Source organism: Saccharopolyspora sp. CA-218241 (assembly GCF_050954615.1).
In the GTDB taxonomy this organism is placed as follows: domain Bacteria; phylum Actinomycetota; class Actinomycetes; order Mycobacteriales; family Pseudonocardiaceae; genus Saccharopolyspora; species Saccharopolyspora cebuensis.
Genome location: NZ_CP191860.1, coordinates 2,884,286 through 2,941,956, shown reverse-complemented (window position 1 = coordinate 2,941,956; position 57,671 = coordinate 2,884,286). Strand labels below are relative to the sequence as shown.

Genomic DNA, 57,671 nt, shown 5'->3' with positions numbered 1-57,671 from the left:
GGACCCGGACGACCCGCGCGGGGCGTGGGCCGGGTACAGCGTCGAGGGCAGCGGCACCCCGGCGCCGCGGGCGCGGTCCGCGGGCGGAGTGGCCGGGATGGACGTCAGCGGCCACCAACCGCACGTGAACTGGCAGCGGGCGTGGGCCGACGGCGCCCGCTTCGCCTACGTCAAGGCCACCGAGGGCACCGGGTTCCGCAGCAGCACCTTCGACGCGCAGTACCGCGGCTCCTACGACGTGGGCATGGTGCGGGGCGCCTACCACTTCGCGCTGCCGGACCGCTCCAGCGGCGCCGCGCAGGCCCACTACTTCGTCGACAACGGCGGGGCCTGGACGCCGGACGGCCGCACCCTGCCCGGGGCGCTGGACATCGAGCACAACCCCTACGGGCAGATGTGCTACGGGCTGGATCCGGCGGCGATGTCGCGCTGGATCGCCGACTTCAGCAACACCTACCACTCGCGGACGGGCCGATTCCCCGTCATCTACACCACGGCGAGCTGGTGGAACCACTGCACCGGCGCCAACCCGGACTTCGGGGCGAACAACCCGCTGTGGATGGCCCGCTACGCGCCGCGACCGGGTGAGCTGCCCGCGGGGTGGACGCACCGCACGATCTGGCAGCACAGCGACCGCGGCGTGTTCCCGGGCTGCCAGGATGCCTTCAACGGCGACTACGCGGCACTGCGCGGGTTCGCCTCCTGATCCCAGCGCTCCTGATCCCTGCGCCCGGGGCCGGGGCGGGCCACCGCAGCGGTGGCCCGCCCCGCGCGCTACTGGCCGAGCAGGTCGGCGGGGATCGGTTCGCTGTTGGCCACGGCCTCGAACATCCGCAGCGCGTTCTCCCGGTCCCACACCACGACGGACTGGCCGTTGACGGTGTCGAACCCGCCGAACGGGACGCTGGTGGTGATGCCGCCGGGGCCGCTGATCTCGCCCATCGCCAGCGCCAGCGACGCCAGGTGCCACACGTGGTCGCCGTCGTCGACCAGGAAGGTCTTGCTCGCCCCGGAGACCAGCGGGAACATCCGGAACGGGTTGAGCAGGGTGGTCGGGCTGGTCGCCTTGTCGACCAGGGCGCCGAGCAGCTTGCGCTGGTTCTCGGCGCGTTCGAGGTCGCCGCCGTCCAGCGAGTATCGGGCCCGGACGAACCCGAGGGCGTTGGGCCCGTCGAGCTCCTGGCACCCGGCGGGCAGGTTGACGTTGGCGCGGTGGTCCTGCATCGGCTTCTCGAGGCAGATGTCGACACCGCCGACCGCGTCCACCAGGTCCGAGAACCCACCGAAGCCGATCTCGGCGTAGTGGTCGATGTGGACGCCGGTGGCCTGCTCCACGGTCTGCGACAGCAACTGCGGTCCGCCGTGGGCGAAGGCGGCGTTGAGCTTGCTCCGGCCATAGCCGGGAATCGGCACCGAGGAGTCGCGGGGCAAGCTGATCAGCGCGGGCTTGCCGCCGCCGTCGGGGATGTGCACCAGCATCATGCTGTCGGTGCGGCGCCCGCCGGCGTCACCGGCGGAGAGCTCCTCCCGCTGGGCCTCGTCGAGGCCCTCCCTGCTGTCGGAGCCGACGAGGAGCCAGTTGGTGCCCGGGGTGTCCTCGATGCGGCCCTCGTAGTCCAGCGCGGCGGTGCGCTGCAGCATGCTGTCGACGTAGAACACCAACGCGCCCAGCAGCACGGCCACCACGAGCAGGGTGACGCCGATGCGCCGCCCCCACCGCTTGGGCTTGCGGCGCCCCCCGCCCCGCCGCGCGGCGGCGGTCCCCCGCGCGGCGGGGGCGGGGGTCGCGGCGCGTCGGGGGCGGCGGCGGTCGGCGGTCCTGCGCCGGGCCGCCCCCGTAGTAGTCGTACTTGCCGCCGCCCTGCGGCCGCCCGGACCTCGGCGGCGGCTGCGCCGACCAATCGCTCATGACCTCTACACCTGCGCCAGTCGTGTTCCCCGGCGCACCACGACCGGTGCGCCGAACTCTGGCGTGCAGCATCCCAGAAGGCCCGGAGCGAAGCACGCACCGCTACCGAACGGTGATCAGCTCTCACCCGTCCAGGCTGGTCAGCGGCCGTGCGGGGCCACGCAGTGCGATCGCTCACCGCGGGTGCGGTGCTCAGCGCGGGGCGACCTCGGCGACCGCGTCGGCCCACAGGCCCACGGCCTCGTCGACCTGCTCGGCGGTGACGATCAGCGGCGGGATCATGCGCACCACGTTGCCGTGCGGACCGCAGGTCAGCAGCAGCAGGCCGCGCTCGGCGGCGGCCCGGTGCGCCCGCCCGGCGGTCTCGGTGTCCGGGGTGCCCTCGGGCGTGGTGAACTCGTTGCCCACCATCACGCCCAGCCCGCGCACGTCCCCGATCACCGGGTGCTCGGCGGCGACCTTGCGCAGCCCTTCGCGCAGCCGGGAGCCCTGCTCGGCGGCGTTGTCCACGAGCCCTTCGTCGCGCACCACGTCCAGGGTGGCCAGCGCCGCGGCGGCGGCCACCGCGTTGCCGCCGTAGGTGCCGCCCTGCGATCCGGGCCACGCCCGCCCCATCAGCTCCTCCGGCGCCGCGATCGCCGACAGCGGGAACCCGCTGGCCAGCCCCTTCGCCGTGATGAGGATGTCCGGGGTGATCCCGGCGCGCTCGTGACCCCAGAACGTCCCGGTGCGCCCGACCCCGGTCTGCACCTCGTCGGCGATCAGCAGGATGCCGTGGCGGTCGGCGCGCTCCCGCAGCCCGGTCAGGAACTCCGGCGGCGCCGGGATGTAGCCGCCCTCGCCGAGCACCGGTTCGACGATGACCGCCGCGGTGTCCACCGGCGCGCTCACGGTCACCAGCAGCCGGTCGAACTCGGCCAGGGCGAAGCGCACCGCATCCGCCTCGCTCCACCCGTGCCGGTAGGCCTCGGGGAACGGGGTGAACACCACGCCCGGCATCATCGGGCCGATGCCCGCGCGCACCTTCGTCCCGGAGCTGGTCAGCGCCCCCGCGCCCATGGTGCGGCCGTGGAAGCCGCCTTGGAAGGCGATCACGTTCTGCCTGCCGGTGGCCTGGCGGGCCAGCCGCACGGCGGCCTCGACGGCCTCGCTGCCGGAGTTGGAGTAGAAGACCCGGTCCAGCCCGCTCGGCAGCACCTCCCCCAACCTATCGGTGAGTTCGAGCAGCGGGCGGTGCATGACCGTCGTGTACTGGCCGTGGATCAGGGTACCCACCTGCCGCTGGGCGGCTTCCACCACGCGCGGGTGGCAGTGGCCGGTGCTGGTCACCCCGATCCCGGCGGTGAAGTCCAGGTAGCGGCGGTCCTGCTCGTCGAAGAGGTGCACGCCCTCTCCGCGGGCGGCCAGCACCGGCGTCGCCTGCTTCAGCACCGGCGAGAGCTCAGCCATGATCGACTCCAAGCTGTCGAAGACCGTAGGATTGTTGACAATCTTGCCTGACATGCAACCATCAGCCAGCGCTGGTGTCCACCGCCCACGAGCAGAAGGGTCCACCATGAGCACTCCCACGACCGAACAGCACCCGCGCGAAGCCGCGGTCGTCGACGACGCCCCGAAGCAGCTGCTCATCGGCGGCAAGTGGCGGGCCGCGAGCCAGGACGCCACCTACGAGGTCGAGGACCCCTCCACCGGCCGGGCGCTGTGCGAGGTCGCCGACGCCAGCCCCGACGACGGGCTGGCCGCGCTGGCCGCCGCCGCCGAGGCGCAGCACGACTGGGCCCAGCACCCGCCGCGCGAACGCGGCGAGATCCTGCGCCGCGCCTACGAGATCATCATGCGCCGCCACGAGGACCTGTCGCTGCTGATGACCCTGGAGATGGGCAAGCCGCTGACCGAGTCGCGCGCCGAGATCACCTACGCCGCGGAATTCTTCCGCTGGTTCTCCGAGGAAGCCGTGCGCATCGGCGGCGACTACGCCACCTCCCCCAACGGCACCGGCCGCTTCCTGGTGATGCGCCAGCCCGTCGGCCCCGCGCTGCTGATCACGCCGTGGAACTTCCCGATGGCGATGGGCACCCGCAAGATCGGTCCGGCCATCGCCGCGGGCTGCACCTCGGTGATCAAACCCGCCCACCAGACGCCGCTGTCGATGCTCGCGCTGGCCGAGATCCTGATGGAGGCCGGGCTGCCCGACGGCGTGCTCAACGTGGTGACCTCCCGCTCGGCGGGCAAGCTGATGGAGCCGATGATCCGCGACGGGCGGGCCCGCAAGCTGTCGTTCACCGGTTCCACCTCGGTCGGCCGCAAGCTCATCGAGCAGTCCGCCGAGCAGGTGCTCAAGGTGTCGATGGAGCTCGGCGGCAACGCGCCGTTCATCGTCTTCGACGACGCCGACCTCGACGCCGCGGTCGACGGCGCGATGCTGGCCAAGATGCGCAACATCGGGGAGGCCTGCACCGCCGCCAACCGGTTCTACGTGCACGCCGACGTCGTCGGCGCGTTCGCCGAACGCCTCGCCGAGCGGATGTCCGCGCTGCGCATCGGCCGCGGCGTCACCGACCGCATCGAGGTCGGCCCGCTGATCGACGCCGACCAGCTCGGCAAGGTCACCGAACTCGTGACCGACGCCGTCGACCGGGGCGCCGAGGTCGTCACCGGCGGCTCCCGCCCCGACGGCGACGGCTACTTCTACACCCCGACCGTGCTCACCGACGTGCCGGTGGACTCGCGGCTGACCACCGAGGAGATCTTCGGACCCGTCGCCCCGATCACCCCGTTCACCGACGAGGACTCGGTGGTCGACGTCGCCAACGCCACCGAGTACGGCCTGGTCAGCTACCTCTACACCCGCGACCTCCAGCGGGCCCTGCGGGTGTCGGAACGGCTCGACGCCGGCATGGTCGGGCTCAACCAGGGCGTGGTGTCCAACCCGGCGGCGCCGTTCGGCGGCACCAAGCACTCCGGGCTGGGTCGCGAAGGCGGCAAGGTGGGCATCGACGAGTTCCTGGAGACCAAGTACGTCGCCATCGGCGGCCTGTGACGCGCCACCGAGCACGCGGCGGGCGGCCCCTGAGATCCCGGGGCCGCCCGCCGCCGTCCGTCCCGGCTCAGCCGGTCATCGAACCGCCGAGCCGGTGCTGGGCGTCGGTCATGTGCCCCTCCAACCGCGCCAGCAGCAACTCCTCGTCGGCGGCCTCGATCGCATCGACCAGGCCCTTGTGCTCGTCGACCAGCGCCTGCACGTCGGCGTGGTACTTGTCCTGCAGCGCGGTCAGGCACATCCGCTTCTCCACCAGCAGCGTCTGGGCCATCCGCTGCAGCCGCGGGCTGCCCGAAACCCGCACCAGGGTCTCGTGGAACTCCTGATCGGCGTCGGCCAGCTCGATCGGATCGCCCTTGCCCGCCGCGGCCACCATCCGGCTCTGCGCCGCGGTCAGCTCCGCTACCGCCTCGACCCGGTGGTGGCGGACGATCTGCACGCACGCCGCCCGCTCCACCGCGAGGCGGGCCAGGTAGATGTCGTCGACGTCCTCGGTGTCCAAGGACATCACGAACAACCCGCGATGCGGCTCGCTGCGCAGCAGCCCTTCGGCCACCAGCCGCTGCATCGCCTCCCGCAGCGGACCCCGGCTCACCCCCAGCCGCGCCGCGAGCTCCGCCTCGCCGAGCTGGCTGCCGGGCGCCAGCGACCCGTACATGATCGCCGCCCGGAGCTGGTCGGCCACGATCGCCGCGGTCGACTTGCGCTGCACCGGTTCTAATTCGCCTGGCTGGTTATGCTCCTCGATCCCGAGCACCAGAACACCATCTCCTCAGTTCGGGGACCTCCGCGTCCCCGGCCGCCCGGGCCGCCCTCAGCCGGGCACCCGGAACAGCGTTCCCAATCCGTTGTGCGTACCGCGATCACCGGCCAGGCGCAGCGCTTCCCACGCGGTGACCTGGTTGGCGGTGAGCACGGTCTTGCCGACCCGCTCCTCGAGGTCGTCCAGCCACGCCGCGGTGTGCAGCGCGGTGTCCGGCAGCAGCAGGGCCTCGGCGCGGGCGTCGTCGTTGGCCGCCGCGAACTCCAGGACCTCCTCGCGTCCCAGGGTGCCGACCTCGGCGGCGGTGATGATGCCACGGCTGGACATCCGCACCACCTCCAGCTCGGCGGCCTCCAGGAAGTCCGCGAACCGCTCCGCCACGTCCGCCGGGTAGGTCGCGGCCACCGCGACCCGCCGCACGCCCAGCGCCTGCGCGGCGCGGACGAACGCGAACGAGGTGCTGGAGGTGGGCAGCCCGGTGACCGCCCGCAACTTCTCGACCTGCTCGCGGGCGCCCTCCGGGCCGAACACGAAGCTGCCGCTGGTGCAGCCCCACAGCACCGACGACACCCCGTGGTCGAGGAGCCGCCGGGCCCCGTCGGCGAGCACCTCCCGGGAGCCCACGTCCAGCAGGGCGTCCACGCGGTGCGCGTCCTCGCGCATCTCGGTGTGGACCAGGGGCAGCCGGCAGCCTTCGCCCAGCAACCCCGCCAAGGTCGGGTAGTCGTCTTCGGCGCTGTAGCCGGGGTAGAGAATTCCTGCGGTGAACGGCACCGGGAGCTCCCTCCTTCGTCGTCGGGTGCGTCAGGACCACCGGCGGGCAGCCGGCGGAACCGGCGGGACGGCGGACAACGGCGTCGACGACCACCGATCAACTCGGTCGATTGTCGACAATGTTACCGCACGTCCCGTCGGCGAAAGGGGGTTCGTGACCTGTTCGTCACGCGGCGGGCGCATCGACCACCTGCAGCAGCCGCTGCTCCGGCGCCACCGCGCGCAACCCCATCGCGCGCAGCGCCGCCCACACCGTGACCTGGTTCGCCGTGAGCACCGGTTTTCCCAGCTCCTGCTCCAGCGGGCCGATGATGTCGTAGGTCGGCAGGTTGGTGCAGCTGATGAACATCGCCTCCGATTCCGGGCGGTCCGCCGAGCGCACGATGTCCACCACGTCGCGGTAGGCGACCTTCCAGATCTGGCCCAGCAGACCCAGACCCACGTTGGCCACCACCTCGACGCCGTAGTCGGCCAGGAACCCGCCCAGCCGCTCCGACACCGCCTCGACGTACGGCGAGGCCACCGACACCCGGCCGACGCCCAACGACCGCAACGCCTCCACCAGCGCCCCCGAGGCCGTCACCGCCGCCGGGGCACCCGCGTCGCGCATCACCTCGACCAGCGCCCGCTCGCCCACCGCACCACCGACGAAGCTGCCCGAGGTGCAGGCGTAGGCGACCACCTCCGGCTCCGGCACCAGCAGATCCCGGGTGGCGCTGTGCACGGCGGCCTCGTCGCTGATCAACGACGCCATCTCCACCGTCACCGGCACCGGCACGAACGGGGTGCGGGTCAGGTACAACGACACCTCGGCGGGCGCCCACCGCCACAGCTCCCGGTCCAGCGCCAGGTCGAACGGGGCGATCACCCCGATCCCGCGCTGCGGCTGCGGACCCGCCACCGCACCCAGCGGTTCAGGCGGCATCGCGCGCCCCCGTCACCCGGTGTGGCGCGCGTAGCGGAGGGTTTCGCCGACGCTGCCGGACCGCCACACGTCGTGGCACGCCTCGGCCATCCGGTCCAGCCCCTCCACGATCGTCGCGAAGACGTTGCCCGGAACCCAGCCCACGTCACCGTTGAGCAGCAGGTTGTTCCGGCCGTAGAAGATCGCCAGATCGATCACGCCGGGCAGCTCGTGGATGTCCTTCTCCTCCTTGAACCCGCGGTCGAGCATCCCGCCGTCGAAGGAGAAGTAGACGACATCGCCCGGGATCGGGGTGACCGTCGGGTTCTCCCGCCCCGGCTCCTCCGCGGCGAACCGCGGCACCATCGTGTAGACCTCGTTGCGCGCGTACTTCGCGTGGTGCGCCGGCCCGACCTGGGGCAGCGCCTGCCACACGGCCTCGCAGGTGCGCGGCGCGTCCTTGTCCAGCAGCTCGGCCACGCAGGACACCCCGCGCTTTTCCAGGGTGATCGTCAGGTACCTGGGCATCGACATCGCTTCCGTTCACGGGGAGGGTGATGACTCCGGGTCCGTGCTCCTCGCCGCCGGACGAGCACCCACGCGGATTGTTGACAATCGTACGAAGCGTTCCTAGCGTGTCAATGCCCCGGCTCGGCCGCTCCTCCCGGCACGCTCGGCGGGGACCGCACACCTCCGTCCGCGAAGGCCGCCCCATGACCCACCCCGCGCCCACCGTCGCCGTCCTGCACGCAGGAACCCCGCCCCCGTCCCTGGACCGGATCGCGGCGGTCGCCGACGTCCGCGAGGTCACCGACGACCAGCTCCCCGACGCCCTGCCCGGCACCGACGTGCTGTTCGTGTGGGACTTCCGGTCCGACGCCGTCGCCCGCGCCTGGCCCGCCACCGGCGGCCCCCGATGGGTCCACGCCGCCAGCGCCGGGGTCAACCACCTGCTGTTCCCCGCCCTCGTGGACTCCGACACCGTGCTGACCAACTCCCGCGGCGTCTTCGACCAGCCGATGGCCGAATACGTCCTGGGCACCGTGCTGTCCTTCGCCAAGGACCTGCACACCAGCGTCCGCCTCCAGGACCGCAAGCAGTGGCGGCACCGCGAAACCGAACGCATCGCCGGGAAATCCGCGCTGGTCGTCGGCACCGGCCCCATCGGCCGCGCCATCGCCCGCCAGCTCACCGCCGCGGGCATGACCGTCGCCGGCGCGGGACGCCGCGCCCGCACCGGCGACCCCGACTTCGGCGACGTCCACCGCTCCGCGGACCTCGCCGACCACCTCGACCAGGTCGACTACCTGGTCCTGGCCGCGCCGCTGACCGAGCAGACCACCGGCCTCGTCGACAGCACCGTCCTCGCCCGGTGCCGGCCCACCGCCCGCCTGATCAACGTCGGCCGCGGCGAACTCGTCGTCACCGACGACCTGATCACCGCGCTGCGGGAACACCGCCTGGCCGGCGCCGCGCTCGACGTGTTCGACACCGAACCGCTGCCCCCGGACTCACCCCTGTGGGAGATGCCCGACGTGCTCCTCTCCCCCCACATGTCCGGCGACACCGTCGGCTGGACCGACGAACTCGTCGCGCTGTTCCTGTCCAACCTGCGCGACTACGCCGACGGGGCGAGGCTGCGCAACGTGGTCGACAAGCAACGGGGATACGTCAGCGGATCGGAGCACTGAATGACCCACACCCAGGACACCACCACCCGCACCGCGGCCGACCTCACCGCCACCGAACTGCTCGCCGCCTACCGCACCGGGGAGCTCTCCCCCGTCGAAGCCACCGACGCCGTGCTCGACCGCATCGCCGAAGCCGACGACGCCGTCAACGCCTACTGCCTCGTCGACCCCGACTACGCCCGCGAGCAGGCCCGCGCCTCCGAACAGCGCTGGCAGCGCGGCCAACCCCGGGGCAAGCTCGACGGCGTCCCCGCCTCCATCAAGGACATCTTCCTCACCGAGCACTGGCCGACCCTGCGCGGCTCCCGCACCACCACCCCCACCGCCACGCCCGACGCGCCCACCACCGCCCGGCTCCGCGAGCACGGCGCCGTCTTCGTCGGCAAGACCACCACTCCGGAACTCGCCTGGAAGGGCGTCACCGATTCCCCGCTGCACGGCACCACCCGCAACCCGTGGGACACCTCCCGCACCGCCGGGGATCCAGCGGCGGCGCCGCCGCGGCCGTCGCGCTCGGCATGGCGCCGCTGGCGATCGGCACCGACGGCGGCGGCTCGGTGCGCATCCCCGCGTCGTTCTGCGGGATCTGCACCCTCAAACCCACCTACGGCCGCATCCCGCACTACCCCGCCAGCCCGTTCGGCACCCTCGCCCACGCCGGGCCGATGACCACCACCGTCACCGAGACCGCGCTCATGCTCGACGTCCTCGCCGAACCCGACGCCCGCGACTGGTCCGCCCTCGAACCACCGCACGCCTCCTACCTCGACGGCCTCGACGACGGCGTGCGCGGCCTGCGCATCGCGCTGAGCCTCGACCTCGGCTTCGACGGGGTCGAAGTCGACCCCGAGATCACCCGCGCCGTCACCACCGCCGCCGAGCACTTCACCGCGCTCGGCGCCACCGTCGAACGCGCCGACCCCGGATTCGCCGACCCCGCCGAGGACTTCCACGTCCTGTGGTTCTCCGGCGCGGCCAAATCCGTCCAGCACCTCACCGCCGACCAGCGCACGCAGCTCGACCCCGGGCTCCGGGAGATCACCGAGCAGGGCCTCACCTACTCCGCCCAGGACTACCTCGAAGCCACCAACACCCGGATGCTGCTCGGACAGCGCATGGGCGCCTTCCACCAGAACTACGACCTGCTGCTGACCCCGACCGTGCCGATCCCGCCCTTCGAAGCCGGGCACGAAGTACCGCCCGGCTGGGACCGGCCGCGCTGGACGAGCTGGACCCCGTTCACCTACCCGTTCAACATGACCCAGCAGCCCGCCGCCAGCATCCCCTGCGGACGCACCGGCGGCGGACTCCCCATCGGACTGCAGATCGTCGGCCCCCGCCACGCCGACGCCCTCGTCCTGCGGGCCGCGCGCGCCTACGAGCAGGCCCACCCCTGGGGCCGCGCCCCCCGCTGACCACGATCTCCGGCCGTCCCCGCGGTGCCCTCGCGAGGACGGCCGCGAAGCCGTACCGGCATCAGGGGCGCCGCGGGTCGCTACCGGCGAGCCGCGGACTGCCGATCACTCCTGCCAGCAGGACATGACGTGCTTGACCCGGGTGTACTCCTCCAGGCCGGCACGCCCGAAATCCCGCGCCGAAGCCGAATGCTTGAAACCGCTGTGCGGCATCTCCGCCACCAGCCCGCGATGCGCGTTGATCCACACCGTGCCCGCCTGCAACGCCCGCGACATCCGCATCGCCCGGCCATGATCCCGCGTCCACGCGCTCGCGACCAACCCGTAGCGCACCTCGTTGGCCAGCGCCACCGCCTCCTGGTCGTCGGCGAACCGCTGCACCGTCAGCACCGGGCCCAGCACCTCGTTCTGCACCAGCTCGTCGTCCTGGTGCACCCCCGCGACCACCGTCGCCTCGTGGAAGAAGCCCCGCTCCCCCTTGCGCCGACCACCCGCCACGATCCGGGCGTGCCCGGGCAACCGTTCCAAGTGGGCCTGCACCACGTCGAGCTGCCCCGCGCTGTTGAGCGGGCCGAACGCCGCGTCCGGATCCTGCGGCGGCCCCGGCCGCATCGCCCCTGCCCGCTCCACCAGCGCCGCCAGCAGCTCGTCGTGCACCTCCTCGGCCACCAGCACCCGGCTGGCCGCCGTGCAGCTCTGCCCCGCGTCGCCGAACGCCGAGACCGCGATCCCCTCGGCCGCCCGCCCCAGGTCCGCGTCCGCGAAGACCACCGCCGGTGCCTTGCCGCCCAACTGCAGGTGCGCCCGCTTGAGGTCGGCCGCCACCGAACCGGCCACCTCCATCCCGGAACGCACCGAGCCGGTGATGGTGAACATCCCGGGCACCCCGTGCGCCACCATCGCCCGACCGCTGTCCCGGTCACCGCACACCACATTGACCACCCCGGCGGGCAGCACCGCGGCCGCGATCTCCCCCAGCAGCACCGCGGTCACCGGCGTCGTCTCGGCGGGCTTGAGCACCACCGAATTGCCCGCGGCCAGCGCGGGGGCGAGCTCGGCGACGGCCAGCAGCAGCGGATGCGTCCACGTCGCGGTCTGCGCGCACACCCCGATCGGCTCCCGCCGCGCGAACGAGGTGTGCCCCGGCAGGTACTCCCCCGCCGCACCGTCCTCCAGCACCCGCGCCGCGCCCGCGTAGAACCGCAGCAGGTCCACCGCCGCGGGCAACTCCGCGTCACGCACCACCGACCACGGCTTGCCCGTGTTGCGGCATTCCGCCAGCACCAGCTCGTCGGCGCGCTCCACCACCGCGTCGGCCAGCGCCAGCAGCGCCCGCTGCCGCTGCCCCGGCGTGCTCCGCGACCACCCCTCGAAGGCCCGCGCCGCCGCGTCCATCGCCGCGTCGACGTCCATCCACCGGGTCAGCGGGGAACTCCCGTACTCCTCACCGGTGCTCGGATCCACCAGCGGCAGGCGCTCCCCGGCCAGGGTGCCCACCCGCTCGCCGCCGACCACGTTGTCCAGTTCCAGCGCCGCGGACACGAAACCTCCATCACTGCCGCCGGCCTTCGTCGGCCGACCTGGCCACCACAGGAGGCCGACCCTATCCCCGATCCGGGGCGGCGCGGACCCGCGACAGGCCCTGCGCCACCGTTCCCAGCAGGAGCAGCAGCACCACCGGCAGGAACGCCCACCGGTAGGCGACCGGCCCCGGCAACGAGGACGTCGCCTGCAGGACACCGCCGACGAGGAGCTGGATCAGCACCGCGGCGGTGAACCCGCCCATGTTGACCACGCCGGACGCCGTGCCGGAGCGGTGCTCGGCATTGGCCAGCCGGGCCCCGTCGAAGGCGAGCATCGCCGCGCCCCCGGCGATCCCGATCACCGCCAGCGCGGCCACCAGCAGCGGGGTCGGCAGCGCCCCCGGCCACCCGGCCAGCACCGCCCACGCCACCACCACGGTGGCCGACATCGCCAGGGCGTAGCGGTCCCGCCGCAGCGGCCGGCCCGCCGCGAACTGACCGGCCACCAGGGAACCGACGATGAACGCGACCACCGCCAGCAGCAGCAGCGAACCCGCCTCCGTGCGGCTGCGGCCCTGCGCCTCGGTCAACCACGGCTGGCCCCACAGCGTCGTCAACGCCACGAACTGCGCCATCAGCACGAAGTGCACCCAGAACGCGTGCCGGGTGCCCCGCTGGGCGACCACCGCCCGCAGCGACGCCCCGATCCGCTCCCGGGGCGGCGCGGTGGCGGGCCGCTCGTCGGTCCGCTCGCGGATCACCCCGGCCGCCACCGCCGCCAGGGCCAGCGTCAACCCGGCCGCGCCGACGAAGGTCGGCACCCAGCCGAAGCCGTGCAGCGCCGCGGCCAGCGGCACCGTCGACAGCACCTGCCCGAGCCCGCCGATCAACCCGGTGATCGCGGCGACCTGGCCGTAGCGGGCGGGCGGGAACCAGTGCGCGGCCAGCCGCAGCACGTTGGTGAACATGAAGGCGTCGCCGAACCCGATGAGCATCCGGCCCGCGACCCCGCCGAGGACCGAGCCGCTGATCCCGAACACCGCCGAGCCGAGCGCCAGCGCCAGCATCCCGCCGCTGATCACCTTGCGCGGGCCGAGCCGGTCGGCCAGCACTCCGGCGGGCACCTGCAGCGCCAGGTAGACGCCCATCTGCAGCGCGGAGAACACGGCGAGCACCGCCGGACCCGCGGAGAAGCGCTCCAGCGCGGCGGGCGCGGCGACGCCCAGGCTGGCGCGGTGGAACATCGCCGCGAAGTAGCACGCGGCACCGACGCCCCACACCAGCCAGGCGGTGCGGCTTCCTCGGGTGCTGCGCGGTGGTGCGCTCGGAACCGTTCGGGTCACGGTGGCAGGACCTCCCCACGAGAACTCGCATACAGCTTAGATACAAGCGGCGTGCAAGTACGATGACCGCGTGTCGAGCGCAACACCGCACCACCCCGTGTCTCCCGCCACAGCCGCCGAGGCCGGACCACCGGCCGCCGACCGCGCCTACCGGCACGTCAAGGCAGGACTGCTGGACGGCGGCTTCCCCGACGGCCACCTGCTGTCCGAAGGCGAGATCGCCACGGCGCTGGAGATGTCGCGCACCCCGGTCCGCGAGGCGTTCCTCCGCCTGCAGGCCGAGGGCTTCCTGCGCCTCTACCCCAAACGCGGCGCCCTCGTCCTGCCGGTCACACCGCTGGAGGCCCGCGCGGTCCTGGAGGCCCGGCTGGCGATGGAGAGCTTCGCCATCGACAAGCTGGCCACCGAAGGCCCCGAGGCGATGCGCACCGTCGGGCGCGAACTGCTCGAGCACCCGGCCTGCGACGCGGGCGAGCTCACCGACGCCGCGCTGCACGAGGCCGACCGCGGTTTCCACGCCCACCTCGTCGCCGCCGCGGGCAACCCGGTGGTGACCGACCTCTACACCGCGCTGCGGGACAAGCAGATGCGGATCACCGCCACCGCGCGCACCCACACCGCGCGGCCGCGCATCACCCACCAGCACGGCGGTCTCGCCGAGGCCCTCCGCGACGCCGACCCCGAACTCGCCAAGCGGCGCCTGCGCGAACACCTGGTGGGAACCCTGCGCGGCCTGGGCATCTCCGGCGGCTCCTACCTCGATCCCGAAGACGAGGGCTGACCCCTTGTCCTTGAGCTTCGGGCTTGGTTCGTGATCGGGTTAGTTTTGGTCGACACTGAAGTCATCAACATTACAAACAAATCCGGTGCGCCGGAATCCGCAGCGATCCGGCGCCGACGAGGTCATGCTGGCGCCATGGAAAGCGAAGCGCGACGAGTACCCATCTGGCCGCTGATCCCCTACGACGACGAGCCCGGAGGCCTCCGGTTCCTCGTGGAAGCCTTCGGGTTCACCGAAGCGCTGGTCGTGCCCGATGACAACGGCGGCATCGTGCACGCCGAGCTGCGCTGGCCACTGGGCGGCGGCGTCATGCTGGGGACCACCGACCCGGCCAGCCCGTTCGGCAAGCCGCGCGGGTCGGCCGCGGTGTACCTGGTCACCGACTCCCCCGACGCGCTGTTCGAGCGGGCGGTGGTGGCCGGCGCCGAGGTCCTGATGCGCCCCTACGACCAGGACCACGGCTCGCGCGACTTCTCGGTGCGCGACCCCGAGGGCAACACCTTCAGCTTCGGCACCTACGCCGGGAGCTGACGCGACGCGGCGGTGGGCACCCTTCCGAGGCGCCCACCGCCGCGCGGGAGACCGGTGCTCAGGCCTGGTCCGGGCGGGCCGGCGGCGCGGAGGCCGGGGCCTGCCCGAGGGCTCCCGGCTCGCCGAGCATCCCCGGCGCCGGGACCTCCTTGCGGGCCACGGCTTCCGCCGCCCGCACCGCTTCGGCGACCTCCGGCGTGGACGAGGTGTCGAACCAGGCGCGGATCGACTCGTCCTCGTCCTCGGGCGCCTCCTGCGGCGCCTCCTCCTTCGGCGGCTCGTAGCGGAACACGCCGTCCTCACCGGGTGCACCGAGCATCCGGGCGAAGCCCTCCAGCGACTTGCCGAAGTCGCTGGGCACCATCCAGACCTTGTTCGCGTCGCCCTGCGCCATCTGCGGCAGCGTCTGCAAGTACTGGTAGGCAAGCAGCTCCGGCGTCGGCTTGCCGCGCTTGACCGCGGCGAAGACCTTCTCGATGGCCTTGGCCTGGCCTTGGGCCTGGAGGTAGCGGCTGGCCCGCTCGCCCTGCGCGCGCAGGATGCTGGACTGCCGCTCGGCCTCCGCCGAGAGGATCGCGGCCTGCTTCTCGCCCTCGGCCGCCAGGATCGCGGCCTGCTTCTCGCCCTCCGCGGTCTTGATCGCCGCTTCCCGCTGGCCCTCGGCGTTGAGGATCATCGCGCGCTTCTCGCGGTCGGCGCGCATCTGCTTCTCCATCGAGTCCTGGATGGACGGCGGCGGGTCGATCGCCTTGAGCTCCACCCGGGCCACCCGGATGCCCCAGCGCCCGGTCTCCTGGTCCAGCACGCCCCTGAGCTGGCTGTTGATCGCATCGCGGGAGGTCAGCGTCTCCTCCAGGCTCATCCCGCCGACCACGTTGCGCAGCGTCGTGGTGGTCAACTGCTCCACGCCGATGATGTAGTCGGAGATCTCGTAGACCGCCGAGCGCGAATCGGTCACCTGGAAGTAGACCACCGTGTCGATGGAGACGGTGAGGTTGTCCTGGGTGATCACCGGCTGCGGCGGGAACGAGACCACCTGCTCGCGCAGGTCGATGCGGGCCCGCACCCGGTCGAGGAAGGGAACCAGGAAGTTCAGCCCCGGGTCGGCCACCGCCCGGAACCGCCCGAGCCGCTCGACGACCGCGGACTGCGCCTGGGGCACCACCATGACGGCCTTGACCGCCACGATGATCACCAGCAGCACCACGACCGCCAGCACGATGATTTCGGTCAAAGTCTTCCTCCTCAGATCCCCGCGCCGACGACCGCGGTCGCGCCGGCGATCTCGATCACCGTCACCCGCTCGCCGACCTCGAACACGTCGTCGCCTTGCGCCCGCGCGGACCACACCTCGCCGTCGAGCCGGATCCGGCCGCCCCTGGCGTCCACTTCGGACTCCACGAAGGCCTCCTTGCCCACCAGCGCGCTGACGTTGGTGCGGAGCTCGCGCGGGTTGTTCATCCGGCGCTTGATGGCCGGCCGGACGACCGCGATCAGCCCCAGCGACACCACCGCGAAGACCACGGCGTCGAGCCACAGCGGGGCCCCCAGCACATCGACCCCCGCCGCCGCCAGCGCCGCGACGCCGAGCATCACCAGCACGAAGTCGCCGGAGAGCGCCTCGGCGGCCACCAGCACCACCCCGGCGATCAACCACAGCACAGCGGGAGTCATGCCTTCATCGTGGCAGAGGCCACCCCCGGACGAGGGCGGCTCCGCCCGGGTGTGATCAACGCGTGACGTCGACGGTGACGAAGTCGATCAGCTGCTCCACCGCGGTGAGCAGCGGGGTCCGCAACTCCCGGAAGCTCGACACCCCGGACAGCACGCGGCGCCAGCCGTCGGCCGGTTCGCCCCAGCCGAGCTCCGCGCAGACACCGCGCTTCCACTCCGTCCCGCGCGGCACCCGCGGCCACTCCCGGATGCCCACCACCTCCGGCCGGACCGCCTCCCAGATGTCCACGAACGGGTGACCGGTGACCAGCACGTGCTCGTCGTCCACCGCCTCCACCAGCCGGGCCTCCTTGCTGCCGGCGACCAGGTGGTCGACCAGCACCCCGACCCGCCTGCCGGGCTCCGGACCGAACTCCGCGAGCGCCCCCGCCAGGTCGTCGATGCCGTGCAGCGGTTCGACCACGACGCCCTCGACCCGCAGGTCGTGCCCCCAGACGCGCTCCACCAGCTCGGCGTCGTGCACGCCTTCCACCCAGATCCGGCTGCCCCGCGCGGTGCGCGCCCGCACGTCGGCCACCCGCACCGAACCGGAGGCCGACCGCCGGGTCCCCTCCGACGCCGCGGGAGCGGCCGGGCGCACCAGCGTCGCGGGCCGCCCCTCGAACAGGAACCCGGCCGGGCGCAGCGGGAACAGCCGCTGCGCGCCGTGGCGGTCCTCCAGCACGACGGCGTCCTTGTCGATCCGCACGACCGCCCCGCAGAAGCCGCTGGCCGGGTCCTCGACGACCAGCCCCTCCTCGGCGGTGATCTCGGGCACGCGTCGCCGCCGCGGCCCCGCCAGCACGTCTTCGCCGTAGTCCATCGAGCGCACGGGGCGCCACGGTAGTGCGCCCGCCCGACGGGCGCGGGCGCGACCCGCCGGTGGAGATCGCACCGCCCCTCCCCCCGGCGGCGCGGCCGGTGCCGCATCTCTACCCTTGGGCGACGTGCCCTGCGCAAGCGCAACGATGGTTGTCTGGACGTCCGCCTGGCTGCACGGCGCCGTCGCCGCCGACGACGTGCTCGATGCCCTCCAGCCGTGGGCCGAGTCGCACGAGGTGCGCGCCGCCGACGACGAGCTCGCCACCCGGCTGGACCTGCCCGGCCCCGAGGACGCCCCCGCCGGACCCGCGATGCTGCTGGCGGCGCTGCGCCGCGCCGGTGCGGCCAGCGGTGAACTGGCCCTCCCGGTCCCGGGCGATGCCCGCGGTCTCGGCGGCGGCGGGGAGTTCGGGAAGCAGGCGATGCGCGCGGGCGAAGCCGCGGTGCTACCGGAGCCGCGAATCGGTCTGGTCCCGCGGACCGCGGCCGAGGGGATCATCCGCTGGACCGCGTTCGACACCGGCGAGTTGCCCCCGGCCGAGCACGTGCCGATCGGCGAGGCCGAGCACGGCATGTCCTCGGCGATGCGCGAAGCGGCGACCGCGCTGATCGAGCTCGGCGTGGCCAAGCGCCGACCCGGGGTGCGGGAGGAGATCGCCGAGACGGTCGCTTCGCAGCCGTCGGCGACGTGGCCGCCGGAGATCCCGCAGCGGGCGCTGCGGGTGCTGCAGCGCGCCACCGAGGTCGCCGCGATCCTGTGGGTGGCCACCGAGGACGCCCCCGGCGGCGCGCTGTCGGCCTCGGCGATGCGCGGCCGCACCCAGGCGCTGCGCCCGCTGTTCGACTCGGTGCGCACCGCCCGCCGGGCCGCGGTCGCGGAAATGGTCCGCGAGCTCGCCCAGCACGCCGACAACCACTGACCCGACACCCCGGCCACCGGCTTTCACCCGTCCGGGAGCTGAGTGAGGGGCGCCCTTGTCCCAGATGCTGGGGCAAGGGCGCCCCTCACTCCGACTCCTTCACCCCTCCGGGGCGCGGTGCGCCTGGGTCAGCAGCAGCCCGGGGCGCAGGGTTCGCCGTTGGGGCTGCACCCGGCGGCGGGCAGCAACGACAGCTTGCGCGGAGCCGCCTCGTCGAGGTGCTCGCTGACCAGCTCCGCGATCAGCTCCGGGTAGCGCGGGTCGGTGCCGACCGTCGCCGCCCGGGCGAAGCCCACGCCCAGCTCGTCGGCCTTCTCCTTCGCCTCGTTGTCGAGGTCCCAGATGACCTCGAGGTGGTCGGAGACGAAGCCGATCGGGCTCACCACCACCGCGGGGACGCCCTTGGCGTGCAGCACCTCGATGTGGTCGACGATGTCGGGCTCCAGCCACGGCACCTCCGGCGGTCCCGACCGGGACTGCCACACCACGTCGTGGCCCTGCGCGCCGAGCTGCTCGGCGACCAGCCGCGCGGCTTCGGCGACCTGGCGGGAGTACCAGTGCGGGCGGCCGTCGGGACCGGGCTGCTCGTCGGCGCGCTCCGGGATCGAGTGCGCGGTGAACACCAGCCGCGCCTGCTCGCGCAGCTCCGCCGGGAGCTGTTCGGTCGCCCGCCGGATGGCGTCGGCGTTGGCCTCGACGAACAGCGGGTGGTCGAAGAACTGGCGCAGCTTGACCAGTTCCGGTGCGCCCTCCCCGACCGCGGCGCGCGCCCGGGCGATGTCCTCGTGGTACTGCTTGCACCCGGAGTAACCGCCCCACGCCGACGTGGCGAACACCAGCGCCCGCCGCACGCCGTCCTCGGCCATCCGCCCGACGGTGTCCTCGACCATCGGGTGCCAGTTGCGGTTGCCGAAGTAGAGCGGCAGTTCCCGCCCCTGCGCCGCGAGCTGCCGCTCCAGCTCGGCCATGATGTCCCGGTTCAGCCGGTTGATCGGCGACACCCCGCCGAAGTGCAGGTAGTGCTCGGCCACCTCGTCCAACCGCTCCGGCGGGACCCCGCGGCCTCTGGTGACGTTCTCCAGGAACGGGCGGACTTCCTCCGGGCCTTCCGGCCCGCCGAACGACAAGTACAGCAGCGCGTCAAAGCTCACCCGTCCATGATGACGCTGCGCTACCGGATCCGCGCATCCGGGGCCCCACCGGCCACCGGCCGGGCCAGCCGCCGCTCACCCGGGGTACCGACGCCCTCCCGACGAACAGCGGAACCGCCGCGCCCCACCGGAGCCCGAGCTTGCGACCCGGTGGGGCGCGGCGGTCCGCGAGGGGACGACCCTCAGACGCCGAGCGCGTGCACGCCGCCGTCGACCATGACCATCGAACCGGTGGTCATGGGCAGCCAGTCCGACAGCACCGCGCACACCGAACGGGCCACCGGGGTCGGGTCGTTGACGTCCCAGCCCAGCGGCGCGCGGTCGCCCCAGCTCTCCTCCAGCTCGGAGAACCCGGGGATGGACTTGGCGGCCATCGTCCGCACCGGACCGGCCGAGACCAGGTTCACCCGCACCCCGCGCGGACCGAGTTCGCGGGCGAGGTAGCGCGACGTCGCCTCCAGGGCGGCCTTGGACACGCCCATCCAGTCGTAGGCCGGCCAGGCGACCCGGGCGTCGAAGTCCATGCCCACGATGGACCCGCCGCGGTCCATCAGCGGCAGCGTCGCGGTGGCCAGCGACTTCAGCGAGTAGGCGGAGACCTCCAGGGCCGAGGAGACATCCTCCCACGGCGCGGCCAGGAAGTCGGCGCCCAGGCAGGACTGCGGGGCGAACGCGATGGAGTGCAGCACCCCGTCGAGGCCGTCGACGTGCTCGCGCACCCGGTCGGCCAGGCTGTCCAGGTGCTCGGTGCTGGTGACGTCGAGCTCGAGCACGGGGGCGGGCTTGGGCAGCCGCTCGGCGATCCGCTCCACGAGGCGCATTCGGCCGAACCCGGTCAGCACCACCTCGGCGCCCTGTTCCTGGGCCACCCTGGCGGTGTGGAACGCGATCGACGCGTCGGTGATCACCCCGGTGACCAGGATCCGCTTGCCTTCGAGCAATCCGCTCACGTGCTTCCTCCGCTGTGCGTGTGCAGGGCGCGTCGGCACCTGCGTTGCGATGTTTCCGGGCCGTCGCGGCCCGCGGACCGTCCGATGCGGACCGCTCAGTGGCCCATCCCGAGACCGCCGTCGACCGGGATGACCGCGCCGGTGATGTAGGCGGCCTCGTCGGAGGCCAGCCACCGCACGGTGCCCGCGACCTCCTCGGTGGCGGCGAACCGGGCCAGCGGGATCTGGCCGAGGATCTCCTGCTTGCGGTCCTCGGAGAGCTCGTCGGTCATGTCGGTGGTGACGAACCCGGGCGCCACCACGTTCGCGGTGATCGCGCGCGACCCGAGCTCGCGGGCGATGGAGCGGGCCATGCCGACCAGCCCGGCCTTGCTCGCCGCGTAGTTGACCTGCCCGGCGCCCCCGGACAGCCCCACCACCGAGGAGATGAAGATCATCCGGCCGCGGCGCAGGCGCAACATGCTGCTCGCCGCGCGCTTGGCGACCCGGTACGACCCGGTGAGGTTGGCCTCCAGCACTCGGCTGAACTGCTCCTCGCCCATCCGCAGCAGCAACCCGTCGTCGGTGATCCCCGCGTTGGCGACGAGCACCTCGACCCGTCCGTGCGCCGCCTCGACCTCGTCGAAGGCGGCGGCGACCTGCTCGGGATCGGTGACGTCGCAACGCACCCCGAGCAGCCCCTCCGGAGCTCCCGATCCGCGGTGGGTGACCGCGACCTTGTCGCCGGCGTCCTGGAACGCCTTGGCGATCGTCAGACCGATGCCCCGGTTGCCGCCGGTCACCAGTACGGACCGTGCCACTGTGGATCTCCTTCCGGATCGTCGGCGAGCCCGTCTCGCCAGCCGCGACAGTATCCGCTCCGCTGATCGACGCGCCCATCGCCTCCATACAGAAATCGACCCGCCGTGTCGTTGTTCCTCTACAGGGGAGCCGGGCGGCAGACTGCGCTAGGACGTGCCCCACACCGGTCGGAGCGTGGTTTCGATGACCCTCGGCAGCACCACCCCCGCCCTCGCCGCCGAACTCCGCGCGGCGGTGTCCGGACCGGCCCGGTTCGATCCGGGCACCCGCGCCCTGTACGCCACCGACGCCTCGAACTACCGGCAGGTGCCCACCGGGGTGGTGTTCCCGCGCAGCACCGACGACGTGCTCGCCGCGGTGGACATCGCCGCCCGCCACGGCGTCGCGGTGACCAGCCGCGGCGCCGGGACCAGCATCGCGGGCAACGCCTGCGGCACCGGCATCGTGCTGGACTTCGCCCGCCACCTCGACCGCGTGCTGGAGATCGACCCGGACCGGCGGACCGCGCGGGTGCAGCCGGGAGTGGTGCTCGACTCGCTGCGCGCCGCCGCCGGGGAGCACGGCCTGACCTTCGGTCCCGACCCGTCCACGCACAGCCGCTGCACCCTCGGCGGCATGATCGGCAACAACTCCTGCGGCACCCACTCGGTCGCCTGGGGCAAGACCGTCGACAACGTGCACTCGCTGGACGTGCTGCTCGCCGACGGCACCCGGCTGGAGGTCGGCGCCACCCCGGACCACGAGCTCGACGCCCGCTGCGCGCGCCAGGACCGGATCGGCGCGTTGCACCGGGAGCTGCGGGCCCTCCGCGACGACGTCGGCGACCTGGTCCGGACCTCGTTCCCCGACCTCACCCGCCGGGTCTCCGGCTACAACCTGGACCAGCTGCTGCCCGAGAACGGGTTCCACCTGGCCCGCGCGCTGGTCGGCACCGAGGGCGGGTGCGCGACGGTGCTCGGCGCCACCGTGCGGCTGGTCGAGGCGCCACCGGCCCGGGCCGTGGCGGTGCTGGGCTTCCCCGACACCTACGCCGCCGCCGACGAGGTGCCCCGGCTGCGGGGCCTGGACGTGCTGGCCATCGAGGGGCTCAGCGCCGAGCTCGTCGACGTGGTGCGGCGGCGCAACCCGCGCTCCCCCGCGCTGGCGCTGCTGCCCGGCGGGCGGAGCTGGCTGCTCGTCGAGACCGGCGGTCCGGACGCCGCCGCCGCGCGGCGCGCCGCCGAGCAGGTCGTCGGGGCGATGGGCCGGCGGGCCGAGAGCGCGGTGCACGTGGACCCCGCCCGCACCGGCGCGCTGTGGAAGATCCGCGAGGAGGGCTCGGGGTACTCCACGCGCATGGCGGGCTCCGAACGCTGGTCGGGCTGGGAGGACGCGGCGGTGCCGCCCGAGCGGCTGGGCGCCTACCTGCGGGAGTTCGACGCGCTGCTGGAGCGGTTCGGGCGCCGCGGCATCACCTACGGCCACTACGGCGACGGCTGCATCCACGTGCGCATCGACTTCGACCTGAGCGCGGCGGCGGGTGCCGCGGATTACCGCCGGTTCCTGGAGGCCGCCACCGACCTGGTCGTCTCGCACGGCGGCTCGGTCTCCGGCGAGCACGGTGACGGGCAGGCCCGCTCGGAGCTGCTGTCCCGGATGTACCCGCCCGAGGTGATCGCCGCGTTCGAGCGGTTCAAGGACGCCTTCGACCCGGCCGGGCTGCTCAACCCCGGTCAGATCGCCCGCCCCCGCCCGCTGGACGCGGACCTGCGGCTGCTGGTCGCGCCGCCGCGCGTGGACGGGCGCACCGAGCTGGCCCTGCACGCCGACGGCGGGGACCTCGCCGCCGCCACCCGCCGCTGCGTCGGCATGGGCAAGTGCCTGAACACCACAGGTGGGGTGATGTGCCCGAGCTACCGCGCCACGCGCGACGAGGAGCACTCCACCCGTGGTAGGGCGCACCTGCTGTTCGAGATGCTCGCCGGGGACGTCGTCGACCAGGGATGGCGGTCCCCCGAGGTGCGCGACGCCCTCGACCTGTGCCTGTCCTGCAAGGGGTGCAAGACCGACTGCCCGGTCGACGTCGACATGGCCACCTACAAGGCCGAGTTCCTGCACCGGCACTACCGGCACCGGGTGCGGCCCGCCGCGCACTACTCGATGGGGTTCCTGCCGCTGTGGCTGGCCCTGGGAGCCCGGGCGCCGCGGCTGACCGGACGGCTGCTTTCCGGGCCGGCGTCCGGATTGCTCAAGCGCCTCGGCGGGATCGATCCGCGGCGCGCGATCCCGCAACCCGCGCCCCGGACACTACAGGCGTGGTGGTCCCGGCGGGCGCCGCGGCGCACCACCGGATCGCCCTCGGTGCTGCTGTTCCCGGACACCTTCACCAACCACTTCGACCCCGGCATCGGGCGCGACGCGGTCGCGGCCCTGGAAGCCCTCGGCCACTCCGTCACCCTCCCCCGCTCCCCCGTCTGCTGCGGGCTGACGTGGTACTCCACCGGCCAGCTCGGCACCGCCCGCACGGCGCTGACCCGCACCGCCCGCACGCTCGACCGGGGCCTGCCGGTGATCGGCCTCGAACCGAGCTGCACCGCCTTCCTGCGCACCGACGCGCTCGAACTGGCCCCCGACGATCCGGCGGTCACCGCGCTCGCCGCCGCCACCCGGACCTTCGCCGAGTGGGTCGAACCGGCGCTGCCGGAGCACCCGACCCCGGAGGCGGAGCGCTCGGCGCTGGTGCAGATGCACTGCCACCAGTACAGCGACCTCGGGTTCGGCGCCGACCGCGCGGTGCTGGCGGCCTCCGGCGTGCGGGCCGACGTGCTGGACTCCGGGTGCTGCGGGCTCGCGGGCAACTTCGGATTCGAACGCGGCCACTACGAGGTCTCGATGGCCTGCGCCGAGCACGGCCTGCTGCCCGCGGTTCGCGCCGCCGAGCCCGGCACCGAGGTCGTCGCCGACGGGTTCAGCTGCCGCACCCAGCTGCACCAGGCCACCGGCACCCGGGCGGTGCACCTGGCGTCCCTGCTCGCCGAACGCCTGGGCGTGCGCGCGAACTGACCAGGACCTTCGCCTCCTCCGTTCCCCTCGCGCCCCGCGAGACCGTCGCACCAGGTCGAACCGAAGCCAGGGGGACAACATGACACGACCGGAATCCACACCCGGGCACGAGCAGACCGCTGCGGACACCGGCCGGGCCGGGACCACCGAGCAGGCGGACCGCGGTACCCGGCGGGAGAGCCGCCAAGAGGAAGGGGCGTGGGCCATGTCGGCCCCGCAGCGCGCGACGTCGATGTCGGGGTGGGCGGCGTTCGGCGGCTCGGTGCTGGTGCTGCTCGGCGCGTTCAACGTGATCAGCGCCCTCACCTCGTTCTTCCGGCCGGAGTACTACCTGCTCGGCGCCGACGAGCTGCTGATCTTCAACTTCACCACCTGGGGCTGGATCCTCGGCGTGCTCGGCATCGTCCAGCTCGCCGCGGGAGCGGCGGCGATGTCCGGGCAGACCTGGGCGCGGGCCGTCGGCGTCGGGTTGGCGGCCGTGTGCGCGATCGGGCACATGGCCTTCCTCGCCACCTTCCCGATCCTGTCGACGTTGATCATCGCCATGTCGATCCTGGTGATCTACGCCCTGATGGTGCCGCGCCGCCAGCCCGCCGGCTGACGGGCCGTACCCGCGCCCGCCGGGAATGCCGAGGGCCCACCGCGGTGTTCCCGGCACGAACACCGTCGCAGGGAGGAGCCGCATGGCCACCGTCGAGCTGACCGCCGAGAACTTCGACGAGGTCGTGGCAGACAACTTCGTCGTCATCGACTTCTGGGCCGACTGGTGCGGCCCGTGCCGCCAGTTCGCGCCGGTCTTCGAGAGCAGCTCGGAGACCCACGAGGACATCGTGTTCGCCAAGGTCGACACCGAGGCCCAGCCGCGGCTGGCCGGGGCCTTCCAGGTGCAGTCGATCCCGACGCTGGCGATCATCCGGGGCGGCGTGCTGGTGTTCCAGCAGGCCGGTGCCCCGCCGCAGCACGCCTTCGAGGACCTGATCCGGCAGGCCCGCGACCTCGACATGGACCAGGTCCGCGCCCAGGCCCAGGCCCAGGCCGACGGGAGCTGACCCGCGACCGCCGCCCGGCACGGCCTCCGGGCGGCGGTCAGGGCAGCCGTCTGCCGAAGAACATCGAGATCGCGGCCGCGACGATCGCGCTGAGCGTGCCGAGCACCAGCCACGGTTTGCTGGCGTCGGTGCGCTTGATCTCGTAGCCGATCTGCTCGCCGAGGGTGTCGTAGACCTCGCGGAGCTGCTCGGCGCTGGCGGCCTTGTGGAACTCGCCGCCGGAGAGCTCGGCGATCTCGCGCATCGCCTCGTCGTCGACCTCGACCCACTCCTGCTCGCCCTCGATCTCGATGCTGCCGTGGCGGGTGCCGAAGGAGATCGTCGAGATCGGGATGCCCGCGCGCTTGGCCTCCTCGGCCTTCGTGTACGCGCCGCGCGGCGCCTCGAGGTCGCGCGGGATGGTCTGTCCGCCGTCGGCCATCAGCACGATCCGCGCCGGCGGCGCCCCCGCGGGACCGCCGACCATCTTGCCGAAGGAGTCGATGGCCGACATGGAGGCGTTGATGCCGTCCCCGGTCGCGGTGGCCTCGGCCAGCTTCATGCCGTCGATGGCCTGCTTGACACTCGCCCGGTCGGTCGTGGGCATCACCAGCACCGTGGCGGTGCCCGCGAACGACACCAGGCCCAGGTTGATGCCCGGGGTCAGCTCGTCGGCGAACTCCTTGGCCGCCGCCTTGGCCGCCTCCAGCCGGTTCGGCTCCACGTCCCGGGCCTTCATGGACAGCGACACGTCGATGGTGAGCATCACCGTCGCCCGGTTGCGCGGGATGCGCTGCTCCGCCGTCGGCCCGGACAGCGCGACCGTGAGCAGCAGCAGCGCCACCGCGAGCAGCGCGGGCGGCACGTGCTTCGACCAGCCCTGGCGCTTGGCGGCGACCCGGTCGAGCACCTCCATGTTGCTGAACCGCAACGCCTCCCGGCGCCGCCGCCGCAACGCCCACACGTAGCCCGCGACCAGCGCGGCGACCACGACGAGCAGCAGCAACCACCACGGCGAGGTGAACCCGCCCAGCACCGGCATCACACCCCACCTCCGGACCAACCGCGCTTGCGGGCGACCACGAAGCGCACGACGTCGGCGATCCAGTCCGAGTCGGTGCGCAGCACCAGGTGCGCGCACCCCGCCCGGCGCAGCGCGGTGGCCACCTCGTCGCGGTGCGCGGCGGCGGCCGCGGCGAACTCCTTGCGCAGCAACGCGGAGGTGTGCACCTCGCGCTGCTTGCCGGTCTCCGGATCGGACAGCACCACGGTCCCCACGTCGGGCAGTTCCACGTCGCGCGGGTCGAGCACCTCGATCGCCAGCAGCGAATGCCGCGTGCCGAGCCCCCGCAACGCGCGCTGCCACCCGGTGGGACCGAGGAAGTCCGAGATCACCACGGCGAGCCCGCGGCGGCGCGGTGGACGGCGCATCGCCTCCAGCAGACCGCCGAGATCGCCCCGGGTGCCCTCCGCCGCGCGGGGCGTCCCGGCGACCCGCTTGAGCAGCGCCCGCGATCCCGCGCGACCGCCCTGCGCGGGCATCCGGACCGGCCCGGTGCCGTTGTCCACGACGGCACCGATCCGGTTGCCGCTGCCGCTGGTCAGGTGCGCCACCGCGGCCAGCGCCGCGACGGCCAGCTCCCGCTTGTCGCAGGCCCCGGAACCGAAGTCCAGCGACGGGGACAGGTCCACCGCCGCCCAGGTCTCCAGCTCCCGGTCCGCGACGGTCTGCCGGATGTGCGGATCCCCGGTCCGGGCGGTGACGGCCCAGTCCATCCGGCGCACGTCGTCGCCGGGCTGGTAGCCGCGCGCCTCACCGGGCTCGGTGCCCGGCCCGGGCACCAGGCCGAGGTGGTTGCCCTGGAGCAGGCCGTCGAGGCGACCGCGCACCGCCAGTTCCAGCGAGCGCAGCGCCACCTCCATGCGGCCGTGGTCGAGGGCGGGCGGGGCCCACGGGGGACGTTCTTCGTCGGACGGGCGTGCTGCCTGCACCGCTGCTGCGCCCCTCACGCCTGCGGGTGGTGCGGCCCGGCGGGCTGGCCGTAGCCGACCGGCCCGGACGGCACCGGCGACGGACCGGCCTGGGGCCGCGCCGACACCTGCGGCAGCGGCACGGTCTGCAGCACCCGGTTGACGATGTGGTCGACCGGGATGCCGTCGGCCAGCGCGTCGTAGGACAGCACCAGCCGATGCCGCAGCACGTCCGGGACCACGTCCACCACGTCCTGCGGGAGCACGTAGTCCCGGCCGCGGACCAGGGCCAGCGCGCGGGCGGCCGAGACCACGCCGAGGCTGGCGCGGGGCGAGGCGCCGTAGGAGACCCAGCCCGCGATGTCGGACAGGCCGTGGTCGTTGGGCAGCCGGGTGGCCACCACGAGCCGGACCACGTAGTCCACCAGCGCGTGGTGCACGAACACCGTCGAGGCGACCTGCTGCAACCGGATCAGCTCGTCCGGGTCGAGCACCGGGTTCGGTTCCGGGGTGCTCACGCCCATCCGGTAGATGATCTCGCGCTCCTCCTCCGCGGAGGGGTACTCGACGGGCAGCTTGAACAGGAAGCGGTCCCGCTGCGCCTCCGGCAGCGGGTACACGCCCTCGTTCTCGATCGGGTTCTGGGTGGCCAGCACCAGGAACGGCGAGGGCATCGGGAAGCTCTGGCCGCCGATCGAGACGTGCCGCTCGGCCATCACCTCCAGCAGCGCGGACTGGACCTTTGCCGGGGCGCGGTTGATCTCGTCGGCCAGCACGAAGTTGGCCAGCACCGGACCGAGCTCGACGTCGAACCGCTCGCTGCCCTGCCGGTAGATGCGGGTGCCGAGGATGTCGGAGGGCACCAGGTCGGGGGTGAACTGCAACCGGGAGAACGAGCCCCCGACGACCCGGGCGAAGGTCTCCACGGCCAGCGTCTTGGCCACGCCGGGCACGCCTTCGAGCAGGATGTGGCCCTTGGACAGGAGGCCGACGAGCATCCGCTCGACCAGCCGGTCCTGCCCGACGATCACCCGCTTGACCTCGAAGACGGTGCGCTCCAGCAACTGCGCGTCCCGCGCCGGGGTGCTCACCTGGTCCGCGGGGCGGGGCAGCCCGCCCTCACCGCTGCCGGCGTCGGTCACGTCTGAGGCCTCCTGTTCAGCCGAGCGGGCAACCGGCACAGCCGGTGACGAGTTCTTCCCCACGATCCTGGCACGTGCCGCCGACTTGGACGTGACGGGGCGACGGCCGCACGTCCCCACTTCACCGCACGGGTGGTGTGACCGCTGTGAAGCGAGGGAACCGGTGATTATTTTTAGTCGACACTGAAGCCATCGATATGGCAAAATCAACCGTCGCGGCCGAGCAGCGGTCAGGGACTGCGCAGGATGCCGGGCAGGTCCTCAGCGGTCGCGAGCGCGCCGCAGATCGTCCGGGGTGTCCACGTCGGCGGACTCCCCCGCCACGTCGGGCACCAGCACCGGATCGAGTCCGGCGACCGCCGAGCGCAGCGATCCGCCCGCGGGATCGGCGGGCATCGCGGCGCGCAGCGCGGCGGTCCGCCACACCCCGATGAGCCACTGCGGCCGGTCGCCGGGATCGACGAGCACCGCGCCGGGTCGCTCCCCCACCGACCGGCGCAACCGGTCGACCGTAGCGGCGGTCACGTGCGGGTGATCGGCGGCGAGCACGGCCACGAACTCCGCGGTCCCGGGCACCCACCGGAGCCCGGCGGCCAGCCCCGCCAGCGGTCCGCCGCCCGGCGGTTCCTCCCGGGTCCACAGCACCGGGGCGCCGGTCGCGCGCCGCGGACCGACCACGACGATCGGGGCGGAACCGGCGACCGCGCCGAGCACCCGGTCCAGCAGCGTCGCCGCCCCCACCGGCAGCAGCACCTTGTCCACCCCGCCGAGCCGCCGGGCCCGCCCGCCGGCCAGCACCACGGCGGCCATCGCCGGCTCGCGGGGATCGACGTCGGTCACGGCCGCGATCCTAGCCCGGCGGCGGATCAGAGCAGGCGCACCGCGTACGGCGCGATCCCGCCGTAGCGCACCGGGGCGACCCGCACGTGCGAGCCCGAGTACGGCGCCTCGACCATCTTCCCGCCACCGAGGTAGAGGGCGACGTGGTGGATGCGGCCACCGGTCTGCCAGAACAGCATGTCGCCGCGCTGCATCCGGGACAGCGGGACCTGCTCCCCGGACCGGTACTGGTACCCGCTGTAGTGCGCGAGCTCGATCCCGACCCCGGCGAAGGCGTAGATCATCAGCCCGGAGCAGTCGAAACCCGTCTTGCGGTAGTCGCCGTGGGCGTCGGCGACCCCGCCGTCGCGGATGCCCCGGGTCGGTCCGCCGGCGTTGCCGCCGCCCCAGGCGTAGGGCACTCCGACCTGGGACAGCGCGCGCTGGACGACGACCTCGACCGCGCTGCTGGACGGCGCCGAGGAACCCGAGGACTCGGTGGTGGACGGCGGCGCCGCCGGAGCGGGCGCCGCCTGCGCCGCGGCCCACTCCCGGTAGCGGTCGCGCTGCTGCTCCATCCCGCTGACCCGGCCCCGCACCGCGGCCAGGCGCGACTCGACGGCGCTCTTGTCGGCCCGCACCTGGCGGGCCCGCTCGACCTGGCCGTTGCGGGCGTCGATCGCGGCGCGTTCGGCGGCCACCGCCGCGGCGCGCGACCGCTCGGCGACCGCCGCCGCCGCTTCCGCCCGCTGCACCGCCTCGCGCGCCAGCGAATCCTTGTTGACCCGTTCGATGCGGGCCCGTTCCAGGTCGTCGAGCACGTCGAGCTGGTCGCGGCTGACGAGGTCGAGCAGCGTGGCGCGCTCCAGCACCTCCGCGGGTGAGCGGGAGCCGAAGAACGCGGTCACCGAACCGAGCCTGCTGCCCTGGCGGTAGCTGCCCGCGGCGATCTCGTCGAGGCGGCCCCGCTGCCGGTCGACCTCCGCGGCCGCGGCCGTCGCCTCGCGCGCCGCGGAGGTCGCCGCGTACCGGGCGTCGCGGTGCGCCCGCTCGGCGCGCTGCAGGTCGACCCGGGCCTTGTTCGCGTCCTCCATCGCCAGCGCGACCCGGGCGCGCAGGTCCATCAGCCGGGTCTCGGCGGCGGCGAGCTGGTGGGTGAGGCGCCCGGCCTCCCCGGCGGTGCGTTCGGCGCGGGCCCGGCCCGCCTCGATCTCGGCGTCGCTCGGGTTCGGCGGCGCCGACGCGCCGGTGGCGGGTAGCGCGGCGCCCACCGCCGCGACGAGCGCGATCGTGGCCAGTGCGCGCTGAGGCCCCACGGGCCGTCACCCCCTGCTGGACTCCGCGCCGGCGCGGACCGGCGCGGGCGGAATCTGCCCGGACGGTTCGCACTCTGCGGCCAGGTCCCGGAGCTCGCCACTCGTCCCCCGGGCACAGCGGCCAACATCAGCCACTCGGGTCACGCGGGCGGGTCGTCACCGCCAGGTGCTGGGGTCCCCCCAGGTCCGCAGCGGGGCGGCGTGCTCAGCGGGCGGCACGGCGGCCAGCGCGGGCAGCACCTCGTCGAGCGGTCCGCGCAGCACCGCGTCGGCCAGCTCGTCGTAGGGGGTGGGTTCGGCGTTGCAGACGACCAGGCGGGCGCCCGCCTTCACGGCGAGCTCGGCGAAGGCCGCCGCGGGCTGCACCGTCAGGGAGGTGCCCGCGGCCAGGAACAGATCGCAGTCCAGGGCGGCGCGGCGGGCCGCGCGCAGCACGTCGGCGTCCAGGGCCTGGCCGAACGAGATCGTCGCCGACTTCTGGATGCCGCCGCAGTGCGGGCACGGCGGGTCGGCCTCGCCCTCGGCGACCCGGCGCAGCACCGAGCGCATCGAACTGGCCGCCCCGCAGTCCAGGCACACCACCCGCAGCATCGACCCGTGCAGCTCCAGCACCTGGTCGCGGTCCAGCCCGCCGCGCTGGTGCAGCTCGTCGATGTTCTGGGTCAGCAGCGATCCGAGCCTGCCGGAGGCGGCGAGGTCGGCGAACGCGCGGTGCGCGGGGTTGGGCTCGGCCGCCCACACCGGGTGCTCGGCGCGGCTGCGCCACGCGTCCACCCGCACCTGCGGATCGGCGAGGTAGCTGTCGATGTCGCTGAGCCGTTGCGCCGTCGGGTCCTTGGTCCACACCCCGTTGGGCCCGCGGAAGTCGGGGATGCCGGAAGCCGTGGAGACCCCTGCCCCGGTCAACGCGGTGATCCGGCGCGCCGCGCCGACCAGTTCCCGGGCCCGTCGCCCCTCCGGACCGCTCAGGACGGTCCCGTCCGCGGAGTCGTCCGCACCGCCAGCTCGCACTCCTCCACCGTCCCACGTCCGGGTGGTACTCGGCCACCAGGGCCCCTCACCAGGCGGGACGCGGTCGTTGTGAAGCTCCCTTTTCACCTCGGTAACCGCAGCGGCCCATCGGCGCAACAGCCCCTTCCTACGGTCGGTGAGCCCGCAGTTCGAGGAGGACCGATCGTGACCACCACGGTGCACCCACCGCCCAGGCCGGGCCGCTGGATCAGCGGCTGGGACCCCGAGGACGAGGAGTTCTGGGAGCGCAGCGGCAAGCGCATCGCCCGGCGCAACCTGGCGCTGTCGGTGCTCTCCGAGCACCTCGGCTTCTCGGTGTGGAGCATCTGGTCGGTCATGGTGCTGTTCCTGTCCCCGGAGATCGGCCTGGGCTTCACCGCCGGGGAGAAGTACCTGCTGGTGTGCGTCCCGACGCTGGTCGGCTCGCTGCTCCGGTTGCCCTACAGCGCGGCGGTGGCCCGCTTCGGCGGGCGGAACTGGACGGTGCTGTCCACCGCCGTCCTGCTGGTGCCGACCCTGCTCGCGCTGCACTTCGTGCGGCAGCCGGGCACGCCGCTGTGGGTGTTCCTGCTGATCGGCGCGCTGACCGGGCTCGGCGGCGGCAACTTCGCCTCGTCGATGACCAACATCGCGCACTTCTTCCCGCGCAGGCACCAGGGCTGGGCGCTGGGGCTCAACGCGGGCGGCGGCAACCTCGGCGTGGCGGTGATCCAGCTGGTGGCGCTGCTGGTGATCGCCACCGCGGGCAGCACAAGCCCCGCCTACGTCGCGGCGGTCTACCTGCCGCTGATCGTGCTGGCGGCGCTGGCCGCGGCGCTGGGGATGGACAATCTGGACGTGGTGCGCGGGGCCCCGGGCGCGCAGCGCGAGGCGGTGCGCGAACCGCACACCTGGTGGCTCTCGCTGCTCTACATCGGCACCTTCGGCTCGTTCATCGGTTACGGGTTCGCCTTCGGGCTGGTGCTGCAGAACCAGTTCGGCTTCAGCGCCTTGCAGGCGGCCGGCTGCACCTTCCTCGGGCCGCTGCTGGGTTCGCTGGCCCGGCCGCTGGGCGGGGCGCTGGCGGACCGCTTCGGCGGCGCCGGGGTGACGTGCTGCAACTTCCTCGGCATGGCCGCCGGGACCGCGCTGCTGCTGGTCGCCTCCGGGCAGGGGTCGTTCGGCCTGTTCCTGGCGGCGTTCACCGCGCTGTTCGTGCTCAGCGGCCTGGGCAACGGCTCGGTGTACAAGATGATCCCGGCGGTGTTCGCCGAGCGGGCCGCGGCGCGGGTCACCGCCGGAGCCGACGCCGGAGCGGCGTTCGCCGAGGCGCGCCGGCTCTCCGGCGCGGTGATCGGCATCGCCGGGGCCGTCGGCGGGCTCGGCGGGGTGCTCATCAACCTGGCCTTCCGCGCCTCCTACGGCGGCCCGGCCGCCGCCGGCGACCTCGCGTTCGTCGCGTTCCTGGTCTGCTACCTCGGCTGCGTGGTGCTGACCTGGGCCTGCTACCTGCGCCGCCCGGCGGTGGCCGTCCGGGAGGTGGCCGGTGCCTGAGCGACTGCGGACGGTGGCCACCCACTGCCCCTACTGCGCGCTGCAGTGCGGCACCCGGCTGACCCGGGAGCGCGCCGGGGTCGCGGTGCGGCCGGACGCGGACTTCCCGGTCAACCAGGGCGGCCTGTGCCAGAAGGGCTGGACGGCTCCGGCGGTGCTGACCGCCGCCGACCGGCTGCACCACCCGCTGGTCCGCCGCGGCGGGCGGCTGCGACCCACCGACTGGTCCGGTGCGCTCGACGTGATCGCCGACGGGATCACCCGGGTGCGGCGCAGCCGCGGCGCGGACGCGGTCGCGGTGTTCGGCGGCGGTGGCCTGACCAACGAGAAGGCCTACCTGCTCGGCAAGTTCGCCCGGCTGGCGCTGGGCACCAGCCAGATCGACTACAACGGCCGGTTCTGCATGTCCGCGGCGGCCGCCGCGGGCGGGGCGGCGTTCGGGCTGGACCGGGGGCTGCCGTTCCCGGTCACCGACCTCGGCGCGGCCGACGTCGTGCTGCTGGCGGGGTCCAACCCGGCCGAGACGATGCCGCCGCTGATGCGGCACCTCGGCGCCCCGGACCTGGTGGTCCTCGATCCCCGCCGGACGGCGACCGCCGAACGCGCCGCACTGCACCTGCAACCGGCACCGGGCACCGACCTCGCGCTGGCCCTCGGCCTGCTGCACGTGGCGGTGACCGACGGCCTGCTCGACCGGGACTACGTCGCGGCGCGCACCTCCGGTTTCGCCGAGTCCTGGCAGGCCGCCGCGGGGTGGTGGCCGGAGCGGGTCGAGCGGACCACCGGGGTGCCGGCGGCCGACCAGCGCGCGGCGGTGCGGATGCTCGCCGACGCCGAACGCGCCTACGTGCTCACCGGTCGCGGCGCCGAGCAGCACAGCAAGGGCACCGACACCGCGGCGGCCTTCATCAACCTCGCGCTGGCGCTGGGCCTGCCCGGTCGCGTCGGCAGCGGCTACGGGTGCCTGACCGGCCAGGGCAACGGCCAGGGCGGCCGGGAGCACGGCCAGAAGGCCGACCAGCTCCCCGGTTACCGCTCGATCGGCGACCCGGCGGCCCGCGCGCACGTCTCCTCGGTGTGGGGCGTGGCGCCGGCGGACCTGCCCGGGCCGGGGCGCAGCGCCTACGAGCTGCTCGACGCGCTGGGTACCGAGGACGGCCCGCGCGCCCTGCTGGTGTTCGGCTCGAACCCGGTGGTCTCGGCACCCCGCGCGGCGCACGTCGCCGACCGGCTGGCCGCGCTGGACCTGCTGGTGGTGGCCGACGTGGTGCCGTCCGAGACCGCGCAGCTCGCCGACGTGGTGCTGCCGGTGACCCAGTGGGCCGAGGAGGACGGCACCATGACCAACCTCGAAGGCCGGGTGTTGCGCCGCCGCCGGTTGCAGCCGCCGCCGGGGCACGCCCGCAGCGACCTCGAGGTGCTGCACGGCCTGGCCACCCGGCTCGGCCAGCCCGGCCACCGCTACCCCACCACGCCGAAGGAGGTCTTCGAGGAGCTGCGCCGCGCCTCGGCGGGCGGCGGCGCCGACTACTCGGGGATCAGCTACGAACGCCTCGACGCCGGGGAGGCGCTGCACTGGCCGTGCCCGGACGAGGCGCATCCCGGCACCCCCCGGCTGTTCCTGGACGGCTTCGCCCACCCCGACGGGCGGGCGCGGTTCGCCGCCGTCGAGCACCGGGACGCCGCCGAGCTGCCCGACGCCCGGTACCCGCTGACCGCCACCACCGGCCGGGTGCTGGCGCAGTACCAGTCCGGCGCGCAGACCCGGCGAGTCCCCGAACTGGTGGCGGCGGCCCCGGAGCCGTTCGTCGAGGTGCACCCGGACACCGCGCGCCGGGCCGGTCTCGTCGAGGGCGCGCTGGCCCGGGTCAGCTCGGCGCGGGGCACCGCGCTGGCCCGCGTGCGGCTGGTGGGCACCCTGCGCTCGGACACCGTCTTCCTGCCGTTCCACTTCCCCGGCGACGGCCGCGCGAACCTGCTCACCGGCGACGCCCTGGACCCGCGCAGCCGGATGCCGGAGTTCAAGGTCAGCGCGGTGCGCCTCGAACCGGAGGTGCGGGCATGACGCGCGTGGTGGTGGTCGGCGGTGGACCCGCCGCGCACCGGCTGGTCGCCGGGCTGCGCGCGGGCGGTTTCGACGGCGCGGTCGCGGTGCTCGGCGCCGAGCCCCGCCCGGGCTACCACCGGGTGCTGCTCGGCTCGGTCGTGGACGGCACGCTGCGCGGTGCGGACCTGGCGCTGCCCGCGCCCGCGGCCGAGGTGCACGCGGGGGCGATCGCCGCGGAGCTGGACCGCGACCGGCGGGTGGTGCGCACCGCCTCCGGCGACGAGCACCCCTACGACGTGCTGGTGCTGGCCACCGGGGCGCGGGCCCGGCAACCGGAGCTGCCCGGCGCGACACCGGACCGGGTGCGCCCGCTGCGGACGCTGCCGGACGCCACCTGGCTGGCGGCGGGGGCCGGACCCGTCGCGGTGCTCGGCGGCGGCGTCCTCGGGGTCGAGACCGCGGTGGCGCTGCGGGCCCGGGGCCTCGACGTGACCCTGGTGCATCCCGGACCCGGCCTGATGGACCGGCTGCTCGACGCCACCGCCGGGCGACTGCTCGCCGACCGGCTCGGCCAGCTCGGCGTGGACCTGGCGCTGCGGCGTCGCGCCGTCGGCCACCGGCCCGGGGAACTGCTGCTCGACGACGGCACCGCGGTCCCGGCCGAGCGGGTGGTGGTCTGCGCGGGCACCGCCGCCGAGGTGGGATTGGCCGAGCGGGCCGGGCTGGCGGTGCGCCGCGGCGTGGTCGTCGACGACGAACTGCGCACCGCCGACCCGCGGATCCGCGCCCTGGGCGACTGCGCCGAGCACGCCGGCGTGCTGACCGGGCAGCTCGAACCGGCGTGGCGGCAGGCCGACGTGCTGGCCGGGCTGCTGACCGGCGCGGACCAGCGCTACCGGCCCGGCCGGGAGATGACCCGGCTGCGGGCCCGGGGGATCGACCTGGTCTCCCTCGGGCCGGCCGAGCGGCGGGCCGATCCGGCGGCCGAGGTGGTCGCGCTGTCGGACCCGGCGCGGGGCCGCTACGCCACCGTGACCGTGCACGACGAGCGGATCACCGGCGGGGTGCTGCTCGGGTTCCCCCGCGCCATCGCCGCGCTCACCCAGTTGCACGACCGCGGCCTGCCGCTGCCCGCCGACCGGCTGGCGCTGCTGCTGGGCGGGCCCGCCGCGACCGGCACCGCGACGACCGGTACTGCGACGACCGGTACTGGGCGGGTCACCGCCCCGCCGGTGCTCTGCCACTGCAACGCCGTCACCCGGGACGCCCTGGTCGCCGCGTGGCGCTCCGGGGCCCGCTCGGTCGCCGAGCTGGCCCGCACCACCCGCGCGACCACCGGTTGCGGCGGCTGCACCGAGGAGGTCGCGCGGCTGTGCGACCGGTTGCGCGACCACGACGGGATCGAGGAGGGAGCAGCGTGATGCGCACGCTCGTCATCGCCGGACACGGCATGGTCGGACACCGGCTGCTGGAGGTGCTGCGGTCGCGCGACACCGCGGGCAGCTGGCGGGTCGTGGTGCTCTCGGAAGAAGCGCACCACGCCTACGACCGGGTCGCCCTGTCGTCCTACTTGGACGGCAAGAGCGCCGAAGACCTCACCCTGGCCCCGCTGGGGCCGGACCCGCTGGTGGAGGTGCGGGCGAGCACCTCGCTGGCCGCGATCGACCGCCGGGCGCGGCGGATCACCACCTCCGACGGCGCCGAGCTGGACTACGACGCGCTGGTGCTGGCGACCGGGTCGCGGCCGTTCGTGCCGCCGGTGCCGGGCCACGACCTCGACGGCTGCCACGTCTACCGGACCCTCGACGACCTCGACGCGATCCGCGACGCCGCCGCGCCCGGGGAGGCGGGCGTGGTCATCGGCGGCGGCCTGCTCGGGTTGGAGGCCGCCAACGCGCTGCGGCTGCTGGAGATGCGTCCGCACGTGGTGGAGATGGCCCCCCGGCTGATGCCGCTGCAGGTCGACGACGGCGGCGGGCAGGTGCTCGCCCGGCTCGTCGAGGAGCTGGGGGTGACCGTGCACCGCGGTGCCGCCACCCGGTCGATCGAGGGACGCGGAGGTCGGGTGTCCGGGGTGGTGCTGGCGGACGGCACGACCATCGGCACCGGGCTGGTGGTGTTCTCCGCCGGGGTCCGCCCGCGCGATGAGCTGGCCGCGGCGGCGGGGCTCGCGCGCGGCGAGCGCGGCGGGTTCCTCGTCGACGAGGACTGCCGCACCGACGACGAGCACATCTGGGCCATCGGCGAGTGCGCCGCGGTCCAGGGGCGCTGCTACGGGCTGGTCGCGCCCGGTTACGGCATGGCCGAGGCGGTGGCCGAGCAGCTCCTCGGTGGTACCGCGAGCTTCCCCGGCGCGGACCTGTCGACCAAGCTGAAGCTGCTCGGCGTGGACGTGGCCAGCTTCGGCGACGTGCACGCCACCACCGAAGGCGCGCTGGAGGTCGTCTACGCCAACGGCGCGGCGGGCACCTACGCCAAGCTGGTGCTCGGCGACGACGCCTCGGTGCTGCTCGGCGGCGTGCTGGTCGGCGACGCGAGCGCCTACCCGGCGCTGCGCCCGCTGGTCGGCCGGGAGCTGCCCGGTCCACCGGAGCGGCTGCTGCTGCCCGCCGGTTCCGGGGCCGAGGCCGCGCCCCTGCCCGCCGAGGCGACGGTCTGCTCCTGCAACAACGTGACCAAGCAGGACATCACCGCGGCGGTCACCGACCGGGGGCTGATCGACGTCGCCGGGATCAAGTCCTGCACCGGGGCGGGCACCAGCTGCGGCTCGTGCGTGCCGATGCTGGCCGGCCTGCTCGCCGAGTGCGGGGTGGCCGCGGGCAAGGCGCTGTGCGAGCACTTCAGCCAGTCCCGCGCCGAGTTGTACGAGATCGTCCAGGCCACCGGGATCGGCACGTTCTCCGAGCTGATCGCCCGGCACGGCACCGGGCGGGGCTGCGACCTGTGCAAGCCCGCGGTGGCCTCGATCCTGGCCGGGCTCGGCGGGCACGTGCTGGCCGACGAGCAGGTGCCGCTGCAGGACACCAACGACCGGTTCCTGGCGAACATGCAGCGCAACGGCACCTATTCGGTGGTGCCCCGGGTGCCCGGCGGGGAGATCACCCCGGAGGGGCTGATCGTGCTCGGCGAGGTGGCCCGGGAGTTCGGCCTCTACACCAAGATCACCGGCGGCCAGCGGATCGACCTGTTCGGCGCCCGGGTCGAGCAGCTCCCGGCGATCTGGCGGCGGCTCGTCGACGCCGGGTTCGAGTCCGGTCACGCCTACGGCAAAGCGCTGCGCACCGTGAAGTCCTGCGTCGGCGACGACTGGTGCCGCTACGGGGTGCAGGACTCGGTCACGATGGCGATCCGGCTGGAACTGCGCTACCGCGGCCTGCGGGCCCCGCACAAGCTCAAGTCCGGGGTGTCCGGCTGCGCCCGCGAGTGCGCCGAGGCCCGCGGCAAGGACTTCGGCGTGATCGCCACCGAGCGCGGCTGGAACCTCCACGTCGGCGGCAACGGCGGGTTCACCCCCCGGCACGCCGAGCTGCTGGCCGCCGATCTCGACGACGAGCGGCTCGTCCGGGTGATCGACCGGTTCCTGATGTTCTACATCCGCACCGCCGACCGGTTGCAGCGCACCTCGGCCTGGGTCGAGTCGCTCGGCATCGACCACGTGCGGCAGGTCGTCGTCGAGGACTCCCTCGGCATCGCCGCCGACCTGGAGGCCGCGATGGCCCGGCACGTCGAGAACTACTCCGACGAGTGGGCCGGGGTGCTGGCGGACCCGACCAAGCTGGCCCGGTTCGTCTCCTTCGTCAATGCCCCCGACGCCCCCGACCCGACGATCCGCTTCACCGAGGAGCGCGGTCAGATCCGGCCCGACGGGCCGGTGCCGCTGCCGCTGCCCCGGATCCGCGAGGAGGCCCCCGCATGAACTGGCACCGCATCTGCGAACTGGACCTGCTGACCCCCGAGTGCGGGCTGCCCGCGCTGGTCGGCGAGCACCCCGTGGCGTTGTTCCGGACCGGCGACGGCGAGCTGTTCGCGGTGGGCAACGTGGACCCGTTCTCCGGTGCCGGGGTGATCAGCCGCGGCATCGTGGGCGACCGGGCCGGTGAGCCCACCGTGGCCTCGCCGATGCTCAAGCAGGTGTTCTCGCTGCGCACCGGCCGCTGCCTGGACGACCCGGACGTGCGGCTGCCCACCTATCCGGTGCGCAGCCGGGAGTCCGCCGTCGAGATCGGAGTCGCGTGACCGAACCGCTGGCCGGGTTCACCATCGGGATCACCGCCGCGCGGCGGGCCGACGAGCTCGCCACGCTGCTGGAGCGCCGGGGCGCGCGGGTGGTGCACGCCCCGGCGCTGCGCCTCCTGCCGCTGGCCGACGACGCCGAGCTGCGCCGGATCAGCCGGCAATGCCTGGCCGCGCCGCCGGACGTGGTGGTGGCGACCACCGGCATCGGGTTCCGGGGCTGGATCGAGGCCGCCGAAGGCTGGGGCATCGGCGCGGCGCTGCTCGACGCCCTCGGCCGGGCCCGGCTGCTGGCGCGCGGTCCCAAGGCGCGCGGGGCGGTCCGCGCGGCCGGTTTGCCCGACCCGTGGTCACCGGCCTCGGAATCGTCCGGCGAACTGCTGGCGCACCTGCTCGGCGGTGCCCCCGCGGGCACCCGGATCGCGGTGCAGCTGCACGGGCAGCCGCTGCCGGACTTCGTCGACGCGCTGCGCTGCGCCGGGGCGGAGGTCCTCGAGGTGCCGGTGTACCGCTGGACCGCACCGGCCGACCCCGCGGCGCTGGAGCAGCTGCTCGACGCCATCTGCGCGGGCGAGGTCGACGCGGTGACCTTCACCAGCGCGCCGGCCGTGGCCGGGATGCTCGCCCTGGCCGCCGAGCGCGGTCGACAGGAGGCGCTGCTCGACGCGCTGGCCGGGCCGGTGCTCGCCGCCTGCGTCGGCCCGGTGACCAGCGGTCCGCTCGCCGACCTCGGGATCGCCCCGGTGGTGCCGCCGCGCTACCGGCTGGGCGCGCTGGTGCGCGCGCTGTGCGAGGCGCTGCCCCGCCGCCACCCGGTGCTGCCGGTCGCCGGGCGGTCGCTGCAACTGCGCGGGCACGCCGCGCTGGTGGACGGCACCGTCCGGCCGCTGGCCCCGCAGGCCCGCGTGCTGCTGGCGGCCTTGGCCGAGCGGCCGGGGCGGGTGGTCTCGCGGCGCGCGCTGGCCGACGCGCTGGCGGCGGTCGCGCCCGGGCGCGCGGTCGACGAGCACGCGGTGGAGCAGGCGGTCGCCCGGCTGCGCGCCGCGCTGGGCGCCGCCGACCTGGTGCAGACCGTGATCAAGCGTGGCTACCGGCTGCCGCTGGAACCGATGGAGGACGCACCCCGATGCACCGCACGCCGCTGAACCCGCCGCTGGTGCTGGTCGCGCACGGGACCCGCGACCCGGCCGGGCCCCGCGTCGTCGAGCGGATCGCCGCCGCGGCCGCCGACCGGCTGGCCACCTCGGTGCGGGCGGCCTACGTGGACGTGATCGGCCCGTCGGTGGGCGAGGTGCTCCGGGAGATCGACGGTCCGGCCGTGGTGCTGCCCGCGTTCCTGGCCGCCGGCTACCACGTCCGCGCCGACCTCCCCGAGCAGCTCGGCGCCGAGCGGCGGCGGGTGCTGGTCACCGCCCCGCTCGGTCCGGCGCCGGAACTCGCGGCGGCGATGCGCGACCGGTTGGCCGAGGTGGGGTGGCGTCCCGGCCGGTCGGTGCTGTTCAGCGCCGCCGGGTCGGCGGACCCCCGGGCGCGCGCCGACGTGCGCCGCGCCGCCGACCTGCTGGGCGGGCTCCTGCGGCAGCGGCTGGGCCCGAGCTACCTGACCACCGCCCACCCGACCACCGCCGAGGTCGCGGCGACCACCGCGCCCGCCTTCCTGGCCCCCTACCTGCTGGCCCCCGGGGCGTTCCACCGGGAGCTGGCCGCGCTGCCGGGGGTGGCGGCGCGGCCGATCGGCGACCACCCCGGTTGGTGGACCTGGTGGTCCACCGGTACGGGGACGCGGTCGGCGGCGGCGTTTCGGCGCACCGCGGCCGGGTAGTACGAGCGGAGCTGATGAGCGGCCCGAGCACGCGCTGATCCCGGGGGCCGCCGAAGGGGGTGGTGCCGCGATGCCGCTGCACCGCCTGTGGTCCCGCACTGCCGAGGTGGTCGCTCCCGTGCTCGCGGCGGCGCGCGGCCGGACCACCACCGATCGGCGGACCTGGCGCGGGCGGCACTCCCACCTGGAAGTCCGCGGCCTGCACGAGCGCTCGGCCGACGACGCGGTCCGCGCTCTCGGCGACCGGCTGCGCGGCGTCGAGGGCGTGCGCGCCGTGGAGGTCAACCGGGTGCTCGGCCGGGTGGTGGTGGACCACGATCCGGCCGAGGTGGCGGTGGCGGTGCTGGCCCGGGTTCTCGCCGAGGTCGAGGCCGAGCACGGGCTGCGCGACACCGAGCGCGCGCCGAGCGGCACCGCCCACCCCGGCGACCCCGACGCCCTGCTGCGCGACGCCGGAGCCCTGGCGCTGAGCGCGCTGGGCTTCGGCTACTCGCTGCTCGGCTCGCTGCTGCCCTTCCGCGCCACCTCACCCGTGGTGCCCGCGGCGGTGTCGCTGGTCGATTCGGTGCCGTGGCTGCGCGCGGGCGCCGAACGGGTGCTGGGGCGCGAGGGCTGCGACGTGGCGCTGGCCGTCGGCGGCGCGGTCTCCAACGGGCTCGCGCAGCGCCCGCTCGGCGTGCTGGCCGATCTCGGCGGCCGGTTCTGCGCGGCCCGGGAAACCGTGGCCCGCGGGCAGGCGTGGGCGCGGCACGAACCGGGGGCGGAGCACGGTTGCGGCCCGGTGTCCGGCGAACCCCGGCCCGTCCCGTTGCCCGGCGGGCCGGTGGAGCGGGTGGCGAGCACCTCGGGCGGGGCCGCGCTGGGCGGCTGGGCGGCGACGCTGGCCGCCACCCGCGACCGGCAGCGGGCGCTGGCCGTGCTGCTGGCCGCCACGCCGCGGGCCGCCAAGGCCGGGCGCGAGGCGTTCGCCGCGCAGCTCACCAGCACCGCGACCGAACGCGGCGCGCTGGTGCTGCAACCCGACGCGCTGCGCCGCCTGGACCGGGTGGACACCGTCGTCTTCGACGCCGCCGCCCTGCTGACCGGCAGGCGGGTGGTGGAGCGGGTGATCCCGCTGGCCGACCGCGACGCGGCGGAGCTGTTCGCGGTGGCGGGCGACCTGGTCGATCCGGACGGCGAGATCGTCGCCCACGGCGGCTGGACGCTCACCGCGCACTCCGGTAGCTCCGGGGGCAGCTCCGGGCTGCCCGCGTCGGTGCTCGACGAGGTGCGGCAGGAGCTCGCCCGGGGCGCCGAGATCTTCCTGCTGCGCGACCGGGAGGAGCCGGCCGCGGTGGTGGTGCTGGTCGCCGAGCTGGACCCGCTCGCGGAGTCCCTCGTCGAGGTCGCGGGCGAGCACGCGGCGGTGCTGATCAGCGGCCGGGGCACCCGGCTGGACCACCGGCTGGACGTGGACGGCGCCGTCGCGGGCGGCACCCGGCTGCCCGGCGAGGTCCGCCGGTTGCAGCGGGAAGGCGCGGTGGTGGCCGTGGTCTCGGCCCGGGACGGCGCGGCGCTGCTGGCCGCCGACGTCGGCATCGGCGCGTCCGGGCCGGCGGCTCCGGTGTGGGCGGCCGACGTGCTGTGCCCGACCCCCGCGCTGGTGCACTTCCTGCTCGCCGCGCAGGGCGGGGCCCGCCGGTCCAGCACCCGGGCGGCGGCGCTGTCGGCGGTCGGCTCCGCGGTCGGCGCGTTCCTCGCCGCGTTCGGGCCCGCGTCCGGCGCACCCGGTCGCGCCGGGATGCCGTGCCACGCCGCGACGCTGGCCGCGCTGCTCACCGGTACCTGGATCGGCTGGCGGGTGGCCGGGCGCGCGCCGCCGGTGCCGCGCGAGCGCACCCCGTGGCACGCGATGACCCCGGAGGCGGTGCTGCGGACGGTGGCCGGATCGCGGGAGGGGCTCAGCGCCGCCGAAGCGCGCCGCCGCACCGAACCCGCGGGCGAGGCGCGGGAAGCACCGATCGGGCTGCTCGCCGCGACCACCGAAGCGCTGATCACGCCGATCACCTCGGTGCTCGGGGCGGGCGCGGTGGTCTCGGCCGGGCTCGGTTCGGTGACCGACGCGGCGCTGATCTGCGGCGTGCTGCTGACCGGCGCGGTGATCGAGGGCGTCCAGCGGGTCCACGCCGAGCGGGAGCTGTCCCGCCTGCGGGAACCGGACCGCTCGACCGCGCGCCGCCGCCGAGGCGGCGAGGTCGAGGAGGTACCGACCACCGAGCTGGTTCCCGGTGACGTGATCGAGCTGCGGGCCGGGGACGCGGTGCCCGCCGACGCGCGGTTGCTGGCGGCCGAGTCGCTGGAGGTCGACGAGTCCGGGCTGACCGGGGAATCGTTGCCCGCCGCCAAGCGGGTGGAGCCCACCGCCGCGGTGACCGTGGGCGACCGGACCTGCATGGTCTACCGGGGCACCTCGGTGGCGGGCGGTTCGGGCAGCGCGGTCGTGGTGGCCACCGGGGACCGCACCGAGGTGGGCCGCACCGCCCGCGCCGCCACGGCACCGCACCGGCGGGACACCGGCGTGCAGCGCAGGCTCGGCGAGCTGACCCACCGCTTCCTGCCGCTGTCGATCGGGGCGGGCGGGCTGATGCTCGCCGTCGACCTGCTGCGCGGGGTGCCCGCGGCCGAGTCGGTCAGCCGGTCGGTGGGCCTGGCCGTGGCGGCGGTCCCGGAGGGGCTGCCGTTCGTGGCGACCCTCGCCGAGATGGCCGCGGCGCGGCGGTTGTCCCGGCGCGGCGTCGTGGTCCGCACCCCGGACACCGTCGAGGCGCTGGGCCGGGTCGACGCCCTGTGCTTCGACAAGACCGGCACCCTCACCCAGGGCCGGATCACCCTCGGCGCGGCCTCCGACGGCCGGACCGGCTGCGATCCCGCCGACGCCCCGGGGATCGTGGCCGCCGCCGCGCGGGCCTGCCCGCGCCCGGACGGCAGCCCGCTGCCGCACCCGACCGACCAGGCGATCCTGGACGGCGCCGCGGCGCACGACCTGCTGCCCGATGCACCGGTGCTGGCGGAGCTGCCGTTCGAGCCGTCGCGCGGTTTCCACGCCTCGCACACCGCCGGGCTGCTGTCGGTCAAGGGCGCCCCGGAGGTGGTGCTGCGGCGCTGCACCCGGCACGCGGGAGGCGAGTTCGACGACGCCGCTCGCGCCGACGCCGAAGCCGCCCTCGACGGCATGGCGCGGCGCGGTTTCCGGGTGCTGGCGATCGCCGAACGCCCGGTGCCACCGGATTTCGAGCTCTCCGACCCCACCACCGGTGAACTGGAGCTGCTCGGGTTCCTCGGGCTGGCCGATCCGGTGCACCCGGCCGCCGCGGCGGCGGTGGCCCGGCTGGGCCGGGCGGGCGTGGACGTCATGATGATCACCGGCGACCACCCCAGCACCGCGGAGGCCATCGCCGCGGACCTGGACCTGCTGGACGGGCGGGGCGTGCTCACCGGTGCCGAGCTGGACGAGCTCGACGACGAGCGGCTCACCGCGCGGCTCGCCGACGTCGCGGTGTTCGCCCGGGTCTCCCCCGCGCAGAAGGCCCGGATCGTGGACCGGCTGCGGGCGGCGGGCCGGGTGGTGGCGATGACCGGCGACGGCGCCAACGACGTCCCGGCGATCGGGCTGGCGCAGGTGGGCATCGCCTTCGGCTCGCGCGCGGCACCGGCGGCCCGGGAGTCGGCCGACCTCGTGGTCGGCGAGGACCGGATCGAAACGCTCACCGAGGGGATCGTCGAGGGCCGGGGCATGTGGAGCTCGGTGCGCGACGCGCTGGCGCTGCTGCTGGGCGGCAACTTGGGCGAGATCGGCTACGCCGTGGTCGGCGGCGGGATCAGCACGGCGGCTCCGCTGAACACCCGGCAGCTCCTGGTGGTCAACATGCTCACCGACGTGCTGCCCGCGATGGCCATCGCGGTGCGCCCGCCGCCGGAGGCGACCCCGGACAAGCTGCTCGCCGAAGGTCCCGACGCCTCGCTGGGCAGCGCCTTGATCAAGGACGTCCGGACCCGCGCGGTGGCCACCGCGGCCGCCGCGACGCTGACCTGGCTGGCCACCCGCGCGCTGGGCACCCCGTCGCAGGCCCGCACCGCCGCGCTCGTCGCGCTGGTGTCGACCCAGCTCGCGCAGACGGTGGCCACCCGGGGGCGCACCCCGGTGGTGCTGGCCGCCGGGGCCGGCTCGATGGTGGTGCTCGCCGGGCTGGTGCAGCTGCCCGGGGTGAGCTGGTTCTCCGGCAACACCCCGCTGTTCCCGCACCACTGGGCGATCGCGCTGACCATCGCGGCGCTGGCCGCCGTCGCAGTGCGGCTGCGGCGCCCCGTCCCGGCTCGCGGCGAGGCACCGCGGCCCGGGCCGGCCGAGCTCCCGCGGGTGGAGGACGCGGAGCCGACCGGCGCGCTCACACCCCGGTGAGCTCCCCGGCCCGGGTCCGCGCGGGTGCGGCGCGCTGGGCGACGAAGGCACCGGCGAGGACAAGCGCTCCGCCGACCACCTGCACCGGGCCGAGCGCCTCCCCCAGCAGCGCCCAGGCCAGCAGCGTCGCGACCACGGGTTCGAGGAAGGCCACCGCGCCCGCCACCGGGGCGGAGAGCCGGCGCACCGCGACGATGCCGGTCAGGTAGGCGAGCGCGGTGCTGATCAGCACGATCCAGCCGACCGCGAACAGCGCGGGCACGGCGTGCCCGGCCAGCTCGACGTCGCCGAGCAGCGCGCCCCAGTCCATCCGCCAGGGCTGGGCCAGCGCGGTGACCGCCGCCGCGCCGAGCAGCAGCCCGTAGGACACCAGCGCCAGCGGGTTCACGTCGGGACCGCTGTCGGAGAGCAGGAAGTAGGTCGCCTGGCAACCGGCGGCGGCCAGCGCCAGCAGCAGCCCGACCGGGTCGAACCCGAGCCCGCCCCAGAGCTCGACCACGCAGGCCAGGCCGACCACGGCCAGCACCACGCCGAGCGCCGCCGAGCGGGTCACCGGACGCCGGCGGACGAACCGGATCCAGCCCAGCACCAGCACCGGCCCGAGGAACTCGATGAGCAGCGCGACCCCCACCGGCACCGTGGCGATCGCGGCGAAGTAGCTCACCTGGACCCCGGCGATGGCGAACAACCCGTAGCCGAGCAGCAGCCGGGGGACCCGCCGCGCGGTGCGCACGTGCCGGAGCGCGAACGGCAGCATCAGCACCGCGCCCCCGGCCAGGCGCAGCCACGCCACCTGCAACGGGCTGAACCCGGCGGCGATCAGGGGTTTGGCGAAGGGACCGGAACCGCCGAAGCAGATCGCCGAGGCGACCGCGCAGACCAGTCCGGTGGTCTTGGCGTCGCGGAAGGGGAATCGCACCGCGCCATGGAAGCACGACCGGGTGACGGACGAGCCGGGTTCCGCACCGCCGGGAGCGGCGCAGCCGGAAGTTTGCCGACCCTTGGTTGTAGTGCAATACAGGACAAGCGTACTGTTACTCCTGAGATCCGGGTCCACGCGCACGCTCGGCCGACGTGCGCGAGACTCGCACTCGTTCCCGAACTTGCGTCCGTCGCGAGATGGAGTTGAACGTGACTGCACCTGCGAGCAAGGACAGCTTCGGCGCCCGCGGCACGCTGAAGGTCGGTGACGCCTCCTACGAGGTGTTCCGGCTCAACGCGGTCGACGGTGCGCAGCGGCTGCCCTACAGCCTCAAGATCCTCCTGGAGAACCTGCTGCGGACGGAGGACGGCGCCAACATCACCGCCGACCACGTGCGCGCGCTGGCGAACTGGGACGCCAAGGCCGATCCGGCCACCGAGATCCAGTTCACCCCGGCACGGGTGATCATGCAGGACTTCACCGGTGTGCCCTGCGTCGTCGACCTGGCCACCATGCGCGAAGCCGTCGCCGAGCTCGGCGGGGACACCTCGAAGGTCAACCCGCTGGCCCCCGCCGAGCTGGTGATCGACCACTCGGTGATCATCGACGTGTTCGGCAAGCCGGACGCCTTCGAGCGCAACGTCGAATTCGAGTACGGCCGCAACAAGGAGCGCTACCAGTTCCTGCGCTGGGGCCAGGGCGCCTTCGACGAGTTCAAGGTCGTCCCCCGGGAACCGGCATCGTGCACCAGGTCAACATCGAGCACCTGGCCCGCACCGTGATGGCCCGCAACGGCCAGGCGTACCCGGACAGCTGCGTGGGCACCGACTCGCACACCACGATGGTCAACGGCCTCGGCGTGCTGGGCTGGGGCGTCGGCGGCATCGAGGCGGAGGCCGCGATGCTCGGCCAGCCGGTGTCGATGCTCATCCCGCGCGTGGTCGGCTTCAAGCTCACCGGGGAGATCCCGGCGGGCGCCACCGCCACCGACGTCGTGCTGACCATCACCGAGATGCTGCGCGAGCACGGCGTGGTCGGCAAGTTCGTCGAGTTCTACGGCTCGGGCGTGTCCTCGGTGCCGCTGGCCAACCGCGCCACCATCGGCAACATGAGCCCCGAGTTCGGCTCGACCTGCGCGATCTTCCCGATCGACGACGAGACGATCCGGTACCTCAAGCTCACCGGCCGCTCCACCGAGCAGGTCGACCTCGTCGAGGCCTACGCCAAGGAGCAGGGCCTCTGGCACGACGAGAACGCCGAGCCGGAGTACTCCGAGTACCTCGAGCTGGACCTGTCCACCGTGGTCCCGTCCATCGCCGGCCCGAAGCGCCCGCAGGACCGGATCGCGGTCTCCGCCGCCAAGGGCGCCTTCCGCCACTCGCTGACCGACTACGTCACCAGCGACGGCACCGAGGACGCGCTGGACGAAGCGGGCAAGGAGTCCTTCCCCGCCAGCGACGCCCCATCGGTGACCGGGGACGGTTCGACCCCCAAGGTCGTCTCGGCGGCCCACGGCGCGAACGGCCGGGCGTCCAAGCCGGTGCACGTCTCCTCCGACGAGCTGGGCTCCTTCGAGCTGGACCACGGCGCCGTGGTGATCGCCTCGATCACCTCCTGCACCAACACCTCGAACCCGTCGGTGATGCTGGGCGCGGCGCTGCTGGCCCGGAACGCCGTGGACAAGGGCCTGACCCGCAAGCCGTGGGTCAAGACCTCGATGGCGCCGGGTTCGCAGGTCGTCACCGACTACTACGAGAAGGCCGGCCTCTGGCCGTACCTGGAGAAGCTGGGCTACCACCTGGTCGGCTACGGCTGCACCACCTGCATCGGCAACTCCGGGCCGCTGCCGGAGGAGATCTCCAGCGCCGTGCAGGACAACGACCTGTCGGTGGTCTCGGTGCTGTCGGGCAACCGGAACTTCGAGGGCCGGATCAACCCCGACGTCAAGATGAACTACCTGGCCTCGCCGCCGCTGGTCATCGCCTACGCCCTCGCGGGCACGATGGACTTCGACTTCGAGACCGACCCGCTGGGCAACGACACCGAGGGCAACCCGGTGTACCTGCGCGACATCTGGCCGTCGCCGCAGGAGGTCCAGGAGGTCATCGACTCGGCGATCACCCAGGAGATGTTCACCAAGGACTACTCCGACGTGTTCTCCGGCGACGAGCGCTGGCGGTCGCTGCCCACCCCCGAGGGCCAGACCTTCGAGTGGGACGCCGAGTCCACCTACGTGCGCAAGCCCCCGTACTTCGAGGGCATGGGCATGGAGCCGAGCGAGGTCACCGACATCGCCGGGGCCCGGGTGCTGGCGCTGCTGGGCGATTCGGTCACCACCGACCACATCTCCCCGGCCGGTGCGATCAAGCCGGACTCCCCCGCGGGCCGGTACCTCACCGAGCACGGCATCGAGCGCAAGGACTTCAACTCCTACGGCTCGCGCCGCGGCAACCACGAGGTGATGATCCGGGGCACCTTCGCCAACATCCGGCTGCGCAACCTGCTCCTGGACGACGTGCAGGGTGGCTACACCCGCGACTTCACCCAGGACGGCGGGCCGCAGGCGTTCATCTACGACGCCGCGCAGAACTACGCCGCGCAGGACACCCCGCTGGTGGTGCTCGGCGGCAAGGAGTACGGCTCCGGCTCGTCGCGCGACTGGGCGGCCAAGGGCACCCGGCTGCTGGGCGTGCAGGCGGTCATCGCCGAGTCCTTCGAGCGCATCCACCGGTCGAACCTGATCGGCATGGGCGTCATCCCGCTGCAGTTCCCGGCGGGTTCCTCGGCGTCCTCGCTGGGCCTGGACGGCACCGAGACCTTCGACATCTCCGGCATCACCGCCCTCAACGGCGGCGAGACCCCGGAGACGGTCAAGGTCACGGCGACCAAGGCCGACGGCTCCGCGGTGGAGTTCGACGCCACCGTCCGGATCGACACCCCCGGCGAGGCGGACTACTACCGCAACGGCGGCATCCTGCAGTACGTGCTGCGCAAGATGATCCGCTCCTGATCTCCCGCCGATCCGGCGGGCAACCGACGAACGGGGCCGGGGCGCCACAAGCGCCCCGGCCCCGTTCCGCCGTTCCCAGGACGGCCTCACCCATCGGTGAGCTGAGCGAGGGCACCTTCATCCGACCATGCCGGAGGAAGGTGCCCCTCACTCGGTTCGCGAGCCGTTCGGCGGGCTGCTCAGGCCCGGCGGGGGCGGCGGCAGGCGTAGATCCGCGCGGGCGGCACGTTGCGCCACACGGTGTGGCTGGTGAGGACCTCGTCGAAGCCGCGGTCCAGCCTGCGCCGGAACTCGCGGGCGCCGGTCATGCCCAGGGCGTGCACGTAGGCGAACGTGGTGAAGGCGCCGCCGGGGGCGAGCACCGCCCCGACCTGCTGGAGGATGTCCTCTTGGAGGCGGCCGGGGAAGATCGACCAGGGCAGCCCGCTGACCACGGCGTCCACCCGCTCGATCCCGGCGCCCGGGAGCAGCTCGCCGAGCCGGGCGGCATCGCCCTGGACCACCTCCAGCCACGGCAGCGCCCGGTTGAGGTGGTCCACCATGCCGGGATCGACCTCGATGGCCACGTGCCGCCCGCCCTCGGGCAGCCGCCGGGCGATGGCCCGGCTCAGCGCGCCGGTACCGGGTCCCAGTTCGACCACCACGGGGTCACCGCTGGAGGGCACCACGGCGGCGATGCGGTCCGCGAGGGCGGGGGAGCTCGGCGCGACCGCCCCGACCGACGAGGGATTGCGGACCGCGCGCTCGACGAACGCCCGGTAGTCGGCGAGGACCGAACCCGGTCGCTCCGCCGGCGCCTGCGTCGTCGCTCGTTCAGGTGTCACGGAAGCCCTTCCCCGTCGCTCGTTCTGCCGACCACACCCTAACGGGGCAGCAGGGGCCGGGTGGCGCGACACCGAGCGGCCGCCGACCGCTCGCGCGGGGCCTCGGACTCCGCCTCGCCCGCACGCCGCACGGCGGGGACGCCCGAGAACCCGGCGCGTTCCGAAAGGGCGCCGAAGGCGGGCGGGCGGAGAAGAGGTGAAAAGGAATCGGGAATCATGTAACGAAACCCGATTCGACGACGATGAAACCGCCTCGGGAAATGAGTACCGCGAGACGGTCGGAGAAGGAAACGACGGGCTTGTCCCCGCAGGGGCAAGCCCGTGGCGCGCCTGTCAGGCCGCCGGCTCCAGAGCCGGTGCGGTCGCCCCGATGGCCTGGTCAGGGTTGCTTTCCGGCGAGCGGTTCACCCACTTGACCGCAGCTCCTGCCATGCCCAGCAGCACGACCGCTTCGACCAACAGAGCCACCCATACCGTTGCCACTTCCTTGCCTCCCTTCTGCTTACCTCCCCTTCTCCCGCGTGCGCGCGCGAGCGCGCGCCCCCGTTCGGGGAACTGCACTCGGAAGACGGTTCGGGGCGGACACCCACGTACGAATTCAATACTAGGGCTTCGTTTCCGGGGTATTAAAGCCGCCCTCGGGGTGTCGTGCATCGCACCCGTTCGGGTGCCAGGCCCGCCAAGTCCCCGGTCGGTGGCCAATGCCCGTCGGCGGCGGCGCCGAAACCGGTGATGCGCACCACTCCCGGGAAGATTTCCCCCACCGCACCGTTGCCCCGGACGTGGACCACGTCGACGCCGTCGTCATCGGAGCCGGGCAGGCCGGCCTGAGCACCGCGCACCACCTCGGGCGGCTCGATGTCGGGCAGGTGGTGCTCGACGCCGGGGACCACCCCGGCGGGGCGTGGCGCGAGCGCTGGCCGTCGCTGCGCCTCGGCGCGGTGCACGGCATCCACGACTTGCCGGGGCTCCCGCTGGGCGAGGTCGACACCGCCCGCCCCGCCGCCGAGGTGGTCGGCGAGTACTTCGCGCGGTACGAGCGGACCTTCGCGCTGCCGGTGCACCGCCCGGTCCGGGTCCGGGCCGTCCGCGACGGCGGCCAGCGGCTGCTGGTCGAGACCGCGGAGCGGACCTGGGCCGCGCGCGCGGTGGTCAACGCGACGGGCACCTGGGAGAACCCGTTCCTCCCGCACTACCCGGGTCGGGACCGGTTCGCCGGGCGGCAGCTGCACACCGCCGACTACCGGTCCGCCGAGGAGTTCCGCGGCGAACGCGTGCTCGTGGTCGGCGGCGGGATCTCCGCGGTCGAGCACCTCGTCGAGCTCGCCGGGATCGCCTCGACGACGTGGGTGACCCGGCGGCCGCCGGAGCTGTCCGCCGCCGAGTTCACCCCGGAACGGGGCCGCGCGGCCGTGGCCGAGGTCGAGCGCCGGGTGCGGGCGGGCCTGCCCCCGGGCAGCGTCGTGAGCGCGACCGGACTGCCGCCGACCCCGGCCGTGCGCCGCGCCGAGGAGCTGGGCGTGCTGCACCGGCGACCGATGTTCGAACGGATCACCCCGGGCGGGGTGGTGTGGCCGGACGGCACCGCCGAAGAGGTGGACGTCATCCTGTGGGCGACCGGGTTCCGGCCGGTGCTCGGCCACCTCGCCCCGTTGCGGCTGCGCGCGCCGGGCGGCGGCATCCAGCTCGACGGCACCCGGGCGGTCGCCGAACCCCGGCTGCACCTCGTCGGCTACGGCCCTTCCGCGAGCACCATCGGCGCCAACCGGGCGGGCCGGGCCGCCGCCCGGGAGATTCGGTCGCTCATCACTTGACGGCCACGCCGCCCGGCCCGGTCCGCGGCCGCTCCCCCGGCGCGCCCGGGGCGCCGGTGTCCGGGGTGCCGGTGTCCGGGGCGTCGGTGTCCGGATGCCAGTCGGTGAGGTCGACCAGACCCGGCGGGAGCATCGGCAGCCCGGCGAACATCTCGGCGATCCGCCGCAGCGGACGCGGGTAGAACCCGCCGATGCGCTCGGAGTACATCTCGGCCGCCTGCCGGGTGGAGCTGGGCGCGTCGTCGCTGCACGCGTGCGACAGCGCCAGGTGGCCGCCCGGGGCGAGGGCGTCGGCGTAGGCGGCCACGATCCCCGCCGGGTCGTCGTCGTCCGGCACGAAGTGCAGCACCGCGAAGAACAGCACCGCGACCGGCTCGTCGAAGTCGAGCAGTCCGGTGACGCCCGGGTGGGACAGCACCGCGGCGGCGTCCCGGAAGTCCGCGCGCACCGCCGTGGCGCGCGGGGCGTCGCGCAGGATGGCCCGGCTGTGGGCGACCGCCACCAGGTCCGAGTCGACGTAGGCCACCCGGCTGCGCGGATCGACCCGCTGGGCGATCTCGTGCACGTTGCCGACCGTCGGGATACCCGACCCCAGGTCCAGGAACTGCGTGATGCCCGCGCCGGCCAGATGGGCGACGACGCGCCGCAGGAACGACCGGTTGGCCCGCAGCACCGAGGGCAGCGACGGCATCATCCGCGCCGCGCGTTCGGCGAGCTCCCGGTCCACCTCGAAGTTGTGCGAGCCGCCGAGGTGGACGTCGTAGACCCGCGCCGAACTGGGCCGGGTGACGTCCACGCCGCGCGCCCACCAGGGTTCGTCCAGCACCGCCACCTCCGCCTCCGGTGATCACCACCTCAGCGGATCGGTCGTCGCGGCGCAACCGCCCATCCGCGTGCCGGTGCGGCCGGGCGGTCCCCGCTATTCCCGCCGCGGGCTCCGGCGCGCCGCGAACCGCAGCAGGTGGTACCCGGCCACCACCACGATCGTGCCCAGCGCGATGCCGCCGATGCTGAACCGCGGTGCGATGTCCAGCGACACCCCGCCGATGCCGATGACGATCCCGGCGGCCAGCGGCAGCAGGTTGACCGGGTCGCCGAACTCGACCCGGTTCTCCACCCAGATCCGGGCGCCGAGCAGGCCGATCATGCCGTAGAGGACCACGGTGATGCCGCCGAGCACCCCGCCGGGCGTCGCGGCGATGACGGCGCCGAACTTCGGGCACAGCCCGAAGACGATCGCCACGACCGCCGCCACCCAGTACGCGGCGGTGGAGTACACCCGGGTCGCCGCCATGACGCCGATGTTCTCGGCGTAGGTGGTGGTGGGCGGACCACCGATCGAGCTGGACAGCGCGCTGGCGAAGCCGTCGGCGAAGATCGCCCGGCCGAGGCTGCCGTCCAGGCGGGTGCCGGTCATCTCCTCCACGGCCTTCACGTGGCCGGTGTTCTCCGCGATGAGCGCGATCACCGCGGGCAGCACCACCAGGATCGCGGCGGCGTCGAAGGTGGGGCCGTGCAGTTCCGGCAACCCGAACCAGGCGGCCTCGCCCACCCCGCTGAGGTCCACCCGCAGCCGGGTGCCGACCTCGCCGTTGGCGTCGGGCGCGGTGATCGGGCCGAACGCCAGATCGAACAGCCAGGACAGCAGGTAGCCGGAGACCAGCCCGAGGAACACCGCGATCCGCGACCAGAAGCCGCGCAGCAGCACGGTGCCGGCCAGCACGACCAGCATGGTGATCAGCGCGATCCACTGGTCCTGCGGCCAGTACGTCTCGGCGACCACCGGGGCCAGGTTGAAGCCGATCAGCATCACCACCGCGCCGGACACCGCGGGCGGCAGCGCGCGGTGCACCACGTGGCCGCCGACGAAGTGCACGACCAGCCCGACCGCGGCGAGCACCACCGCGCACACCAGGATGGCGCCGGTCACCGCCGAGCTGTCCCCGCCCCCGGCCCGGATCAGCGACACCGCTCCGACGAAGGACGCGCTGCTGCCCAGGTAGCTGGGGATCTTGCCCCGCACGATCAGCAGGAACAGGATGGTCGCGACCCCGGAGACCATGATCGCCAGGTTCGGGTCGAGGCCCATCAGCACCGGGAACACGAACGTCGCCCCGAACATGGCGACCACGTGCTGCGCGCCGAGCCCGGCGGTGCGGCCCCAGGACAGCCGTTCACCCGGCCCCACCGCCGTGCCGGGACGCGGGGCCCGGCCGTCGCCGTGCACCGTCCAGCCGATGCCGAGCCGCTCGCGGAGACCACCGCGCATGGCATTCCCTCCTCGCCGTGCCCCGTCGAGCGGGACTGCCACGTTCGCGCGGGACTCTACAAAGCGCAGCGCGTGTGATCGCCCTCGCGGTCGGCCGGGCACCGGCGGGTGACGCGGTGCGCACCGACCGCCACGGGGCGCCGTCGCTCAGCCGGCGAGCGCGGGCACGACGTGGGCGCCGTAGGCCTCCAGGGTGTCGTCGACCGCGTCGTGCATGGCGTAGAGCGCGAACTGGTCCACCCCGGCCTCGCGCAGCTCGTGCAGCCGGGCGAGGTGGTCGGCCACCGGCCCGAGCAGGCAGAACCGGTCGACGATCTCGTCCGGGACGAAGTCGGTGCTGCTGTTGCCCGCGCGGCCGTGGTGGGCGTAGTCGTAGTCCTGCCTGTCCCGGATGTAGTCGGTGAGCGCGGTCGGCACGGTCCCGGACGTGCCGTAGCGGGTGACCAGGTCGGCGACGTGGTTGCCGACCATGCCGCCGAACCACCGGCACTGCTCCCGCGCGTGGGCGCGGTCCTCGCCGACGTAGGCGGGGGCGGCCACGCAGATCGTGATGGAGCCCGGGTCGCGGCCGGCCTCCCGGGCGGCCTGCCGGACGTGCTCCACCATCCACCGCGTCAGGTAGGGGTCGGCCAGTTGCAGGATGAACCCGTCGGCCTGCCTGCCGACCAGCTCCAGCGCCTTGGGCCCGTAGGCGCCCATCCACACCGGCAAGTCGCCGCCGCGCACCCACGGCAGCCGCACCGCCGTGCCGCCGACCAGCACCTCCCGCCCCTCGGCCAGTTCCTTGATCACCCGCATCGCCTGCTCCAGCGCGCCGAGGGTGGTCGGTTTGCCGCCGGTGACCCGCAGCGCCGAGTCACCGCGCCCGATCCCGCACACCGTCCGCGGCCCGAACATGTCGTTGAGCGTGGCGAACAGCGACGCGGTCACCGTCCAGTCGCGGGTGCGCGGGTTGGTCACCATCGGGCCGACGACCAGCCGCTCGGTGGCCCCGAGGATCTGGCTGTGGATGACGAACGGTTCCTGCCACAGCACGCAGGAGTCGAAGGTCCAGCCGTGGGTGAAGCCCAGGCTCTCGGCGCGGCGCATCCGGTCGACGACCGTCCACGCCGGCGGGTCGGTCTGCAGGACGAGGCCGAAGTCCATCGCACACCTCTCGTTCAGGTCAGGTACTGGCAGGTGTCGCGCGGCACGAAGCGCCCGTGCCCGGCGCGCCCCAGGTAGTGGCCGTCGTCCACGACGACCTCGCCGCGGGAGAGCACGGTGCGCGCGCGGCCGGTGATCCGCTTGCCCTCGTAGGCGCTGTAGTCGACGTTCATGTGGTGGGTCTCGGCGGAGAGCACCTGCTCGGCCGCCGGGTCGTAGATCACGACGTCGGCGTCGGCGCCCGGCGCGAGCGAGCCCTTGCGCGGGTGCAGCCCGAACATCCGGGCCGGGGTCGTGCTGGCCAGCTCCACCCAGCGCCGCCTGCTGATCCGGCCCTCCACGACGGCGTGGTGCAGCAGGTCCAGCCGGTGCTCCACGCCCGGCATCCCGTTGGGGATCTTCGAGAAGTCGCCGAGCCCGAGCTCCTTCTGCGAGGTGAAGCAGAACGGGCAGTGGTCGGTCGAGACCACCGACAGGTCGTTGGTGCGCAACGCCTGCCACAGCGACGCCTGGTGCTCGGCGGGGCGCAGCGGTGTCGAGCAGACGTACTTCGCCCCCTCGAAACCGGGCCGGGCCAGCTCGTCGACGGTGAGGAACAGGTACTGCGGGCAGGTCTCGCCGAAGACGTCGAGCCCGGCGTCGCGGGCCCGGGTGATCTCGGCGATCGCCTCGGCGGCCGAGACGTGGACGACGTAGAGCGGCGCCCCCGCCACCCGGGAGAGCTGGATCGCCCGGTGGGTCGCCTCGGCCTCCAGCAGCGGGTGCCGCACCTGGCCGTGGACGCGCGGATCGGTGCGCCCCTCGGCCAGCGCCTGCTCGACGAGCACGTCGATGGCGATGCCGTTCTCGGCGTGCATCATCACCAGGGCGCCGTTGTCGGCCGCCCGCTGCATGGTGCGCAGGATCCGGCCGTCGTCGCTGTAGAACACCCCGGGGTAGGCCATGAACAGCTTGAAGCTGGTGATGCCCTCCCCGACCAGTCCGTCCATCTCCTTGAGCGCCTGCTCCCCGACGTCGGAGAGGATCAGGTGGAACCCGTAGTCGACGGCGCACCGGCCCTCGGCCTTGGCGTGCCAGGCGTCGAGCCCTTCGCGCGGCGAGCCGCCGGGCGGCTGGATGGCGAAGTCGACGATCGTGGTGGTGCCGCCCCAGGCGGCGGCGCGGGTGCCGGTCTCGAAGGTGTCGGAGGCGAAGGTGCCGCCGAAGGGCATCTCCATGTGGGTGTGGGCGTCGACCCCGCCGGGGATCACGTAGTGCCCGGTGGCGTCGAGCACCCGGGCGGTGGCGTCCCAGTGCTCGGCCGCTCCGGGCGCGAGCAGTCCGGCAATCCGCTCGCCGTCGACGAGCACGTCGGCGCGGATCTCCTCGGTGGCGGTGATCACCAGGCCGCCCCGGATGATGGTGCGGCTCATCGGCCCACCCCCGTCGGCGCGGCCGGTCCGCCGCGGTGCCGCGCCCTCGTCGCGGTGGTCGTCATCGCGCGTCCCTCCGGGGTCACGGGGCGGTGAGCGGGCCGTAGGCGTCCGGGCGGCGGTCGCGGTAGAAGGCCCACTTCTGCCGCACCTCGTCGATCAGCCCGAAGTCGAGGTCCCGCACCACCAGCTCCTCCTCGGTGTCGCTGGCGACGTCGCCGACGAACCGGCCGTAGGGGTCGACGAAGTAGCTGCTGCCGTAGAAGTCGTTGTCGCCGTACTCCTCGACGCCGACCCGGTTGATCGCGGCGACGAAGTACTCGTTGGCCACCGCGGCGGCGGGCTGCTCGAGCTGCCACAGGTACGAGGAGAGCCCGCGGCTGGTCGCCGACGGGTTGTAGACCAGTTGCGCCCCGGCGAGCCCCAGGGCCCGCCAGCCCTCCGGGAAGTGCCGGTCGTAGCAGATGTAGACGCCGATGCGGCCGACCGAGGTGTCGAACACCGGCCAGCCGAGGTTGCCGGGCCGGAAGTAGTACTTCTCCCAGAACCCCGGCAGGTTCGGCAAGTGGTGCTTGCGGTACTTGCCGAGGTAGCTGCCGTCGCTGTCGATCACCGCGGCGGTGTTGTAGTAGAAGCCCGGGCCGTCCACCTCGTACACCGGCACGACCAGCACCATCCCGAGTTCGGCGGCCAGCGCGCACATCCGCCGGACCGTCGGTCCGTCCGGGACCGGTTCGGCCCACCGGTGGTGCTCGGCCTCCTGCACCTGGCAGAAGTACGGCGCGTTGAACACCTCCTGGAACCCGGCGATCCGCGCGCCCCGGGCGGCGGCTTCCCGCGC

General features: G+C 74.1%; 46 protein-coding genes and 2 pseudogenes (2 of these 48 running past the window's edge). 20 read left to right on the top strand and 28 right to left on the bottom strand.

From position 1 onward, the window contains the following. Nucleotides 1-706: the 3' portion of a lysozyme gene (locus ACQP0T_RS13960; RefSeq protein ID WP_433873543.1), read on the top strand. It extends 140 nt beyond the left edge of the window; 706 of the gene's 846 nt are visible here — the last part of the coding sequence; the start codon falls outside the window, past its left edge; its stop codon occupies nucleotides 704-706. Between the two features lie 68 nt (nucleotides 707-774). On the opposite strand, the gene ACQP0T_RS13955 is transcribed toward ACQP0T_RS13960, so the two are convergent. Continuing rightward, nucleotides 775-1,683 carry an LCP family protein gene (locus ACQP0T_RS13955; protein WP_433873542.1) on the bottom strand — a complete coding sequence of 303 codons (909 nt, stop codon included), beginning with the start codon at nucleotides 1,681-1,683 and terminating at the stop codon, nucleotides 775-777. A 418-nt stretch (nucleotides 1,684-2,101) separates the two neighbouring features. Then, nucleotides 2,102-3,358, bottom strand: a complete 1,257-nt coding sequence (locus ACQP0T_RS13950; RefSeq protein ID WP_433873540.1) for an aspartate aminotransferase family protein — start codon at nucleotides 3,356-3,358, stop codon at nucleotides 2,102-2,104. 106 nt (nucleotides 3,359-3,464) lie between these two features. Between ACQP0T_RS13950 and ACQP0T_RS13945 the strand changes: the two genes are divergently transcribed. Further along, a complete protein-coding gene (locus ACQP0T_RS13945; RefSeq protein WP_433873539.1) occupies nucleotides 3,465-4,949 on the top strand; it encodes an NAD-dependent succinate-semialdehyde dehydrogenase in 1,485 nt (494 codons plus the stop codon). A 67-nt stretch (nucleotides 4,950-5,016) separates the two neighbouring features. Here ACQP0T_RS13945 and ACQP0T_RS13940 read toward each other — a convergent pair whose 3' ends face one another. The 4 genes from ACQP0T_RS13940 to ACQP0T_RS13925 form a co-directional block, all read right to left on the bottom strand. Next, nucleotides 5,017-5,661 (bottom strand): GntR family transcriptional regulator, encoded by a 645-nt coding sequence (locus tag ACQP0T_RS13940; RefSeq protein WP_433873538.1) that lies wholly within the window; start codon nucleotides 5,659-5,661, stop codon nucleotides 5,017-5,019. A gap of 102 nt (nucleotides 5,662-5,763) precedes the next feature. Next, a complete protein-coding gene (locus ACQP0T_RS13935; RefSeq protein ID WP_433873536.1) occupies nucleotides 5,764-6,486 on the bottom strand; it encodes a maleate cis-trans isomerase family protein in 723 nt (240 codons plus the stop codon). A 166-nt stretch (nucleotides 6,487-6,652) separates the two neighbouring features. Further along, entirely contained in the window at nucleotides 6,653-7,411 is a 759-nt protein-coding gene (locus ACQP0T_RS13930; protein WP_433873535.1) for a maleate cis-trans isomerase family protein, read from the bottom strand. A gap of 12 nt (nucleotides 7,412-7,423) precedes the next feature. After that, nucleotides 7,424-7,918 carry a DUF3830 family protein gene (locus ACQP0T_RS13925; RefSeq protein WP_345366359.1) on the bottom strand — a complete coding sequence of 165 codons (495 nt, stop codon included), beginning with the start codon at nucleotides 7,916-7,918 and terminating at the stop codon, nucleotides 7,424-7,426. 185 nt (nucleotides 7,919-8,103) lie between these two features. Between ACQP0T_RS13925 and ACQP0T_RS13920 the strand changes: the two genes are divergently transcribed. Both ACQP0T_RS13920 and ACQP0T_RS13915 read left to right on the top strand, forming a co-directional pair. Then, nucleotides 8,104-9,081, top strand: coding sequence for a D-2-hydroxyacid dehydrogenase (locus tag ACQP0T_RS13920; RefSeq protein ID WP_433873534.1), 978 nt, complete (start codon nucleotides 8,104-8,106; stop codon nucleotides 9,079-9,081). Further along, a pseudogene (locus ACQP0T_RS13915) lies at nucleotides 9,082-10,496 on the top strand (amidase). Between the two features lie 105 nt (nucleotides 10,497-10,601). On the opposite strand, the gene ACQP0T_RS13910 reads toward ACQP0T_RS13915, so the two are convergent. Further along, complete coding sequence (locus ACQP0T_RS13910) at nucleotides 10,602-12,038, bottom strand: aldehyde dehydrogenase family protein (protein ID WP_433873532.1); 1,437 nt, start codon at nucleotides 12,036-12,038, stop codon at nucleotides 10,602-10,604. 61 nt (nucleotides 12,039-12,099) lie between these two features. Beyond that, nucleotides 12,100-13,362: an MFS transporter gene (locus tag ACQP0T_RS13905; RefSeq protein WP_433873531.1), complete on the bottom strand. Its 1,263-nt coding sequence runs from the start codon at nucleotides 13,360-13,362 to the stop codon at nucleotides 12,100-12,102. Nucleotides 13,363-13,459: 97 nt separating this feature from the next. Between ACQP0T_RS13905 and ACQP0T_RS13900 the strand changes: the two genes are divergently transcribed. Next, the gene (locus ACQP0T_RS13900) at nucleotides 13,460-14,143 is read left to right on the top strand and encodes a GntR family transcriptional regulator (protein ID WP_433873529.1); all 684 of its coding nucleotides are present in this window, start codon (nucleotides 13,460-13,462) and stop codon (nucleotides 14,141-14,143) included. 135 nt (nucleotides 14,144-14,278) lie between these two features. Beyond that, a complete protein-coding gene (locus ACQP0T_RS13895; RefSeq protein ID WP_433873527.1) occupies nucleotides 14,279-14,674 on the top strand; it encodes a VOC family protein in 396 nt (131 codons plus the stop codon). A gap of 58 nt (nucleotides 14,675-14,732) precedes the next feature. Here ACQP0T_RS13895 and ACQP0T_RS13890 read toward each other — a convergent pair whose 3' ends face one another. The 3 genes from ACQP0T_RS13890 to ACQP0T_RS13880 all read right to left on the bottom strand — a co-directional run bounded on the left by ACQP0T_RS13890 (nucleotide 14,733) and on the right by ACQP0T_RS13880 (nucleotide 17,219). Further along, the gene (locus ACQP0T_RS13890) at nucleotides 14,733-15,842 is read right to left on the bottom strand and encodes an SPFH domain-containing protein (RefSeq protein WP_433873712.1); all 1,110 of its coding nucleotides are present in this window, start codon (nucleotides 15,840-15,842) and stop codon (nucleotides 14,733-14,735) included. A gap of 77 nt (nucleotides 15,843-15,919) precedes the next feature. Beyond that, nucleotides 15,920-16,348 (bottom strand): NfeD family protein, encoded by a 429-nt coding sequence (locus tag ACQP0T_RS13885; RefSeq protein WP_345366373.1) that lies wholly within the window; start codon nucleotides 16,346-16,348, stop codon nucleotides 15,920-15,922. A 55-nt stretch (nucleotides 16,349-16,403) separates the two neighbouring features. Next, nucleotides 16,404-17,219, bottom strand: coding sequence for a DUF3097 domain-containing protein (locus tag ACQP0T_RS13880; RefSeq protein WP_433873525.1), 816 nt, complete (start codon nucleotides 17,217-17,219; stop codon nucleotides 16,404-16,406). A gap of 136 nt (nucleotides 17,220-17,355) precedes the next feature. On the opposite strand from ACQP0T_RS13880, the gene ACQP0T_RS13875 reads away from it, so the two are divergent. Continuing rightward, nucleotides 17,356-18,129 (top strand): hypothetical protein, encoded by a 774-nt coding sequence (locus tag ACQP0T_RS13875; protein ID WP_433873522.1) that lies wholly within the window; start codon nucleotides 17,356-17,358, stop codon nucleotides 18,127-18,129. A 128-nt stretch (nucleotides 18,130-18,257) separates the two neighbouring features. On the opposite strand, the gene ACQP0T_RS13870 is transcribed toward ACQP0T_RS13875, so the two are convergent. From ACQP0T_RS13870 to fabG, 3 genes are all read right to left on the bottom strand, one after another. Beyond that, nucleotides 18,258-19,280 (bottom strand): ferrochelatase, encoded by a 1,023-nt coding sequence (locus ACQP0T_RS13870; protein WP_433873520.1) that lies wholly within the window; start codon nucleotides 19,278-19,280, stop codon nucleotides 18,258-18,260. Between the two features lie 182 nt (nucleotides 19,281-19,462). After that, complete coding sequence (gene fabI / locus ACQP0T_RS13865) at nucleotides 19,463-20,230, bottom strand: enoyl-ACP reductase FabI (RefSeq protein ID WP_345366379.1); 768 nt, start codon at nucleotides 20,228-20,230, stop codon at nucleotides 19,463-19,465. A gap of 95 nt (nucleotides 20,231-20,325) precedes the next feature. Continuing rightward, entirely contained in the window at nucleotides 20,326-21,030 is a 705-nt protein-coding gene (gene fabG / locus ACQP0T_RS13860; RefSeq protein ID WP_433873519.1) for a 3-oxoacyl-ACP reductase FabG, read from the bottom strand. Between the two features lie 184 nt (nucleotides 21,031-21,214). Here fabG and ACQP0T_RS13855 point away from each other — a divergent pair, with 184 nt between their 5' ends. From ACQP0T_RS13855 to trxA, 3 genes are all read left to right on the top strand, one after another. After that, nucleotides 21,215-24,073, top strand: a complete 2,859-nt coding sequence (locus ACQP0T_RS13855) for an FAD-binding and (Fe-S)-binding domain-containing protein (protein ID WP_433873517.1) — start codon at nucleotides 21,215-21,217, stop codon at nucleotides 24,071-24,073. 79 nt (nucleotides 24,074-24,152) lie between these two features. Further along, on the top strand, nucleotides 24,153-24,674 hold the full coding sequence (locus ACQP0T_RS13850; RefSeq protein ID WP_433873515.1) for a DUF7144 family membrane protein: 522 nt from the start codon (nucleotides 24,153-24,155) through the stop codon (nucleotides 24,672-24,674). A gap of 82 nt (nucleotides 24,675-24,756) precedes the next feature. Next, nucleotides 24,757-25,122: a thioredoxin gene (trxA, locus tag ACQP0T_RS13845; protein WP_433873514.1), complete on the top strand. Its 366-nt coding sequence runs from the start codon at nucleotides 24,757-24,759 to the stop codon at nucleotides 25,120-25,122. 37 nt (nucleotides 25,123-25,159) lie between these two features. Here the strand turns inward: trxA and ACQP0T_RS13840 are convergent, their stop codons facing one another. The 6 genes from ACQP0T_RS13840 to ACQP0T_RS13815 form a co-directional block, all read right to left on the bottom strand. Then, nucleotides 25,160-26,143, bottom strand: coding sequence for a VWA domain-containing protein (locus ACQP0T_RS13840; RefSeq protein WP_433873512.1), 984 nt, complete (start codon nucleotides 26,141-26,143; stop codon nucleotides 25,160-25,162). Then, nucleotides 26,143-27,024 carry a DUF58 domain-containing protein gene (locus ACQP0T_RS13835; RefSeq protein WP_345366862.1) on the bottom strand — a complete coding sequence of 294 codons (882 nt, stop codon included), beginning with the start codon at nucleotides 27,022-27,024 and terminating at the stop codon, nucleotides 26,143-26,145. Before ACQP0T_RS13835 ends, ACQP0T_RS13840 begins: the two co-directional genes overlap by 1 nt. Before the next feature lie 83 nt (nucleotides 27,025-27,107). Beyond that, entirely contained in the window at nucleotides 27,108-28,214 is a 1,107-nt protein-coding gene (locus tag ACQP0T_RS13830) for an AAA family ATPase (protein WP_433873511.1), read from the bottom strand. A gap of 261 nt (nucleotides 28,215-28,475) precedes the next feature. Further along, a complete protein-coding gene (mobA, locus tag ACQP0T_RS13825) occupies nucleotides 28,476-29,054 on the bottom strand; it encodes a molybdenum cofactor guanylyltransferase (RefSeq protein ID WP_433873509.1) in 579 nt (192 codons plus the stop codon). Nucleotides 29,055-29,080: 26 nt separating this feature from the next. Further along, complete coding sequence (locus ACQP0T_RS13820) at nucleotides 29,081-30,349, bottom strand: NlpC/P60 family protein (protein ID WP_433873508.1); 1,269 nt, start codon at nucleotides 30,347-30,349, stop codon at nucleotides 29,081-29,083. Between the two features lie 156 nt (nucleotides 30,350-30,505). Continuing rightward, entirely contained in the window at nucleotides 30,506-31,285 is a 780-nt protein-coding gene (locus tag ACQP0T_RS13815) for an SIR2 family NAD-dependent protein deacylase (RefSeq protein WP_433873710.1), read from the bottom strand. Nucleotides 31,286-31,525: 240 nt separating this feature from the next. Between ACQP0T_RS13815 and ACQP0T_RS13810 the strand changes: the two genes are divergently transcribed. From ACQP0T_RS13810 to ACQP0T_RS13775, 8 genes are all read left to right on the top strand, one after another. Further along, a complete protein-coding gene (locus ACQP0T_RS13810; RefSeq protein WP_433873506.1) occupies nucleotides 31,526-32,893 on the top strand; it encodes an MFS transporter in 1,368 nt (455 codons plus the stop codon). Then, nucleotides 32,886-34,958 carry a molybdopterin oxidoreductase family protein gene (locus tag ACQP0T_RS13805; protein WP_433873504.1) on the top strand — a complete coding sequence of 691 codons (2,073 nt, stop codon included), beginning with the start codon at nucleotides 32,886-32,888 and terminating at the stop codon, nucleotides 34,956-34,958. Before ACQP0T_RS13810 ends, ACQP0T_RS13805 begins: the two co-directional genes overlap by 8 nt. Continuing rightward, the gene (locus ACQP0T_RS13800) at nucleotides 34,955-36,361 is read left to right on the top strand and encodes an FAD-dependent oxidoreductase (RefSeq protein ID WP_433873502.1); all 1,407 of its coding nucleotides are present in this window, start codon (nucleotides 34,955-34,957) and stop codon (nucleotides 36,359-36,361) included. Before ACQP0T_RS13805 ends, ACQP0T_RS13800 begins: the two co-directional genes overlap by 4 nt. After that, nucleotides 36,358-38,856 (top strand): nitrite reductase large subunit NirB, encoded by a 2,499-nt coding sequence (nirB, locus tag ACQP0T_RS13795; RefSeq protein WP_433873501.1) that lies wholly within the window; start codon nucleotides 36,358-36,360, stop codon nucleotides 38,854-38,856. Before ACQP0T_RS13800 ends, nirB begins: the two co-directional genes overlap by 4 nt. Next, a complete protein-coding gene (gene nirD, locus ACQP0T_RS13790) occupies nucleotides 38,853-39,176 on the top strand; it encodes a nitrite reductase small subunit NirD (RefSeq protein WP_433873499.1) in 324 nt (107 codons plus the stop codon). The genes nirB and nirD overlap by 4 nt, the downstream gene beginning before the upstream one ends. Further along, complete coding sequence (locus ACQP0T_RS13785; RefSeq protein WP_433873497.1) at nucleotides 39,173-40,318, top strand: uroporphyrinogen-III synthase; 1,146 nt, start codon at nucleotides 39,173-39,175, stop codon at nucleotides 40,316-40,318. The genes nirD and ACQP0T_RS13785 overlap by 4 nt, the downstream gene beginning before the upstream one ends. Further along, nucleotides 40,300-40,995 (top strand): sirohydrochlorin chelatase, encoded by a 696-nt coding sequence (locus ACQP0T_RS13780; RefSeq protein ID WP_433873495.1) that lies wholly within the window; start codon nucleotides 40,300-40,302, stop codon nucleotides 40,993-40,995. The genes ACQP0T_RS13785 and ACQP0T_RS13780 overlap by 19 nt, the downstream gene beginning before the upstream one ends. 70 nt (nucleotides 40,996-41,065) lie before the next feature. Then, entirely contained in the window at nucleotides 41,066-45,433 is a 4,368-nt protein-coding gene (locus ACQP0T_RS13775; RefSeq protein WP_433873494.1) for an HAD-IC family P-type ATPase, read from the top strand. Here ACQP0T_RS13775 and ACQP0T_RS13770 read toward each other — a convergent pair. Further along, nucleotides 45,420-46,352, bottom strand: a complete 933-nt coding sequence (locus tag ACQP0T_RS13770) for an EamA family transporter (protein ID WP_433873492.1) — start codon at nucleotides 46,350-46,352, stop codon at nucleotides 45,420-45,422. The genes ACQP0T_RS13775 and ACQP0T_RS13770 overlap by 14 nt on opposite strands. 200 nt (nucleotides 46,353-46,552) lie before the next feature. Between ACQP0T_RS13770 and acnA the strand changes: the two are divergent. Further along, a pseudogene (gene acnA / locus ACQP0T_RS13765) lies at nucleotides 46,553-49,365 on the top strand (aconitate hydratase AcnA). Nucleotides 49,366-49,544: 179 nt separating this feature from the next. Here the strand turns inward: acnA and ACQP0T_RS13760 are convergent. Further along, complete coding sequence (locus ACQP0T_RS13760; RefSeq protein ID WP_433873491.1) at nucleotides 49,545-50,189, bottom strand: class I SAM-dependent methyltransferase; 645 nt, start codon at nucleotides 50,187-50,189, stop codon at nucleotides 49,545-49,547. Between the two features lie 333 nt (nucleotides 50,190-50,522). Next, nucleotides 50,523-50,750 (bottom strand): hypothetical protein, encoded by a 228-nt coding sequence (locus tag ACQP0T_RS13755; RefSeq protein ID WP_345366416.1) that lies wholly within the window; start codon nucleotides 50,748-50,750, stop codon nucleotides 50,523-50,525. Between the two features lie 221 nt (nucleotides 50,751-50,971). Between ACQP0T_RS13755 and ACQP0T_RS13750 the strand changes: the two genes are divergently transcribed. Then, nucleotides 50,972-52,003, top strand: a complete 1,032-nt coding sequence (locus ACQP0T_RS13750; protein WP_433873489.1) for an NAD(P)-binding domain-containing protein — start codon at nucleotides 50,972-50,974, stop codon at nucleotides 52,001-52,003. Here the strand turns inward: ACQP0T_RS13750 and ACQP0T_RS13745 are convergent. The 5 genes from ACQP0T_RS13745 to ACQP0T_RS13725 all read right to left on the bottom strand — a co-directional run. Next, nucleotides 51,996-52,829, bottom strand: coding sequence for an SAM-dependent methyltransferase (locus ACQP0T_RS13745; protein ID WP_433873487.1), 834 nt, complete (start codon nucleotides 52,827-52,829; stop codon nucleotides 51,996-51,998). The genes ACQP0T_RS13750 and ACQP0T_RS13745 overlap by 8 nt on opposite strands. Nucleotides 52,830-52,922: 93 nt before the next feature. Then, nucleotides 52,923-54,272, bottom strand: a complete 1,350-nt coding sequence (locus ACQP0T_RS13740) for a uracil-xanthine permease family protein (RefSeq protein ID WP_433873485.1) — start codon at nucleotides 54,270-54,272, stop codon at nucleotides 52,923-52,925. 147 nt (nucleotides 54,273-54,419) lie between these two features. Continuing rightward, a complete protein-coding gene (locus ACQP0T_RS13735; RefSeq protein ID WP_433873484.1) occupies nucleotides 54,420-55,418 on the bottom strand; it encodes a TIGR03842 family LLM class F420-dependent oxidoreductase in 999 nt (332 codons plus the stop codon). A gap of 14 nt (nucleotides 55,419-55,432) precedes the next feature. Beyond that, entirely contained in the window at nucleotides 55,433-56,830 is a 1,398-nt protein-coding gene (hydA, locus tag ACQP0T_RS13730; RefSeq protein WP_433873483.1) for a dihydropyrimidinase, read from the bottom strand. Nucleotides 56,831-56,912: 82 nt separating this feature from the next. Continuing rightward, a protein-coding gene (locus ACQP0T_RS13725) for a nitrilase-related carbon-nitrogen hydrolase (RefSeq protein WP_433873481.1) crosses the window boundary here: on the bottom strand, nucleotides 56,913-57,671 show its 3' portion. 84 nt of this gene lie beyond the right edge of the window; only the last 759 of its 843 coding nucleotides appear in the window; its start codon lies off the right edge, out of view — the gene reads right to left on this strand; its stop codon occupies nucleotides 56,913-56,915.

Coding starts and splice junctions, on each gene's coding strand:
- ACQP0T_RS13945 (WP_433873539.1), top strand. CDS start 3,465: ATGAGCACTCCCACGACCGAACAGCACCCGCGCGAAGCCGCGGTCGTC.
- ACQP0T_RS13740 (WP_433873485.1), bottom strand. CDS start 54,272: ATGCGCGGTGGTCTCCGCGAGCGGCTCGGCATCGGCTGGACGGTGCAC.
- ACQP0T_RS13775 (WP_433873494.1), top strand. CDS start 41,066: ATGCCGCTGCACCGCCTGTGGTCCCGCACTGCCGAGGTGGTCGCTCCC.
- ACQP0T_RS13920 (WP_433873534.1), top strand. CDS start 8,104: ATGACCCACCCCGCGCCCACCGTCGCCGTCCTGCACGCAGGAACCCCG.
- ACQP0T_RS13950 (WP_433873540.1), bottom strand. CDS start 3,358: ATGGCTGAGCTCTCGCCGGTGCTGAAGCAGGCGACGCCGGTGCTGGCC.
- ACQP0T_RS13930 (WP_433873535.1), bottom strand. CDS start 7,411: ATGCCGCCTGAACCGCTGGGTGCGGTGGCGGGTCCGCAGCCGCAGCGC.
- nirD (WP_433873499.1), top strand. CDS start 38,853: ATGAACTGGCACCGCATCTGCGAACTGGACCTGCTGACCCCCGAGTGC.
- hydA (WP_433873483.1), bottom strand. CDS start 56,830: ATGAGCCGCACCATCATCCGGGGCGGCCTGGTGATCACCGCCACCGAG.
- ACQP0T_RS13885 (WP_345366373.1), bottom strand. CDS start 16,348: ATGACTCCCGCTGTGCTGTGGTTGATCGCCGGGGTGGTGCTGGTGGCC.
- ACQP0T_RS13855 (WP_433873517.1), top strand. CDS start 21,215: ATGACCCTCGGCAGCACCACCCCCGCCCTCGCCGCCGAACTCCGCGCG.
- ACQP0T_RS13835 (WP_345366862.1), bottom strand. CDS start 27,024: ATGGAGGTGGCGCTGCGCTCGCTGGAACTGGCGGTGCGCGGTCGCCTC.
- ACQP0T_RS13890 (WP_433873712.1), bottom strand. CDS start 15,842: ATGGTGGTGCCCCAGGCGCAGTCCGCGGTCGTCGAGCGGCTCGGGCGG.
- ACQP0T_RS13875 (WP_433873522.1), top strand. CDS start 17,356: ATGGTTGTCTGGACGTCCGCCTGGCTGCACGGCGCCGTCGCCGCCGAC.
- ACQP0T_RS13895 (WP_433873527.1), top strand. CDS start 14,279: ATGGAAAGCGAAGCGCGACGAGTACCCATCTGGCCGCTGATCCCCTAC.
- ACQP0T_RS13850 (WP_433873515.1), top strand. CDS start 24,153: ATGACACGACCGGAATCCACACCCGGGCACGAGCAGACCGCTGCGGAC.
- trxA (WP_433873514.1), top strand. CDS start 24,757: ATGGCCACCGTCGAGCTGACCGCCGAGAACTTCGACGAGGTCGTGGCA.
- ACQP0T_RS13840 (WP_433873512.1), bottom strand. CDS start 26,143: ATGCCGGTGCTGGGCGGGTTCACCTCGCCGTGGTGGTTGCTGCTGCTC.
- ACQP0T_RS13800 (WP_433873502.1), top strand. CDS start 34,955: ATGACGCGCGTGGTGGTGGTCGGCGGTGGACCCGCCGCGCACCGGCTG.
- ACQP0T_RS13780 (WP_433873495.1), top strand. CDS start 40,300: ATGCACCGCACGCCGCTGAACCCGCCGCTGGTGCTGGTCGCGCACGGG.
- ACQP0T_RS13925 (WP_345366359.1), bottom strand. CDS start 7,918: ATGCCCAGGTACCTGACGATCACCCTGGAAAAGCGCGGGGTGTCCTGC.
- ACQP0T_RS13735 (WP_433873484.1), bottom strand. CDS start 55,418: ATGGACTTCGGCCTCGTCCTGCAGACCGACCCGCCGGCGTGGACGGTC.